41 protein-coding genes, 4 tRNA genes, 2 rRNA genes and 1 other annotated feature are annotated in these 47,243 nt (G+C 52.9%); of the genes, 7 read left to right on the top strand and 40 right to left on the bottom strand.

What is annotated here, in order from left to right; all coding sequences use genetic code 11:
- Together BUB44_RS09590 and BUB44_RS09585 are read right to left on the bottom strand one after the other, a co-directional pair.
- On the bottom strand, nucleotides 1-187 hold a 187-nt coding region (locus BUB44_RS09590; RefSeq protein ID WP_073165632.1), incomplete at its 3' end, for a helix-turn-helix domain-containing protein.
- Between the two features lie 33 nt (nucleotides 188-220).
- Nucleotides 221-415, bottom strand: coding sequence for a helix-turn-helix domain-containing protein (locus tag BUB44_RS09585; protein ID WP_073165630.1), 195 nt, complete (start codon nucleotides 413-415; stop codon nucleotides 221-223).
- 156 nt (nucleotides 416-571) lie between these two features.
- Between BUB44_RS09585 and BUB44_RS09580 the strand changes: the two genes are divergently transcribed.
- Both BUB44_RS09580 and BUB44_RS09575 read left to right on the top strand, forming a co-directional pair.
- The gene (locus tag BUB44_RS09580) at nucleotides 572-1,357 is read left to right on the top strand and encodes a hypothetical protein (protein WP_073165627.1); all 786 of its coding nucleotides are present in this window, start codon (nucleotides 572-574) and stop codon (nucleotides 1,355-1,357) included.
- Between the two features lie 46 nt (nucleotides 1,358-1,403).
- Nucleotides 1,404-2,576, top strand: a complete 1,173-nt coding sequence (locus BUB44_RS09575; protein WP_073165624.1) for a tyrosine-type recombinase/integrase — start codon at nucleotides 1,404-1,406, stop codon at nucleotides 2,574-2,576.
- A gap of 143 nt (nucleotides 2,577-2,719) precedes the next feature.
- On the opposite strand, the gene BUB44_RS09570 is transcribed toward BUB44_RS09575, so the two are convergent.
- The 19 genes from BUB44_RS09570 to BUB44_RS09480 all read right to left on the bottom strand — a co-directional run bounded on the left by BUB44_RS09570 (nucleotide 2,720) and on the right by BUB44_RS09480 (nucleotide 20,621).
- A tRNA-Arg gene (locus BUB44_RS09570) sits at nucleotides 2,720-2,796 on the bottom strand.
- A gap of 94 nt (nucleotides 2,797-2,890) precedes the next feature.
- Nucleotides 2,891-2,967 (bottom strand) — tRNA-Arg (locus tag BUB44_RS09565).
- A 144-nt stretch (nucleotides 2,968-3,111) separates the two neighbouring features.
- A tRNA-Ser gene (locus BUB44_RS09560) sits at nucleotides 3,112-3,206 on the bottom strand.
- 17 nt (nucleotides 3,207-3,223) lie between these two features.
- Nucleotides 3,224-3,314: transfer RNA gene (locus BUB44_RS09555), tRNA-Ser, on the bottom strand.
- Nucleotides 3,315-3,528: 214 nt separating this feature from the next.
- Nucleotides 3,529-4,803, bottom strand: coding sequence for a serine--tRNA ligase (gene serS / locus BUB44_RS09550; protein WP_073165621.1), 1,275 nt, complete (start codon nucleotides 4,801-4,803; stop codon nucleotides 3,529-3,531).
- Nucleotides 4,804-4,933: 130 nt separating this feature from the next.
- Entirely contained in the window at nucleotides 4,934-5,578 is a 645-nt protein-coding gene (locus BUB44_RS09545; protein WP_207545643.1) for a histidine phosphatase family protein, read from the bottom strand.
- A 42-nt stretch (nucleotides 5,579-5,620) separates the two neighbouring features.
- A complete protein-coding gene (gene serA / locus BUB44_RS09540) occupies nucleotides 5,621-7,204 on the bottom strand; it encodes a phosphoglycerate dehydrogenase (protein ID WP_073165618.1) in 1,584 nt (527 codons plus the stop codon).
- Nucleotides 7,204-8,355 (bottom strand): pyridoxal-phosphate-dependent aminotransferase family protein, encoded by a 1,152-nt coding sequence (locus tag BUB44_RS09535; protein WP_027357445.1) that lies wholly within the window; start codon nucleotides 8,353-8,355, stop codon nucleotides 7,204-7,206. The genes serA and BUB44_RS09535 overlap by 1 nt, the downstream gene beginning before the upstream one ends.
- A gap of 71 nt (nucleotides 8,356-8,426) precedes the next feature.
- Nucleotides 8,427-8,654 (bottom strand) — a binding site (T-box leader).
- A gap of 54 nt (nucleotides 8,655-8,708) precedes the next feature.
- On the bottom strand, nucleotides 8,709-9,290 hold the full coding sequence (gene pdxT / locus BUB44_RS09530; protein WP_073165615.1) for a pyridoxal 5'-phosphate synthase glutaminase subunit PdxT: 582 nt from the start codon (nucleotides 9,288-9,290) through the stop codon (nucleotides 8,709-8,711).
- Between the two features lie 30 nt (nucleotides 9,291-9,320).
- On the bottom strand, nucleotides 9,321-10,205 hold the full coding sequence (gene pdxS, locus BUB44_RS09525; protein WP_027357443.1) for a pyridoxal 5'-phosphate synthase lyase subunit PdxS: 885 nt from the start codon (nucleotides 10,203-10,205) through the stop codon (nucleotides 9,321-9,323).
- A gap of 111 nt (nucleotides 10,206-10,316) precedes the next feature.
- Nucleotides 10,317-12,248, bottom strand: coding sequence for a sigma 54-interacting transcriptional regulator (locus BUB44_RS09520; RefSeq protein WP_073165612.1), 1,932 nt, complete (start codon nucleotides 12,246-12,248; stop codon nucleotides 10,317-10,319).
- A 367-nt stretch (nucleotides 12,249-12,615) separates the two neighbouring features.
- Nucleotides 12,616-13,176: a hypothetical protein gene (locus BUB44_RS09515; protein WP_073165609.1), complete on the bottom strand. Its 561-nt coding sequence runs from the start codon at nucleotides 13,174-13,176 to the stop codon at nucleotides 12,616-12,618.
- The gene (locus BUB44_RS09510; protein WP_073165606.1) at nucleotides 13,169-13,444 is read right to left on the bottom strand and encodes an ATP-binding protein; all 276 of its coding nucleotides are present in this window, start codon (nucleotides 13,442-13,444) and stop codon (nucleotides 13,169-13,171) included. Before BUB44_RS09510 ends, BUB44_RS09515 begins: the two co-directional genes overlap by 8 nt.
- Before the next feature lie 14 nt (nucleotides 13,445-13,458).
- Nucleotides 13,459-14,292 carry an ATP-binding protein gene (locus BUB44_RS09505; protein WP_423219787.1) on the bottom strand — a complete coding sequence of 278 codons (834 nt, stop codon included), beginning with the start codon at nucleotides 14,290-14,292 and terminating at the stop codon, nucleotides 13,459-13,461.
- Between the two features lie 246 nt (nucleotides 14,293-14,538).
- Nucleotides 14,539-16,167, bottom strand: coding sequence for a long-chain fatty acid--CoA ligase (locus BUB44_RS09500; RefSeq protein ID WP_073165601.1), 1,629 nt, complete (start codon nucleotides 16,165-16,167; stop codon nucleotides 14,539-14,541).
- Nucleotides 16,168-16,314: 147 nt separating this feature from the next.
- Entirely contained in the window at nucleotides 16,315-16,863 is a 549-nt protein-coding gene (locus BUB44_RS09495) for a hypothetical protein (protein WP_073165598.1), read from the bottom strand.
- 508 nt (nucleotides 16,864-17,371) lie between these two features.
- Complete coding sequence (locus BUB44_RS09490; RefSeq protein ID WP_073165596.1) at nucleotides 17,372-17,593, bottom strand: ubiquitin family protein; 222 nt, start codon at nucleotides 17,591-17,593, stop codon at nucleotides 17,372-17,374.
- Nucleotides 17,580-19,379, bottom strand: coding sequence for an aldehyde ferredoxin oxidoreductase family protein (locus tag BUB44_RS09485; protein ID WP_073165593.1), 1,800 nt, complete (start codon nucleotides 19,377-19,379; stop codon nucleotides 17,580-17,582). The genes BUB44_RS09490 and BUB44_RS09485 overlap by 14 nt, the downstream gene beginning before the upstream one ends.
- A complete protein-coding gene (locus BUB44_RS09480; RefSeq protein WP_073165590.1) occupies nucleotides 19,380-20,621 on the bottom strand; it encodes an iron-containing alcohol dehydrogenase in 1,242 nt (413 codons plus the stop codon). It lies immediately after the preceding gene.
- A gap of 286 nt (nucleotides 20,622-20,907) precedes the next feature.
- Between BUB44_RS09480 and BUB44_RS09475 the strand changes: the two genes are divergently transcribed.
- Both BUB44_RS09475 and BUB44_RS09470 read left to right on the top strand, forming a co-directional pair.
- On the top strand, nucleotides 20,908-21,225 hold the full coding sequence (locus BUB44_RS09475) for an SCP2 sterol-binding domain-containing protein (protein ID WP_083543185.1): 318 nt from the start codon (nucleotides 20,908-20,910) through the stop codon (nucleotides 21,223-21,225).
- Between the two features lie 174 nt (nucleotides 21,226-21,399).
- Complete coding sequence (locus BUB44_RS09470; RefSeq protein WP_165611033.1) at nucleotides 21,400-22,695, top strand: sensor domain-containing diguanylate cyclase; 1,296 nt, start codon at nucleotides 21,400-21,402, stop codon at nucleotides 22,693-22,695.
- 60 nt (nucleotides 22,696-22,755) lie between these two features.
- Here the strand turns inward: BUB44_RS09470 and BUB44_RS09465 are convergent, their stop codons facing one another.
- On the bottom strand, nucleotides 22,756-23,367 hold the full coding sequence (locus tag BUB44_RS09465; RefSeq protein ID WP_073165584.1) for a nitroreductase family protein: 612 nt from the start codon (nucleotides 23,365-23,367) through the stop codon (nucleotides 22,756-22,758).
- Between the two features lie 331 nt (nucleotides 23,368-23,698).
- Between BUB44_RS09465 and BUB44_RS09460 the strand changes: the two genes are divergently transcribed.
- The gene (locus tag BUB44_RS09460) at nucleotides 23,699-24,472 is read left to right on the top strand and encodes an enoyl-CoA hydratase-related protein (RefSeq protein WP_073165581.1); all 774 of its coding nucleotides are present in this window, start codon (nucleotides 23,699-23,701) and stop codon (nucleotides 24,470-24,472) included.
- A gap of 95 nt (nucleotides 24,473-24,567) precedes the next feature.
- Nucleotides 24,568-26,391: an acyl-CoA dehydrogenase family protein gene (locus tag BUB44_RS09455; protein ID WP_073165578.1), complete on the top strand. Its 1,824-nt coding sequence runs from the start codon at nucleotides 24,568-24,570 to the stop codon at nucleotides 26,389-26,391.
- A gap of 48 nt (nucleotides 26,392-26,439) precedes the next feature.
- Here the strand turns inward: BUB44_RS09455 and BUB44_RS09450 are convergent, their stop codons facing one another.
- The 7 genes from BUB44_RS09450 to BUB44_RS09420 form a co-directional block, all read right to left on the bottom strand.
- On the bottom strand, nucleotides 26,440-28,077 hold the full coding sequence (locus BUB44_RS09450) for a long-chain-fatty-acid--CoA ligase (protein WP_073165575.1): 1,638 nt from the start codon (nucleotides 28,075-28,077) through the stop codon (nucleotides 26,440-26,442).
- Nucleotides 28,078-28,250: 173 nt separating this feature from the next.
- Nucleotides 28,251-29,213 (bottom strand): MBL fold metallo-hydrolase, encoded by a 963-nt coding sequence (locus BUB44_RS09445; RefSeq protein ID WP_073165573.1) that lies wholly within the window; start codon nucleotides 29,211-29,213, stop codon nucleotides 28,251-28,253.
- A 38-nt stretch (nucleotides 29,214-29,251) separates the two neighbouring features.
- On the bottom strand, nucleotides 29,252-30,544 hold the full coding sequence (locus BUB44_RS09440) for a DUF362 domain-containing protein (RefSeq protein WP_073165570.1): 1,293 nt from the start codon (nucleotides 30,542-30,544) through the stop codon (nucleotides 29,252-29,254).
- A 47-nt stretch (nucleotides 30,545-30,591) separates the two neighbouring features.
- Nucleotides 30,592-31,770: a thiolase family protein gene (locus BUB44_RS09435; protein ID WP_073165567.1), complete on the bottom strand. Its 1,179-nt coding sequence runs from the start codon at nucleotides 31,768-31,770 to the stop codon at nucleotides 30,592-30,594.
- 19 nt (nucleotides 31,771-31,789) lie between these two features.
- A complete protein-coding gene (locus BUB44_RS09430; RefSeq protein WP_073165564.1) occupies nucleotides 31,790-32,671 on the bottom strand; it encodes a 3-hydroxyacyl-CoA dehydrogenase family protein in 882 nt (293 codons plus the stop codon).
- Nucleotides 32,672-32,698: 27 nt separating this feature from the next.
- Nucleotides 32,699-34,126 (bottom strand): 4-hydroxyphenylacetate 3-hydroxylase family protein, encoded by a 1,428-nt coding sequence (locus tag BUB44_RS09425; protein WP_073165561.1) that lies wholly within the window; start codon nucleotides 34,124-34,126, stop codon nucleotides 32,699-32,701.
- Between the two features lie 179 nt (nucleotides 34,127-34,305).
- A complete protein-coding gene (locus tag BUB44_RS09420; RefSeq protein WP_073165558.1) occupies nucleotides 34,306-35,961 on the bottom strand; it encodes an AMP-binding protein in 1,656 nt (551 codons plus the stop codon).
- Between the two features lie 158 nt (nucleotides 35,962-36,119).
- On the opposite strand from BUB44_RS09420, the gene BUB44_RS09415 reads away from it, so the two are divergent.
- Nucleotides 36,120-36,968: a uroporphyrinogen decarboxylase family protein gene (locus BUB44_RS09415; RefSeq protein ID WP_073165651.1), complete on the top strand. Its 849-nt coding sequence runs from the start codon at nucleotides 36,120-36,122 to the stop codon at nucleotides 36,966-36,968.
- Here the strand turns inward: BUB44_RS09415 and BUB44_RS09410 are convergent.
- The 11 genes from BUB44_RS09410 to BUB44_RS09360 all read right to left on the bottom strand — a co-directional run.
- The gene (locus tag BUB44_RS09410; protein WP_073165556.1) at nucleotides 36,965-38,806 is read right to left on the bottom strand and encodes an ASKHA domain-containing protein; all 1,842 of its coding nucleotides are present in this window, start codon (nucleotides 38,804-38,806) and stop codon (nucleotides 36,965-36,967) included. The two genes, BUB44_RS09415 and BUB44_RS09410, sit on opposite strands and share 4 nt — an antisense overlap.
- 1 nt (nucleotide 38,807) lies before the next feature.
- Complete coding sequence (locus BUB44_RS09405; protein WP_242655936.1) at nucleotides 38,808-39,443, bottom strand: cobalamin B12-binding domain-containing protein; 636 nt, start codon at nucleotides 39,441-39,443, stop codon at nucleotides 38,808-38,810.
- Nucleotides 39,436-40,155: a GntR family transcriptional regulator gene (locus BUB44_RS09400; RefSeq protein ID WP_242655934.1), complete on the bottom strand. Its 720-nt coding sequence runs from the start codon at nucleotides 40,153-40,155 to the stop codon at nucleotides 39,436-39,438. The genes BUB44_RS09405 and BUB44_RS09400 overlap by 8 nt, the downstream gene beginning before the upstream one ends.
- A gap of 70 nt (nucleotides 40,156-40,225) precedes the next feature.
- A complete protein-coding gene (locus tag BUB44_RS09395) occupies nucleotides 40,226-40,942 on the bottom strand; it encodes a Vitamin B12 dependent methionine synthase activation subunit (RefSeq protein WP_242655933.1) in 717 nt (238 codons plus the stop codon).
- 39 nt (nucleotides 40,943-40,981) lie between these two features.
- A complete protein-coding gene (locus tag BUB44_RS09390; protein ID WP_073165550.1) occupies nucleotides 40,982-41,782 on the bottom strand; it encodes a methyltetrahydrofolate cobalamin methyltransferase in 801 nt (266 codons plus the stop codon).
- A 72-nt stretch (nucleotides 41,783-41,854) separates the two neighbouring features.
- Nucleotides 41,855-43,216 (bottom strand): uroporphyrinogen decarboxylase family protein, encoded by a 1,362-nt coding sequence (locus BUB44_RS09385; RefSeq protein WP_073165547.1) that lies wholly within the window; start codon nucleotides 43,214-43,216, stop codon nucleotides 41,855-41,857.
- A gap of 82 nt (nucleotides 43,217-43,298) precedes the next feature.
- Nucleotides 43,299-44,417 carry an MFS transporter gene (locus tag BUB44_RS09380; protein ID WP_242655931.1) on the bottom strand — a complete coding sequence of 373 codons (1,119 nt, stop codon included), beginning with the start codon at nucleotides 44,415-44,417 and terminating at the stop codon, nucleotides 43,299-43,301.
- 236 nt (nucleotides 44,418-44,653) lie between these two features.
- Nucleotides 44,654-45,292, bottom strand: coding sequence for a cobalamin B12-binding domain-containing protein (locus tag BUB44_RS09375; protein ID WP_242655929.1), 639 nt, complete (start codon nucleotides 45,290-45,292; stop codon nucleotides 44,654-44,656).
- Between the two features lie 59 nt (nucleotides 45,293-45,351).
- Nucleotides 45,352-46,668, bottom strand: a complete 1,317-nt coding sequence (locus tag BUB44_RS09370; RefSeq protein WP_083543182.1) for a uroporphyrinogen decarboxylase family protein — start codon at nucleotides 46,666-46,668, stop codon at nucleotides 45,352-45,354.
- Between the two features lie 252 nt (nucleotides 46,669-46,920).
- Nucleotides 46,921-47,036: ribosomal RNA gene (rrf, locus tag BUB44_RS09365) — 5S ribosomal RNA — on the bottom strand.
- 49 nt (nucleotides 47,037-47,085) lie between these two features.
- Nucleotides 47,086-47,243 (bottom strand): 23S ribosomal RNA (locus tag BUB44_RS09360); the annotation flags it as partial.

The raw sequence follows: 47,243 nt of genomic DNA, 5'->3' as shown, positions 1-47,243 counted from the left end.
CTGGCTCCCGCCGCACGCTGGCCTGCTCCTGGGCCTCCAGCCAGGCTAAAATGCTGGTCCGCCGGAATAGCACCCTTCTGCCTATCTTGACATGAGGAACCATCTGCCGCCGGGCCAGGTCATAAACCGTCCATTCCGACACCCCGAGAATTTCCGCTGCTTCTTTAGCTGTCATAGTTTCGCGCATTAAAAACACCTCGCACCCGGTCCAAGTCGGGTTTTATTTTGTAACTTTTTCCCGCGCCATTCCCGTCCCTCGTTTGGCCATCTCCACCAGGGCCGCCACCGGTATCCGCCGGGACCGGGGGCCAAAGTCAAGGACGGGTAATTTTCCCTCACGAATCAATACCCAGACTTTGCGAAGTGAAATTCCCAGGATTTCCGCCGCCTGCTTCGGGGTTACGAATTCGTTCATTCTCTGCACCTCCCGCCTGTATTCTACACGAAAGAAAAACGTTTGCATACCCTTGACAGCACATTACAGACAGCTTATAATGCAGATAACATAAGGCTTGAGCACATTATTAAAAAAAGCTATGTAATGGGCATTACGAAAGGGGGTGTATTACAAGTGTTGAACTTGTTTTTCCGCGTCCGGGACGGAAAAGAATACGTCTGGAACAATGAAAAAGAAGCCTGGGTTGCCGTTCAGCCTTTCGTTATAGAACTGGGTAACGCATACGCGGCGGAGGATTACGCTAGGTTACGGGAAGTGACCGGCCTGGCGGAAGAAGAGGAAATTGCCCGGAAGATTGAGCCTCTTTTTGAGTTAGCGCTGTATGTAAGCGGGGGGCTGAGTGCAAAAAAGGTGGAAAAACTGATTGAGGATTACCTCTCCCTGCCGGAAAAACTCCAGCAGCAGGCAGCAGAAGTTATGAATTTTCTCGATTGGTTCACGGGAAAGCCGGAGCTGCTACGTCTATGGGCCGGGCAGGGTTTTTCGGTGGGAATTCTTCCCTGCCTTGCGCTTAACGGGAAAATGGGGTGGTTCTGTGCGGTCGAAACGGTTTTGGAAGCGGCGGCAAAAGAAGTGGTCCTTGCGGTAATGCACGGGTGGAAGCCATTTAAATTCTGCCGTGACTGCTTCCGGTTTTTCCACGGCAAGGCATGTCCTTTCTGCTTGGTGGAGAAAACCCGCAAGAGAAACTTTCAAAACGTTCTTCGGGTACATGCCAGCCGGGAAGTAAAAAAACTGCCTCCTGAGGAACGGAAGGCAGCAGCAAGGGAGTTAAACAGGATAAGGGAAGAGATAAAGAAGTACGGGGTTTCGGATAAACTGGTTGAAGATTACCGCAGTATTTGCGAAAAGTGCGGCTTACCCCTGGACTGGTACGGGAGATACAAGAAACACTTATAACTGCTTTGGCTAAATTTATCATGAAACCGGAAGGAGGTTCAAGCTAATGGCCGGCTGGGTTGAAAAGCGGGGGGAAAATAAATGGAGGCTGAACGTTCCGGGAGGAACGGGACCGGATGGTAAGCGGAAGGTGTTCAGAAAAAACGTTGAAGCGCCGTCCAAGCGGGAGGCTGAAAAGCTGCTGGACTTGTTTGCCGCCGAAGTATTGCGGGGCCAGTATGTGGAACCGTCGAAGCTAACCTTCGGGCAGTTCGTTAAACGCTGGCTCCGGGATTACGCCGAACCCAACCTGGCACCAAAGACGGTCCACCGCTACAGGCAAATGCTTGAAACACGCATCCTGCCGGCAATGGGGCACCTGAAAATAGAACAGATTAAACCCCTGCACCTGATGGAGTTTTATAAAAACCTGCAGGAAGATGGCATCCGGGAGGACGGCAAACCCGGTGGATTGTCGGAAAGGACCATCCTGCACCACCACCGGCTGATTTCGGCCATCCTGCAGGACGCAGTGGAGTGGCAGGTTATCCCTTCCAACCCGGCCAGCCGGGTGAAGCCGCCCAGGGTGAAGAAAAAGCAGGCCGCCTGCTATGATGAAGAGCAAATCGCCGCAATGCTGGCCGCTCTGGAAAAGGAAGATTTGAAACACCGGGTACTGGTCTACCTGGCCGTGTTTACCGGGCTTCGCCGTGGGGAGATTATGGGCATCGAGTGGAAACATATCAACCTTGAAACTGGCACGCTGGAAGTCCGGCAGGCCGCCCAGTATATTCCCGGCCAGGGGCAGTTTACGAAGGGGCCGAAGAATGAGATGTCGGTCAGGACATTGACTCTGCCCGCCTTCCTGGTGGACATGCTCAAACGGTACAAGAAACACTGGCTGGAACACCGCATTAAGCTGGGTGACTTGTGGCAGGGGTCGGACAGGCTTTTCACCACCTGGGACGGCAGGCCGGGGCATCCAGAATGGCCCAGCCAGTGGTTTTCAAAGTTCATTAAGAAGCACAACCTGCCGCCGCTCAACTTCCACGGATTGAGACACGTCAACGCCACCCTGATGATAAACCAGGGGCTGCCCGTGAAGGTCATCAGTGCCAGGCTGGGGCACTCCAACGTCGGCACCACCATGGATATTTACGGGCACCTGCTAAAGAGTGCCGACAGGGAAGCGGCGGTCAGGCTGGAACAGGTATTCCAAAAGATAAAGGGGCAGGCATGACACCTGTCCCTTTCGCTTGTATTGGTTGGCCTGGAGAGTGAACTTGCACCCAGTTTGCTCCCAAATTGCTCCCAAAATGGTCTTTCTGCATAATTCGCTATTTATCGAAATGCCCTCAAACCCTTGAGGCTCCTGGCCTTTTCTGGTGCGCCCGGAGGGACTCGAACCCCCGACACGCGGTTTAGGAAACCGCTGCTCTATCCTCCTGAGCTACGGGCGCACAGCTAAAAGATAAGAATTAATAGTGCCGGGAAAACCCCGGCATCTGCCTGGCATACAGCAAGCAGGAACAACTTACTCAGCTTATTTTTTAATGGCGTGCCTGGAGGGACTCGAACCCCCAACCTTCTGATCCGTAGTCAGATGCTCTATCCAATTGAGCTACAGGCACACGGCAGTATACCCGGCAGATGTAATTGTACCAGAGGAGTCTTTAAAAGTCAAGACCGTGAATTGCCGGGTTTCAGATCGGGCAGAAGGTTTGGAGGCAATCCAACCAGAAGACGGTGTGCCATTAAGCACACCGTCCCTTACCTGGCGGAGAGCGAGGGATTCGAACCCTCGAGACAGTTTTATAACCGTCTACTCGCTTAGCAGGCGAGCGCCTTCGACCTACTCGGCCAGCTCTCCACGCAAATACACTCAACTGGCGGAGGGAGTGGGATTCGAACCCACGGGGCTGGTAAACAGCCCAACGGTTTTCAAGACCGCCTCCTTAAACCACTCGGACACCCCTCCAGACCATGCCCGATGCAACTAAAAGTATAACACAGGAGTTCCCAACTGTCAACCGAATCAAATAAACGACCCCCTGTCCAAGATTCAATATTCCACAGGTAATTCTCAAGGATCAGGCAACATAAAAGAGACCTCACGGCCGGAACCGGCCGCGGCATATGAGGTCTCTTTAATGAGTACAGGCCTCCGGGGCTTTACGGGCCTGCCCCGGCTATCAGGGAGGCGTAATTCTGGTCATCCCGCCCATATAGGGAACCAGGACCTCCGGAATGACCACACTGCCGTCGGCCTGTTGATAATTTTCCAGGATAGCGGCCACCGTCCGGCCTACCGCCAGGCCGGAACCATTCAGCGTATGTACGAACCGGGGTTTGCCCCGCCCGTCCCTGAACCGGATATTGGCCCGCCGGGCCTGAAAATCTTCAAAGTTGCTACAGGAAGATATTTCCTTATATTCCTGGTAGCTGGGCAGCCATACCTCCAGATCGTAGGTTTTGGCTGCGGCGAACCCCAGATCGCCGGTGCACAGGCAGACCACCCGGTACGGTAGCCCGAGAAGCTGCAATACCCGCTCGGCGTCCCGCGTAAGTTTCTCCAGCTCCTCGTAGGAATCTTCCGGCCGGGTGAACTTTACCAGTTCCACTTTATTAAACTGGTGCTGCCGGATCAATCCCCGGGTATCACGACCGGCCGCCCCGGCTTCAGCCCGGAAGCAGGCGCTGTAGGCGCAGTGGTAAATGGGCAGGCGGTCGCCGGGTAAAATTTCCTCCCGGTAAAGGTTGGTTACCGGCACTTCGGCAGTGGGGATCAGGTAAAAGTTTTTCCCCTCCAGCTTAAACATGTCCTCGGCAAACTTGGGCAGCTGGCCCGTGCCGATCATGCTGTCTCCATTTACGATAAAGGGCGGGAAAATTTCCGTATAGCCATGCTCCCGGGTATGCAGGTCCAGCATGAAGTTGATAACCGCCCGCTCCAGCCGGGCACCGGCACCTTTATAAAAGGAAAAGCGGGCTCCGGCCACTTTAGACCCCCGTTCGAAATCAATAATATCCAGCACCTCACCCAGTTCCCAGTGGGCTCTGGGGGTAAAATCAAACTGGCGTGGCTCACCCCAGCGGCGCACTTCCACGTTATCGGCAGCATCCCTGCCTACCGGCACGCTCTCGTGGGGGATGTTGGGAATGCTCAGGAGGGTAACCTGAATCTGCTCTTCCAGATCCCGGATTTCTTCGTCCAGCTCTTTGATGCGCGCGGAAACCTGGCGCATTTCCTGCACCATTTCCTCCGCGTCCTGGCCCGCTTTTTTGCGCCGTCCTATTTCCTCGGAAACTACATTGCGCCTGTTCTTTAGCTGCTCCACCACAACCAGCTTTTCCCGGCGCCTGCGCTCCAGCTCCAGGAAAGGCTCCAGGTTCAAATCGGAACCGCGCTTCTCCAGGGCTTCACTGACAATCTCTGGATTGTTCCGCACAAATTTTAAATCGAGCATCGGCTCTTACCCCCAAAATATCTCTGTAAAATAGTATTTCCCTAATTTTGCCTTAATAACTCCGGCAGGGGCAGCCCCAGGTATTTCGCCGGCCGGGCTTTAAAGTTTTGCCTTCCGGTCTGGCGGCGGTTTACAAAGCCAGTTGCTCGCCGGCCTTCAGCCATCCTCCCAGATGGCAGGTATCGTTAATGGCGATCACCCGCCAGCGACCCCGGCGGTAACCAAGGACATTAATACCCGTATTATCCAGTTTAATCTGCCAGAAGAAAGCCTGGTCCAGGTTGAGGATGCGCCGCAGGATCGTACGGATGGGTGTGTCATGGGTTACGGCCAGGGTGATTTCCCCCGGATGTTCCCCGGCCATAAACTCCAGTGCCGCCCAGGAGCGCTCTTCCACTTCGGCCAGGGATTCTCCTGCTGGCATCCGTACCGCATACGGACAGGTGCGCCACTGCCTGATTAAACCGGCGTAGCGCACCTCCACTTCGGAAAGCAGCATCCCTTCCCATTCCCCGTGGCAAATTTCTATAAGGCCGGGTAATGAAATCACCTCCAGGCCATGCCGGGCAGCTACCATTTCGGCGCAGGCCCGGGCCCGGGAAAGGGGACTGGTGTAAACAGCTTTAAGGGGTAACGACGCCATGGCCTCTGCCAGGGCCCGGGATTGTTCCAGGCCTTCCCGGCTCAAAGGGGTATCCAGCCGGCCCTGGTACCGGGAAATGCGGTTCCATTCCGTTGCCCCGTGCCTGACCAGAATAATAAAGGTTTCCTTCACGCTACCGGCACCCCCTGCCAGCCGGGCCTCATAATAGTGGAACTACAGGTGAACCATCTTGACATTCATTACCCCATCGATCCTGGCAATCTCGGCCAGGGTCTCTTCCGGCACCGGTGCGTCCACGGAAAGCATCATCACCGCCCGGCCACCAATCTGTTTGCGCCCCACCTGCATGGCCGCAATGTTAATATTATGTTCACCGATAAGCAGTCCCACGGGGCCAATGATCCGGGGCTTATCAATGTGCGGGACATAAAGAATATAACCGCTGGGAATGACGTCAATCCGGTAGCCGTCCACCATCACAATGCGCGGGTCTTCCTTGCCAAAGAGCGTACCGGCCACGCTCTTTTCACCTTTATCCGAATAAACCTTGACCGTAATCAGGCTGGCATAACCCTCCGCCTCCCCGTCGACAGCCTGAAAAACCTGAATTCCCCGGTTTTTGGCCAGCACGGGGGCATTTACATAGTTTACGGTTTGTTGCAGGATGGGATCCAGGAGACCTTTCACCACGGCAGTGGTGATGGGGCTGACTTCCTGCCTGGCCAGTTCCCCGCTGTATATGACCTCGATCTTACGGATGCGCCCGCTGACCAGCTGGGCCAGCAGCTTGCCCAGCTTTTCCGCCAGTCCCAGGTAGGGACGAACGGCCGAGAGTACCTGCGGGTTAATGGAAGGAATATTGACCGTATTCTTCACCAGTTTCCCCCGCAGCACCGCCACAATTTCCTCAGCCACATCCAGGGCCACGTTCAGCTGTGCCTCCCTGGTAGACGCGCCCAGGTGAGGAGTAGCGATGAAGTTGGGCAGGGCAAACAGCGGGCTGTCCGTGCAGGGTTCTGTCTCAAAAACGTCCAGGGCCGCCCCGGCTACTTTACCGGACTTCATGGCCTGATAGAGGGCATTTTCATCAATAATACCACCGCGGGCACAGTTAATAATGCGCACTCCGTCCTTCATCATGGCAAAAGCTCGTTCGTCAATCATGTGGTAAGATTCCTTGGTCTTCGGCAGGTGCACGGTTATGAAGTCGGAGCGGCGGAACAGCTCTTCCAGGGATACCAGCTCCACAGCCAGAGAAGATGCCTTTTCTTCGGTAATGTACGGGTCGTAAGCTATAACGGTCATTTCCATGGCCTGTGCCCTCCTGGCCACCGCCGAACCAATCCTGCCCAGGCCGATAATGCCCAGAGTTTTACCCCGCAGTTCCACACCCAGAAAGGCCTTCTTGTCCCAGACCCCTTCTTTCAACCTGGAAACAGCCTGGGGAATATTGCGGGCCAGGGCCAGCATCATGGCAATGGTATGCTCCGTGGCGGCAATGGTATTGCCGTCGGGAGCGTTGACCACCAGGATGCCTCTGGTGGTAGCAGCCTCCAGATCAATATTATCCACACCCACACCCGCACGGCCAATAACCTGGAGGTTTGTAGCGGCCTCGATAACCCGGCGGGTAACTTTAGTAGCACTGCGTACGATTAGGGCATCATACTCGGGAATTACTTCCACCAGTTCGTCCTCGCTCATTTTCCGGCCAATTACCACTTCTATATCTTCTTCCCGGCGCAGCGGGGCCAGGCCTTCCTCCGCCACGCCGTCCATTACCAGTACCTTGTACATTACAGCTCCCCCCTCAAGAAGACTTCCTGCGCCGCACGTACTCCCCTGCCCAGTTCCACCGGGTAGCCCAGGCGGGCCAGGGCCATTTCCAGCCCGCTAATGGCCACGAGCACATCCATTTTGCCGGCATAACCCATATGGGCAATGCGGAATATCTTTCCTTTCAGTATCCCCTGCCCACCGGCAAAGGTGATGCCAAACTCCTGTTTTAAGACCTTGCGCAAATCATCGGCAGCAATTCCCTCCGGGCTGTAGACAGCAGTTACCGTGGGCGAGGCGCAATGGTCGGCAGCCAGCAGGGAAAGACCCAGGGCCTTAATTGCCGCCCGGGTTGCCCTGGCCAGCAGTATATGACGGCGGTATACATTTTCCAGACCTTCGTCCAGCATCATATCCAGGGCCGCGTCCAGGCCGAAGAAGAGGGCCACATTGGGCGTGTACGCCGTATTCCACTTGGCCAGAGCCTTTTTAGCCGCCGGGAGACTGAAGTAAAAGCGTGGCGAGCGGTTCTCCTCAATTACCGCCCACGCCTTTGGGCTCACCCCGATCATGGCCAGGCCGGGCGGCAGCATCATGGCTTTCTGGGAGGCGGTAATCAGAATGTCCACGTGCCACTCGTCCATCTTAATTTCAATGCCGCCCACGCCGCTGACTCCATCCACCAGCAACAGGGCCGGGGTCCCGGCCACCAGGGCACCGATACCGGCAATATCATTGAGCACTCCGGTAGAAGTTTCGTTCTGGGTTGCCAGGACGGCCTTATAGCCGGGGTTTTGAGCCAGCTTCTCCTTGACCACCGCCAGGTCCACGGGATTTCCCCAGCCGAAGTTTACCTCATCCACTTCAGCCCCGTAAGCCCTGGCGATATTGGCAAACCTTTCGCCAAAATTACCGGTAATTAAAGCCAGCACCCGGTCCCCCGGGGAAATTACGTTGGCCACGGCTGTTTCCAGGCCGCCGGTACCGGAATTGGTCAGGATAAAAACTTCCTGGGAAGTTTGAAATACCTGGCGGATTTTTTCCTGGATGCGGCGATGCAGCGCGGCAAAGTCCTCACTGCGGTGGCCGATCATGGGACGGGACATGGCCGCCGTTACCTGCGGAGGTACTGGTGTTGGACCCGGAATCATTAAATATTGTTTTTCCTGCATGAATCCTCTCCCCCAGTTATTAATTTAGTGCCATAAAAAATTAAACCTCCCATCCCATGCTGGCCGAGACCAACAGGGACGAGAGGATACTCCCGCGGTGCCACCCTACTTGACAGGCAAGATTAACCCACTTACCTGCCCCCTCAAACGTGATAACGGAACTGACCCGTACCTGCCTACTTCTGTTTTCAGCAGGTCCCCTTCGGGGAGCTCTTTCACCAGACACCTTACCGGTTCACAGCAACCACCGGCTCTCTGAAAAGGCCCTTCTGGCTACTCTACCCCTGCATTGGGTTTGCTATATTTTGAACCTGAATTACATAATACTACAAGCCGGGACTTTTGGCAACACTTTAATCGGCCTTTTTTAAACCACATTGCTCAAGGAACAGGCGGTGCAGGCGGGTATCGTCAGTAAGTTCGGGGTGAAAGGCACAGCCTATAAAGCGGCCCTGCCGGGCCAGCACAATTTTATCCCCGTACCTGGCCAGCACTTCCACTTCCGGACCTGTACTGACAATATAGGGAGCGCGTATAAAAACCGCCCGCAGCGGTTCCTCCCCCAGAACGGGTACGCTCAGGTCCACCTCAAAACTCTCCACCTGCCGCCCAAAAGCATTTCTTGCCACCGTTATATCCATCAGGCCCAGCCGGGGCTGGCTGGAACCGGTAATTTCACGGGCCAGCAAAATAAGCCCGGCACAGGTGCCAAATACCGGCATCCCCTGCAGTGCCATCTGCCGGATTGGTTCAAACAGGTGGTAATCCTGCAGTAATTTACCCATGGTGGTGCTCTCACCACCCGGGATGATCAGGCCATCTATTCCCTCCAGCTGCTCCGGCTTGCGTACCTGGCGGGACTCCACCCCTAAAGAGGCCAGCATTTCCTGATGCTCCCGGAAAGCCCCCTGCAGGGCCAGCACTCCAATTAACATGTCTCTTATACTTCCTTCCCTGTTGCTTAATTACCAGCCGCGTTCCTGCATCCTCTGTTCGGGTGCAATGGTAGCAATTTCCAGGCCGGGCATGGCTTCGCCCAGGTTCCTGGATACCTCGGCCAGCACCTTCGGATCGTTATAATGGGTGGTGGCAGCTACAATGGCCCGCGCCCGGGCCGCCGGGTTCTTGGATTTGAATATTCCCGAACCCACAAAAATGCCATCGGCACCCAGCTGCATCATCAGCGCCGCATCGGCCGGGGTGGCAATGCCGCCGGCAGCAAAATTCACCACCGGCAGGCGGCCCTGCTCGGCCACCTGCAGCAGCAGCTCATAGGGAGCCCCCATCTCTTTGGCCAGGGCCATCAGTTCCTCCCGGGGCATGTTTTGTACCCGCCGGATTTCAGCCATCATCATGCGCATATGACGTACGGCTTCCACCACATTTCCCGTACCCGGCTCTCCCTTGGTCCGGATCATGGCAGCGCCCTCGGCTATACGCCGCAGCGCTTCCCCCAGGTTGCGGGCACCACAGACAAAGGGCACCTTAAACTTATGTTTGTCAATATGGTGGTGCTCATCCGCCGGGGTGAGCACTTCACTCTCGTCTATATAATCCACGCCCAGTTCTTCTAAAATTTGAGCCTCCACAAAGTGGCCGATACGCACCTTGGCCATGACCGGAATGGTTACGGCATCCATAATCCGCAGTATAACCTCTGGATCAGCCATGCGGGCCACTCCACCGGCCGCCCGGATATCGGCAGGTACCCTCTCCAGGGCCATCACGGCACAGGCGCCGGCTTCCTCGGCAATCCTGGCCTGTTCCGGCGTGGTCACGTCCATAATTACGCCGCCCTTGAGCATTTCCGCCAGACCTTTTTTCACGGTCCAGGTTCCCTTTTCCGCCACGTCAGCTTCCCCCAATCGACACTATCAAGTTTACTCCATTATTTTAACTGACTTTCCCTGTCAAGACAAGGGGTAGAGTGGCCGGGCAGGCACGATTTCAACATTTGTTCATTATTTGGGCAGCTCAATATTCAGCTCCTTTAGTTTTTTCCACAAAGTGGTGCGGCTGATTCCCAATATTTTCGCCATTTCACTCCTGTTCCCCCGGATCAACTTTATGGCCTGGGAAATGATCTGTTTCTCCATATAAGGTAAACTGCCCAGCTCTATGGTCAGCTGATTGCTGTTATCTTTCATAAAGGCAATGTTCCCGGCACTGGTCAACTTATATAACAACCTGTAAAATGTGGCGTGTGTATCTATATTCTCTTCACCAAGGGCCACATATCTTTCCACAAACCCTTCCAGTTCCCTGACGTTACCCGGCCACAGGTAATCTTTCAAGGCCTCCAGCATATCACCGGTAATATTAAAGGATTTCATACTATCCGGGCCGGCCAGGCGCTCAAGGAAATACCTGAACAGCTCCGGCACATCTTCCAGCCTTTCCCGGAGGGGTGGAATGTGCAGGTTCAAGACATTGAGCCTGAAGTAAAGGTCCGCTCGAAAGCGCCCCTCATTTATCGCGGCCACCAGATCCTGATTGGTAGCGCTGATTACCCTCACATCCACGGGAATAACGGTTTGCCCGCCCACCGGCATGATCACTTTTTCCTGCAGGACACGCAGGAGTTTGGCCTGTAAATTAAGGCTTAATTCTCCTATCTCATCCAGAAAAATTGTCCCGCCATGGGCCAGGTTGAATAAACCCCGTTTCCCTCCTTTACGTGCCCCCGTGAAGGCCCCGTCTTCATAACCAAATAGCTCGCTTTCCAGCAAGTTTTCCGGCAGGGCGGCGCAGTTTACCGCCACAAAGGGACCATCCCGCCGGTTACTCTCATTGTGCATGCTCTGGGCAAACAACTCTTTGCCGGTGCCGCTTTCCCCCGTAATTAAAACGGCAGCATCCGAGCGGGCATACTGCCTCGCCTCCCGGATGGTTTCCTGAATCATAATGCTGCGGCCAATTATATCATTAAATCTAAATTTGGCTATCAGCCCTTTGTTATTCAGTTCCTGTCTCAATTTGGCTTCCATGCGGCGTATTTTATCCGCCGCCTGAAAGGTAACAATAACCCCGTACTCGTTCCGGCCCAGCAACACGGTGGCCCGGTTCACCACCAGGGGCAGATCACCTATGTGCAGGACATGCTCGTTGACGTCCCTCCCATCGCCATACAACGCCCGGCAAACGGCATTGATACGGCAGACTTCCGAAATGGGCCGGCCGAGGACATCTGCAGCTTTAAGCCCGGTTATTTTTTCCGCCACCGGATTTAAAATGGCAATCCTGCCCTTTTCCACCGCGAGTATACCATCAAAGGCATTATTATAAATAGCCTGCAGGGAATCACAGGGACGCAGGGTTTTTAAGGGCACCCGGGCTATTTCATAAGCCTTTTTCATGGCATTATAGATACTTTCGCGGCTGTTATGAACTAGAAAACAATTTAACCCCTTTTCTTTCGCTTTTCTCAGAGCATAAATGCCGGTACAGATAACCGCATCCGCTGCCCGGCCGGTAATCTGCTGGAGAACACCGTCCAGCTGCTCCTTACTCCGGTATAAAAAAACCTTCAGGTCTACTTCCACCACTTCCGCAATCCTGGTGTAATCAAATTTTTGCAGCGCACACTCATAATCCAGCAGGATGATTTTCGAACCCGCAGCCTTTGCCCTGTGCACTGCCTCCGCTATGTCAAAACTGGTAATTCCCACGGCCACCACGGGAATGGTAACCTGCTTTCTTAAAGTGCTGGCAGTCTCCCTCCTGGCAACAATAACTTCCACCTTATTTTCCTTTTCCCATTCCTGAACCAGCTTATCCAGGTTCATCAAATCTTCACAGACAATAATATCCAGGTTCATTTCCCTGGCCAGCTGACAGGCGATGCTGGTAAACTCCGGGTAGGGAGAAATCACGCTAATTTTCTGCCCGCTCATAGAACTTCTTCCCTGTCAATTCAGAAATTATCCTTAACTCAAATTCACCAGGCCCAGGCTGTCGGAGCTGTTATTTAAAGTATTTAGAAAGGTTGCCTAGCAAATCTGTTACCAGATTATTATAATTTTTAAAAAATATTAAAAATACCGGTCCAACCGGTCAAATTTACAGGCCAAATATACATTCAAGATGATCGGAAAAGACCCGTTATACAGGACCCGCCATCAAAAATGTTTCAATCTGGAACCACAGCAGCTAAATTATGAAACGTTTCTTCCAATTTAAAAAAGGGGCCTTGAACAGGCCCGCATAGATTGCTGGCAAACCCTTTAAAGTGCCCTGCTTTTATAGCAGGAGCCACCTGCACTAGTTCATACCCTTATATACGGCTACAAAACTGCATCCTCCGCCACCGCATGAATCCTGCTTTAAGCTGACTTCCACATTCATGCCCAGCTCCTGGTACAGGGTGTGCAACATGCTGAGGCAGATTTCCCCGCAGGACAGTTCACCCCCTGCTTCCTCTTTTAAGGAACGGTGAAAAGCGCAATCACTGACTGTAAAAACAAACCTGGCCGGGTTGGCTTCGTTGATCTTCCACTTGTCCTCCGGCCGTATTGCCAGCATAAAGATTTCCAGGTAACGCTGGGGCAGGCAGGGGAAATAAATGCCCGTTTTAGCCGCTACCGCTTCCATGACCTCTGCCGTGCGATCTTTATATTTGTTGCCCAGTTCTATAGACTTCCGCATTAAATCCCGGGCATAATTTTTTAATGCCTGAATTGCCTGAAGCCCGGCTCTCTCCTTATCTCCCTGGTCATTCAATGGCTCAACCAGGCCTTCCCGGAGACGGGCGGCATAATTACGCAATCCCAGGATAATTTCATCTGCCAGGTCATAGTCATACTCGGGATAAACCCTAGCCATTATTACCTTCCTCCTTGCCCTCCGGTATTTCCCGGTATTCAATGGTTATGGCTCCCGTCGGACAGCGTTGTACGCATTCCCGGCAACCGGTACAGGCCGGCCAGTATGGTGCTGTAATAATATACTCGTTTTCCGGGGTCTCCCGGAATTTATATACTTTAGCAGGCTTCGCCTTAAAAACCGCCTGGGGACATTGGCGCAGGCAGACGGCACAATCCAGCGGTGAGGTACATTTCTTCCGGTCAATATTGATGACGGGAATGATCATGCTTGCTTTCCTCCCTACCAGAGGCTGGCCGTAAGCGGTGAAACGTTACGGTCAACCAGGGTGATGGCGTTATTCTTGCACGTAGTCTGGCAGAGACCACAGCCGAAGCACTTCTGGGCATCAATGATGGCTTTGGAACGGGATACCTCGAATTTCACCGCTCCAAACTGGCAGCGTTCCAGGCAGCGACCACATCCGGAACACAATTCCTGGTTAACCACGGCATAATATTCACCCTTGCGCAAAACATGGATATCAAAATCCAGCCGGTTCCTGATGCCCAGGCAAACCGGATATTCACAGTTACAAATGCCGCCGATGTATGGCGTACCAAAAGTCCAGAAAGTGTGCACCATACCCTTTTTATTGATCTCGGCGAGCCACTCCTTGGCCTCCTGCGGGGTCAAAAACTCAACCCCGCCCCGGTATGTTTCCGGCCAGCGCTCCCACTTGAACATCCCCACGCCCAGGCCCATACAATAAAAGTTATCGCGATCCTTCATGCCCCGCACCTGACGGCGGCAGGCACAGGTCATTCTGGCAATGGGATAGGCAATATCCATAATGGCCTGCACTTCCTGCAGCGTTACCACCTGCCCGAAGTGTACGGCCAGGCTCAGCTGTTCTGCCCTTCTTTTAAGCATGGGGAAATTATCCGGACGCAGGGCCCTGGCCTCAATGGCTTCTTTTATCAGGTCCTCGGCCATGGTCTGCGGGTTGGCCTCAGCTCCTTTACGCTGAACCTCCTTTTTACGCAGCTTGTACATTTTCATGGCGTAATTATTGGTATTGAGGTACCACTTACCACCATCACCATGCTGCACGCAGGACTGACACAAGGTATACACCCCCGGAGTTTAATTTTCATCCTTTTACCGGCAAGCAAAATCATTACCATCATTTATGGTTAAAAATAAAAAGTTGCGTGATAGTTGCAGGCAGATAAATTTACATAATACCACATACCCGGGTTCTGCCGGCCGGCAGATCCCGGGTTTATATCCCTTGCATTTAAACGCACCGGGTTAACGAAACAATATTTAACAAATATTATTTAAATTTTAAACCGGTTAAATATTCTAATATTATACCGGTTAATAGGCATCCGTAAGCTTGCCCTCCTGGTAGAGCTGCCGCAACACCCGCTTGGAAAATTTGCCCACGCTGGTCTTGGGAATTTCCTCAACAAAAACTATTTCATCGGGCAGCCACCAGCGAGCAACCTTATCCCGCAGGAAATCTTTTAGCTCTTCCCTGGTTACCCTGCCCCGTGCTTCCGGCTTCAAAACCACGCAGGCCAGCGGCCTTTCCTGCCACTTTTCATGGGGTATGGCTATTACGGCCGCTTCAGCCACGGCGGGGTGCCCCATTAGATGGTTTTCCAGGTCAACCGAGGATATCCACTCGCCACCGCTCTTGATCAGATCTTTGGTCCGGTCCACCACCTGAACATAACCCTCTTCGTCGATGGTAACAATATCGCCTGTTCTGAACCAGCCATCAATAAATGACTCCCTGGTCTTTTCCGGATCCTTATAGTATTCCTTGATTACCCAGGGCCCCTTTAAAAGCAGCTCTCCCATTTCTTTACCATCGTGCTTGACTTCCTCACCTTTTTCATTTACCACCCTCATTTCCAGACCGGGAAGCAGCAGGCCTGTTTTGGCCCGCAGGATATATTTATCCGGCTCGGGCAGATCTTCCAGGTAACTTTTGGGATAACAGATTAGCGTTACAGGCGTGGTTTCCGTCTGCCCGTAACCCTGGTAGAGGGCAACTCCCAGTTTCTTTTCGTAATCTTCTATGAGCTTGGCGGGCAGGGGAGCGCCACCGGAAATAAAGCACCTTACACAGCTAAAATCATATTTACCCGGGTTCTCCAGCACATGGTTTAAAATCCCCATCCAGATGGTCGGCACCCCGGAACTGTGGGTTACCCTTTCATTATGAATCAATTCGCAAAAATCCTTTGGTGTGGGCCTGCTCCCCGGGAGGACCTGCTTGGCCCCTACCAGCGCGTCCGCATACGGCCTGCACCAGGCGTTGACGTGGAACATGGGCACAATGGGCATGCACACATCCCTTTCGTTGGCCCCCAGTTCCCCCACCAGAATAGAGAGGCTGTGAATATAGATACCCCTGTGGGTGTAAAGAACACCTTTAGGGAAGCCGGTGGTAGCGGTGGTGTAGGCCATGATGGCCGGCGTCCATTCGTCCAGGTAGGGGAAATCGTATTCCTCGGGTTCATCTTTGATCAGTTCTTCGTAGGAGTACACAGGGAACAGGGTGGTCGGCGGCAGTTCCGTCTTATCGGTCATAATTACATAGGCCCTGACAGTTTTGAGCTCTCCCTGGATATCTTCAATAACCGGTACCAGATCTTCATCGATGAACATTACCTTGTTTTCCGCAAAGTTAATACAGTGAATAAGATGATCCCGGAACAGGCGAATATTGACCGTGTTCAATATGGCTCCATAGCAGGGTACGGCAAAATACAGCTCCAGGTGACGGTGATTGTTCCAGGCAAAGGAAGCAACTTTATCTCCCTGCTGGATCCCTAATTTTCTTAAAGCATGGGCCAGCTGGCAGGTTCTCCTGTACATCTGGCCGTAATTGTACCGGAAAATACCGGAAAAGTCCCGGGAAACAATCTCTTTCCTGGGGAATATGGTTTTAACCCGGTAGAGAATGCTCCTTATGGAAAGGGGATAATCCATCATCTCAATCACCCCTTGAATCGGAAGATGCAGGGAAGGTAAGGGCCCAACCCCGGAAAAGGCAGGGCAGAATTTTATTTTATTTGATGATATAGAGGGAACCGGTTCCCAATCTTTTTTATAGCACCTATCGTTTCAAATTAAAGAATATTATGTGGATTTTGATGCATCAGACCTGGCCGCGGACCTCAACATGTTTCCCAGTACTTTAAAGGAGCCGATGACGCCTAAAATCAACAGCAGCCCGCCGATAACTTCCGTAGCCAGCCAGGTAACCCACGCCATCGGGTTATTGTGGGCACTCTCCGAAGCCAAAATTGAAATGGTAAAGTACAGGAAGGCGAAGCTGTTGAACAGGTAAGGTAAATAATCAGTTAACAGGACGATTAAAAAGACAAAGACACCTACAAAGATTAGGACAGGAATCAGGATGCCGCCCATCAGGGGAGCCGTTGCTTTGAGAAATACTTCCAGGAGGAAAAAGCAGAAAATACCAAAAGCGCCGCCAACAATAATATTTGGCACCAGGGCAACGTTTTCGTGCACGATAAAGAAGAGGATCATTGCTACATAGGCAGGCCAGCTGGGAATATGATATGTTTCAAAGATGATTAACGAAACCAGTACCAGGGCCACAATAAGAATACCCAGAACTATTTTTGCACTGAAGGGAACTTGAGGTGCTTTTTGGTTTTCCAATCCATTTCACTCCTTTCAAGAGCTTTTTTGCGCCTGCTTTAAGAGGAACAAAATAGAGGAGTAAAAATTTTCCCTGCCACCCCCTTTCACCGGAAAAATGAAATATTTAATATAAAGAATATTACATATATTCAACCAATTTTACCGGCCAATTTCTTTTCCCGCACTGCTGGCGCTACCATTGAACTACATTTCCATGCCTTCCAGTTGCAACATTCAGTTGTTGCAATTTACATTCCAGGTTCCGGGCGACGAACATTAAAGTTAATTCTCTCCACAGCCCGATACGGGCCGGAATCCACGTTAACAATGTTAACAAGGGTATTTAAAAAATTAACAGGGTTATATAACCCCGTCTAAAAGTCAATATTTTTAGAGGAATGGTTCCGGTTTATGGTTTAAACCCTGACCGGCACTCTTCTCTTCAGCCATACTACGCGGGAGTCCCCGAAATAAACAGGGCGGGGCCCCCGAAACACCTGGCAGTGGGCCCCGCCGCCAGCCGGTTTTATCCTCCTGCCACCAGGGGGAAAATAAAAACCTCCTGGTTCTCCGCCAGTTTTAGCCCCGGGTCAGTGAGAAGGTTCCCCCCGGAGGCAAAACATACTGCCACGCTCCCCAGCTTTTGGGCCGCAATTTCCTTCAGTTCTCCCAGGGTTCCACTGGTCAATTCCACTTCTTCCGGCTCGCGCATGAGCACCGAGGCATAGGTTACTTTAATTTTTATCATCGGCAATCAGCCTCGAAACCAGCTCCCGGGGCACAGTACCATCCTCATTCCAGCCCTGAAGCCGGTAAAATTCAGGCAGGTATTTCTCAATGTCGGGTACGATACCGTAAGCCCCTCCTTCACCAAGTGCCTTCCTGAAATGGTCCGGCAGGCGGTCGTCAGCGGAGCTGCTGCCCAGGTTGAAAGAAATCATTCTCTTGACGGCCAGAGAATTTTTAGCCGCCTGCAGCGTATTTTCCGGAGTCCAGGGATACCCGGTAACTGCCTTCAGGGCATCCACAACCACCTTGAGCGGCGTAAAGGCAAAGTTACATTTCAACAGACAGTTATCCAGCTCCCGCAGGCACTGGAGGTTAACCACCGCTTCAACCCTGCCCTGCAGGTTAGTCCTGTCCCCCCCGCGGATGTGCAGGTCCCCGTCCTTGAGCAGGCCTAGATCCACCTGGAAGAAATCTCCCCGCTGGTGGCAGGCACCCCGTGGACCCGTGGCGTAGCTCAAGGCCTGGCCCACAGAAGCCCGCGGCTCGTGCATGGGGATCTCCAGCCCGCGTACAGCGGCGGCATAGCCCTGCGATACGCCCAGTTCCTTCGCCGTCCTGGTCACCCCCTGGCCTATCAGCCGCCCGATACCCCGGTTTTCGGCGGTTTGTTTAAGTGCCTCCAGGATACCCTCCCGGTCACCAAAAGCCGGTACCTCCTCCTTCAAGCCGGCGGGCAGCATGTTCTGCTCCTTAAGATACATCAGGAATCCAAGGGTAACCCCTGCAGAGATAGTATCAAAACCATGGCAGTTGGCCAGGTGGTTCGCCTCGACGATGGTATCCAGATCAAAGTTCTCGAGCAGCGGGCCAAAGGATACTGCGGTTTCATATTCGGGACCATCAACAACCCTGCCTTTAAATTTCAGCTCACGCCCGCAACCAATGGGACACCCCCAGCAGGCCCTGGCATGAACGGCGTACTCCTCCCTGAACCGGCGGGCGTTCATCCGGTCGATGGGGAAAATCCCCCTGGTAAAGTACTTAACGGGAACATCACCGAAGTAATATCCGATGTCCAGGTAGCCCAGGGTACCAAACTGGTTGGTTAAAAGAGTGGTCTTTTTATACAGGGCGTTGAGTCCCCGGGCAAGCTCCTGCAGGGCCTGTGTGCTGGCCACCGGGATTTCACCCCTACCGGCAGCGACAATGGCTTTCAGGTTTTTGCTCCCCAGAGCGGCGCCGAAACCCATCCGCCCGGCGGCACGACCATTATCGTTGATTACAGAGGCAATGGGCACCAGGTTTTCGCCGGCAGTACCGATACAGGCAACACTGGCTTCCGTCCCGTGAACTTTTTTGAGTTCCTCCTGCGTCCCGTAAGTGTCGCGCCCCTTGAGGTTAAAGGCCGGCTTGATTTCCACTTTCCCGTTCTCAACCAGCAGGTATACCAGTTCCCGGGCCTTTCCGGTGATGATCAACCCGTCGAAGCCGGCTCTTTTGAGTACAACACCAAATTTGCCTCCCGATGTGGACTCTCCCCAGAACCCGGTCAGGGGGGACCTCCCGCACACCACAAAACGGGATGAACTGGGAACAGCGGTGCCGGTAACCGGCCCGGCAAATATGGCTACGGGGGACCCTTCCTCCAGCGGCCCCACCTCCGGCTTCAGGTCATGGTAGAGCAGCCTGGCGGCGAGGCCGCTGCCACCGATAAACTTCCCGGCTTCCTTTACCGGTGTAGGCCTTACTTCCACCGTGCCGTCAGTCAAATTTACGCAAGCAATTTTTCCTACGAATCCCAGCATTCAGCTCATCACTCCTTTGAGCTGTCCCGTAAAGGCAGACCGGATGATCTTCCCGTAGTCATCAGGGGTAATGGGAACGGGGGCCACCGCCGTACACGGGTCCGTCAGCGACCAGGAAACCAGTTCATCAAACGCAGCCTCAAAAGCCTCCCTTTTTACCTGGGGGTAGGCGAAGAAGTAATGGGCAAAACCAATGCTTTCATAGAAGGAGATGAGGGCCCTGATAAATTCATCGCCGTTCTCATATCCGAGCTCCCGGGCCAGCTGGTCCACCCTCCCCAAACGGCGGGCATAAAATGCGCAAACATAAGGCAGGAAGACACCAACGCTCAGCCCATGGTGCAGGCCAAATTTTTTCCCGATGGTATGACCCAGGGCATGATCAATGCCCGCCGCACCGTTGCTGAAGGCCATGCCGGCCAGGTTGGCTGCCACCAGCATTTTCTGCCGCGCCTCCAGATCCCTGCCGTCCTCAATAGCCCGCGGTAAATACTTAAAGATTAACCTGATTGCCTGCAGGGCAAAACTATCCGTATATTCACTGGCCCTGTTGCAGGTCAGGTAAGCACCCACCGCGTGGGCCAGCGCGTCCACACCCGTCCACATTGTCAGCTGCGGCGGCATGGACACGGTAAAGCGGGGGTCGAGGACAGCAATATCGGGTACCAGTTCGGGATGGGTCAGGGGAATCTTGTGGCTACCATCGGTAATTACCGCTGCCGAGGTCGCCTCCGAGCCGGTACCGGCAGTGGTCGGGATGCCGATAAGGAAGGCTTTCTTCCTCAGCCCCAGCGGCGCAGTTGGGGACAGGTTCCGGAAATCTACATCCGGTTTTTCGTAAAGCAACCACACCATTTTGGCTGTATCGATTACCGAACCACCACCAACGGCCACAATTACCGAGGGCTGGTGAGCCCTCATGACCTCCGCACCGCGCAGGATGTTTTCCAGAGGAGCCTCGGGCAGGGCATCGTCCCAGATTTCCACCGCAAACCCCGCCTGAACCAGATTTTCTTTCACCCGCTCCCCCGAAACCCGGACCACTTTATCGGTAATAATCATGGCCCGGTCACTGAAAGCAAGCGCCCTGACATTTTTACCAAGGGCGTTAAACGCCTGGATGCCAATCATAACCCGCGGGCAAACCACTATTGTTTGTAGCCCGCGGATAGCGGAGGCACCCGAGATACTGTACAGCAACCGTACAGCAGGATTTTCGAAAGCATATTTGGGCCTTTCCATCACAACACCCCCTGCAAAATAAATTTAAACCTCGCTGCCAAACCTCGCATACTCCAAAGAAACCGCAAATAAGCAAGTATTGCAAAAATTATTCCTATAATAGCCCCGTCTTCTTTAACGGCAGGATAAATTAAAAATACGGTTATTAGAAATTTATTCCTTCCCAAGCCTTTGACGATCGTAAAATGTTTTAAATATTCTTGACACAGAGGGATTATATTTGCTAACCTCTGGTTGGAGCGCCATTTTAAGCCTGCATTAATTCAGCCAAAAAGAGGTGATTTTTTTGTTTACCCTGGAGGAAACGGTAGAAAAATTAAAGGAAAACATCAGCGCCCCTCCCGGTATGGAAGCGACAACAGCAACTTACCAGTTTATACTGGAAGGGGATGGGGGTGGCAATTATATCCTTAAATTTCAGGACGGGCGGGGAAGCATTGAGCAGGGGACGGCGGAAAACCCCGACGTAACCATAACCATGCAGGTCAGTGACTTTATCGACCTTGTCTCCGGCAAACTCAACGCCATCACAGCCTTTATGACCGGTAAGCTTACCATCAGCGGCGATTTTAACCTGGCCTTAAAGCTGCAAAGCTTGCTTTAATTTAGGGCCAGTACCGCCCCTTCGGGACGGTTTCCTGTCCAAGACCAGAGAAAGCCGCCCTGCAGTAAACAGTTAGACCGCACTTTAAAGCTGAACGGCCCGCACTTTGCTCTTGCCGGCCGGCCGGGGTGGTGATGTTTGTTGATTACCCATGACTTTAGTAAGGGGGAATTCTTGCCCTTATTCGATCACATCCCCCTGCCCATATACATATTCCAGGATAACTCCTTTAAATATGTAAACAGGCAACTGGTGGATTTGACCGGGTTTCCCGGGCCAGAACTCCTGCAGATGAACGTTTGGGACCTGGTTCACCCGGAAGACAGACCGCTCCTCATGGAACGTGCTACCCAAAGAATGACCGGAAATAATATTCCTCCATCCTACGAGTTCCGGGCGTTAAACCGTTACGGGGAAGTGCTGCACCTGCGGGGGTATTTTTCTTTAATTACCTTTGCCCAACGCCCGGCTATCCTGGGACAGCTTCTGGATATCACCAGGGAAAGGAATCTGCTGGAAGAACTGCGGCGGGCCGAAGCACGCCTGCGGGATATTTTTGAAAATGTCAACGATATCATTTACCTCCACGACCTGGAAGGGCGATTCCTGGCCCTTAACCCCGCCCTGACCCGCTATACCGGTTTCTTACCGGATGAGCTGGCAGGCAGGGAAATCAGCTCTTTCCTCCACCCGCAGGTGAAACACCTGCTGGGTCAGTACCTGAAGGAAATAACGGAAAAAGGCGAGGCGCGTGGTCTGATGCGGGGCCTGACCAAAGAGGGCAGGGAGATCTTCTGGGAATACCATTCCGTCCTGTTTAAGGGTAAGAATCCCTTCGTGCGGGGAATTGCCCGGGACGTAACCGAGCAGGTACATATGGGGCGCAAGCTGAAAGATTATATGAGGCTGCTGGAGGAAAAAAACCGGGAACTTGTGCGGATTAACGAACAGCTGCTGGCAGCCAAGGAAAAGCTGGAGAAGATGGCCCGCACCGATTTCCTCACCGGCCTGGGCAACCGCCTGGCTTTCCAGGAAGCCCTGGAAAAGGAGTCCAGCCGTTCCATGCGCTGCCATCAGCCCTGTTCCCTGCTAATGATCGACGTTACCAATTTTAAGATCATCAACGATAACCTGGGACATCCAGCGGGTGACAGGGCCTTGAAACGTATTGCTAAACTAATACAGCAATCCTGCCGCAGATATGACCTCTGTTTTCGCATTGGAGGCGACGAATTTGCCGTAATCCTCCCCTGCACAGGGGAAGAAGGAGCCCGGGAGGTGGCGGACCGGCTGCGAAAAAGGATTGCCGGAGAAGCCATCACCCCGGGGTTCCCGCTGCCCGTCTGCCTGAGCATAGGGGTTGCTACCCTGGGTCAGGGGCGGGAAATATCCGACCACGAAGAACTGATCCGGCTGGCCGATACCCGCATGTACCAGGAAAAATGCCGTCAAAAAGCCGCGGCATCTTAATGTTATGTGGCACCAATGGCCGGTGGAACTACACCGGCCATTGGTGCCAGCAGGGAATATCTAGACCCGCTTTAAAACAATCTCCTCCAGCTCCAGCCGCGGCCGGGGTGGTGGATCCTGATCCGGGAAACCCACGGGCAACAGGGCCACAATGATAATGTTATCGCCCAGCCCGAGCAACTGTTTCACCTGTTTATGACTGAACATCATCACCCAGCAGGAGCCCAGCCCCAGGTCGGTGGCCCGCAGCACCATGTGTTCAATGGCTATGGCCGTGTTCAGGCTTACGTAGGCCCTGGCCGCAGCAAGGTCCATTTCCCGTTGCTGGAGGTAGTTTTCGGAATTAATTTTCTCCAGATCGGTTCCTGCAAAGGCACCCGCTTCCCGCAGCTCCGCTATTCTCCTGGGCCTCGTCTTTACCGCCTCCAGATCGGCACAGCAAACGATGGTCACTGGAGCCCGGGCAATAAAGTTCAAGCCGAAGGTGCACTCCGCCAGGCGCTGCCTCATTTCCGGGCTTTCCACCACCACAAAGCGCCAGGGCTGGATATTGGTTCCGGAAGGGGCCAGGCGGGCGGCCTCCAGCAGTTCCGTAATATAGCTTTCAGGAACGGGATCGGGCTTAAATTTGCGGATGCTCCTCCGCCGGTAAATGGCATCCATCAGCTCCATGTTTTTCACCTCCTGGATGAAGTTTCATTTCTCTACCGGAAGGCTTTTCTCCTCCCGCACCTGTAAATCCTACCGGTCTCAAGTCCTCCCCCCTTACATCCACTCTACCGGAAGCAGGATTAGATACGTTTCATAATAAAACCGGGGTGTTTCATTAGTAAATAGCTTCCCGGAAAACCAACGTAATAAATCAGATTACAGGCCATTCCCGGGTCCCTCTCCCCTGGCATAACTATTGCTTGGCCATGTTAAATAATAATAAATATTTAAGCACTATTTACAATAATTGTACTACTTAAAATAAAAATACGGTATTGCGGGAGGGTGTGGCATGGAATACACCAAGCTAACGGTGGAAAAGCAGGACGGCTACGTCGTAGCAGCCATTAACAATCCGCCGGCCAATGCCCTGAGCCAGGCCGTCCTGGCTGAACTGAACAGCCTGCTGGACGAGTGCCTTAACGATGACGAAGTAAGGGTTATCGTCCTGACCGGTACTGGCGAAAAGCTATTTTCCGCTGGCGCCGACATTAAAGAGTTTGCCTCCATCCGGGCGGGTAACAAGCCCAGGATCAGCGGGCACGATGTTTTCCTTAAAATTGAAAATTACCCCAAACCGGTAATTGCCGCCATGCAGGGCAGCGCCTTCGGAGGCGGCAACGAGCTGGCCATGAGCTGCCACCTCAGAATCCTATCCGCTTCCGCCAAAGTCGGGCTGCCGGAAGTCAAACTGGGTATTATCCCGGGCTGGGGAGGCACCCAGCGCCTGCCCAGACTCATCGGCAAGACCAAAGCTCTGGAAGTCATGCTCACCGGGGACCCTTTAACCGCTGAAGAAGCCCTGCAGTACGGCCTGGTCAACAAGGTAGTACCCGCAGAGCAGGTATTGCCTGAAGCCAGGGCGCTGGCCGCCAGGCTGGCCAAAGGCGCCCCCATTGCCATGAGGGAAATATTAATGGCGGTCACCCGGGGTCTCAACACCTCCCTTGAAGAAGGCATAAAAATCGAACAGGCCGGTTCTGCCGTGGTATTCGCCAGCGAGGACGCCCGGGAGGGAGCGACAGCTTTCCTCGAGAAAAGGCCGCCCAATTTCAAGGGGAGGTAATTTTCTCGCTGCCTCCATCTTGGGGTCCATCTTCATTGTTTATATTGTTATGATTAATAGACCGGATAATAACCAGAGTAAAGGAGAGCGAGCTTATGCCCGGCAATTTTATTTATTCCAACCGTGACCATAAATTTATTCTCAAGGAATGGCTTGATACCGAAAAAATCCTCAACTTCGATAAATTCAAGGATACCTATGCCATGGATGATGTGGACATGATCCTGGATGAAGGCCTCAAGGTGGCCAGAGAAGTCGTCGCCCCCACCAATATCGACGGTGATAGAATAGGCGCCAGGCTGGAGGACGGAAAGGTAATCACACCCCCCTCTTTCCACAAACTGTACCAGTTCATGCAGGAAAACGGTTACGGCAATTCCCAGTTTGACCCCGAGGAAGAAGGCAAGCTCCCAACAGTACTGCTCACCGCCCTGGAGGAATTCTTTAACGCTGCCAACCCTGCTTTCTACCCCTACATAGGCCTGGCCAAGGGCGCGACCAACCTGATCGAACTCTTTGGTACGGAGGAGGACAGGAAGCGCTTCCTGCCCAGGATGTACAGCGGTCAGTGGTCCGGCACCATGTGCCTGACCGAACCCTGCTGTGGCTCGGACGTGGGCGAAATTACCACCAGGGCTTACCCCACTGAAGACCCCCGGGTTTATAAAATCAAGGGCACCAAGTGCTTCATTACTGCCGGCGACCACGACCTGACGGAAAATATCATTCACCTGCTGCTGGCCAGGTGTGAAGGCGCTGCACCGGGTACCAAGGGTATTTCCCTGTTCATCGTGCCCAAAATATGGGTTAATGAGGACGGCAGCCTGGGCGAGCCCAACGACATAACCACCCTGGCCATCGAGCATAAAATGGGGATTAAGGGCTCAGCCACCGCCATGTTAAGCTTTGGCGACGAAGGTAAGTGCCGCGGCATTTTGCTCGGCAACCCGCCCGATGAAAATGGAAAGGGCGAGGGTATGGCCCAGATGTTCGTTATGATGAACGGCGCCCGGCAGAGCACCGGCCTTACCGCCATGGCCATCGCCCAGGCCGCTTACAACCACGCCCTTCAATATGCCAGGGAGCGCATCCAGGGCAGGACGATCAGCAATCCCAGGGGACCCAGGGTCCGCATCATCGAACATGAGGACATCAGAAGGATGCTCCTGTTCCAGAAGTCCATTATTGAGGCTTCCCGGGCCATGATCATGAAAAACTCCTACTACCGCGACCTGGCCACCTACAGCAACGACCCCGAAGAAAGGAAAACTGCTCTGAGGAGAATCGAAGTCAACACTCCCCTGATCAAGGCCTACCCATCCGACATGGCCTGGCAGACCATTGCGGAAGCCATCCAGATTCATGGCGGATACGGCTTCACCGAAGAATACCCCGTGGCCCAGTGCGCCCGGGATTCCAAGATCCTCTCCATCTGGGAAGGAACCAACTTCATCCAGTCCCTCGACCTGGTGGGCAGAAAGTGGCGGCTGGATGAGGGCAAGATTTTCGCCGAGTGGTTCAAGGACGTGGCGGATTCCGTAGAAAGCAACAAAAACATTCCCGGCTTCGAGCGGGAATATGAAATCATGAATAAGGCCGTCAGCACCTACAGGGAGATGAGGGAAACTTTCACCAGCAGGTTTGCCAGGAACATCAGGTTAATGCCCCTTTATTCAACGCGGGTCCTGCATGCCACCGCCATTCTCTGGGGCGGCTCACTGCTCATGGACCAGGCTGCCGTGGCTACGAAAAAAATGCAGGAGCTGGGCGAAAACCACTACGATTATCCTTTCTACCAGGGTAAAGTGCAAACAGCAAGGTTTTATATCCGGAATATTGTCCCCGAGATCTTTAAAATCGCGGAAATTATCAGGGATGGCGATACTTCGGCCATCGACATCCTGGAAGAAGGCCTGTAATATTACGAAAGGGACGCCCCACATCACGTGGGGCGTCCATAATTCTTGTTATTGCTTGCCTTCGGCAGCTTCCATCTTGCGTTTTTCTTCTTCCACCAGCTTGCGCCGCAGCAGTTTACCCACTGCCGACTTGGGCAGCTCTTTTCTGAATTCAACCAGCTTGGGTACCTTGTAGGGAGCCAGCTTTTCCTTGCAGTAGGCAATGATTTCTTCCTCCGTCGCGCTTTCCCCTTCCTTGAGCACAATGTACGCCTTGACCGTTTCCCCCCGGTAGGAATGGGGTATACCCGCCACCACCGCTTCCTGCACCTTGGGATGCTCGAAGAGCACCTCCTCTATCTCCCGGGGGTAAATGTTGTACCCGCTGGCGATGATCATGTCCTTCTTGCGGTCAACGATGTAGAAGTAACCGTCCTCATCCATTCTGGCCATATCCCCGGTGTAAAGCCAGCCGCCCTTCAACACCTGGGCTGTTTCCTCCGGCATGTTCCAGTAGCCTTTCATTACCTGGGGCCCCCGGACGACAAGTTCGCCCACCTCGCCCGGAGGTAAAAATTCTCCCGTCGCGGGATCAACCACGGCCGCATCGGTGCCCGGGAAAGGAACCCCGATGCTGCCCGGTTTTCTCACTCCGAAGCCGGGGTTGCAGTGGGTGACGGGTGAAGCCTCCGAAAGGCCGTAGCCCTCCGTGAACACAGAACCCGTTCCCTCCAGCAGCTTGTTGTACTTCAGGAGCACATCTACCGGCATGGGAGCGCCGCCGGAGTTATATTCCATTACATTGCCGTACTCTTTAAATTCGGGGTAATTCAGCATGGCCACGAACATGGTGGGTACGCCGGGAAAGAAAGTGGGCTTGTATTCATTGATCAGTTTGGCAATCTCCTGGGGAACAAAGCGCGGTACCGGGATCAGAGTGGTCCCGGCCGCCATGGCCAGGTTCATGCAGGTGGTCATGCCGTAAACGTGGAAGAAAGGCAGGGCCCCCAGGATAAGCTGCTTTTTCTCTTCGCTGGCAAAGAAGTAGTCCACCTGCTGGGAATTTACGTACAGGTTGTAGTGAGTCAGCATCACTCCCTTGGAAACGCCGGTCGTACCACCCGTATATTGCAGCACCGCCAGATCTTCCACCGGGTCGACTTCCGCTTCCGGCACCGGTGGGCGGTCCTGCGCGTATAAATCGGGGAACCAGATGGTATCGTCGGGCATGGATTCAGGTTTACCGGAAAAACCGGTGAGCATGACCTTCTCCAGGGGAGTGTTGTTGCGCACGTTTTTCACCCGGAAATACAGGTCGTAGAGGGTGATGATCATCCTGGAACCGGAATCGTTGACCTGGTGCTCGATTTCCCTTTCCACGTACATGGGGTTGGTGTTGACCACTATGCCCCCCAGGCTCAGGATAGCATAATAACCGATAATAAAATCCGGGCAGTTGGGGAGCATCAGGGCAACCCTGTCTCCCTTGCGCAGGCCCATTTCGTAAAGCGCCGAAGCCGCCCTCTTTACCGCACCCGCCAGCTGGGCATAACTGATCTTCTTGCCGTAAAAGATGAGCGCCGTCTTCTGCGGGTATTTCTGAGCCGAATTAAACAGGAGGCTGTGCAGGGAGCGCGGTTCAAATTTGACATCCCAATCAATCCCCGCTTCCTGATACACCTTTAAGTAGGGGCGCGGAAAATCCATGCCAGCACCTCCGTAAAATTTTAAATTAATACAAACTAAACAATACTTAGGTAATTTAAATTACTTTACTTTTTTAAATAATCAGTTAATCCTGTCTCACCGTTAAGGTCTCCGGCCTTGCCCGCAGGTCACCCCCTTGATTCCCGTTTAAATATTCGCTTTTTCATGAATAATCAGGCTGCGTAAATATACACATCCCCAGACTTACGAACCTGCAGTTCACCTCTTTTTTTCAGATAAACCAGATGAGCCAGTGTTTCCGTCATGGCAAAGCGGATCTCGTGGAGGGATAACCGGTCGCCAAATACCTTCCGGCAAACCTGATAGGCCGTGGCGCCGCCGGCAGCAACCCGCTTTACCAGTTGCAGCCGCTCCCGGTGATGCAACTGCAGTTCCCCCACCCTTTCCCGCACATTGCTGAAACATTCGCCATGGGCGGGAAGGGCCATTTGGATGTTCAACCCGGCGCTTTTCTCCAGGGAGGTTAAAAAGTTATCCAGGGGATCGGGGTGGGCATAGGGCCACAGACTGATATTGGACGATATCCCGGGCAACAGGTGATCCCCCGACAGCAGCAGGCCGTGCCCTTCGAGGTAAAAACAGATATGACCGTCAGAATGGCCCGGAGTCAGCACGACCTGCCAGCGGTAATCGCCCAGGCCCACTTCCTGCCCATCGTCCACGACCGTAAGCCGGGGATGTGGTCTGACCAGGGCCAGCATTTCATCCAGCCCCGCCATTATCAATTCCGTCAGTTCTGCCGGCACACCGTTTTCCCGGAACATGCTGCCGATAACTTCCCTGTCCTGCCTGCTGCGCATCCATACTTTGGTGACCATAGCCGCGTCAAGGGAACTCATGTAGACCGGGGCGCCGGTCAGCTCCTGGAGCCACCCCGCCGCCCCGTAATGATCGGGATGATAATGGGTAAGATAGATGCCGGTTACATCACCTGGTTTAATGCCCTGGCTTTTCATAAAATCCAGCCAGGCCTCCCTGGCAGGCCCGTAATTTAAACCCGCATCTACAATGCACCACCCCTGCCCTCCCCTGATGGCATAGCAGTTAACATGATCAAGCTTAAAGGGGAGGGGGAGCCTGACCTTGTAAATTCCCAGCTCAGCCAGGTTTATCATTTTATAACTCTCCTCGCCGAATTTATTCCACCTGATCCCTACATCAAGTAGAGCCCCAGATCAAAGCCGTTTTCCTTCTTATAACGGCTGAAAATGTAGTGCCGGTACTTGACGTACTCATTGTAGTCACAGTGGATGCCTGCTTCTTTCAAAGCTTCTTCCAGCTCCTTTATGGTTGGGGGACAGCCTTTCAGGGGAATGGCATTTTTAATGTGGGGATTGTTCTTATTGAGCTCGCAGGCACACCTGCCGAAAAGAACCGTATAATCAAAGCCCGGCGAAGCTTCCTGCCTTTTTCCGGAGATAACTTCAACGTTGGGGAAGGGCTTGCCCTTATAGGCCGACATGAACATGATCAGCATGGGGTTGTACATCGTAGAACAGCCGGTACAAAGGGAGTCGTCATACTTTCTCACTGCCAGGCCAGTAATACCCCGCTTCTGGAAGCCCACGGGCTGGGTATTATCTTCCGTCCACTGCCAGTCGTAATCAACAAATGTGCGGTGCTTCTCCACATCTTCCCCCCGCACTTCAATACCTTCCAGGCTGAGATCCCGGTTCTTAAGACCGGCAAAATAGCTCAGGTGTTCTACATCGGCGGCCCGGTAACCCATCAGCTCCGCCCCTACCACATCACAGGCCAGGGGATCGCGGGAGGCAATGAGGAGATTTTTACGGTAAGCATAACCGGTATGCCCGGGGCCCTTGGCCAGAGTAAAAATGCCATCTATTATGGTTAGCGCCACCGGTAACTTCATGATGATATGCGGGAAGGTGTGATGCAGCTGCCAGTCCTTGCCGTGACAGAACATCTTGGAGGCCCTGTTCAGGCACCCCTTCAGGTTCTTTATACCCAGGGATACCTTGCACTGATTGTGTGTTTTGAGGACCGGTACGTTGATGATTTTATCTGCTTCCAGCACTTTTCTGGCCACGGAGAGTTTGAAATGACCATAATCCACCTTTTCAAATTTATCTTCGTTAAAGTCCACCAGCTCTACGCCGTAGTTATCCCGCAGCTTCTCATATCCCAGCACTTTAAACATGGCCCTCCCCTTGGGCCTGGGAAGGGCCAGGGGAGCTTCACCGATGGTAAGATTGCGGAATCCTTCCTCATAGAGAATCTGCACCAGGGCAAAGATTACCGCCGACGTGGTTACCACGCCATAGGGCGGAAAGGGCAAATCAAAATCCCAGGATACCAGATTGGGCTTGATCAATATCCTGTCATTTTTTTGCAAATCCCTCAGGCCATCGCAGAGCTCCAGGGCTTCTTTCAATGACCGGTACGGATCTTTATAAGCAACCACGGAAACCACGGGTCTGGACATATCTTTCAACTCTCCTATTATTTAAAAAACTAATGGTTTTTATAATTTTAACACCTTTCAATAATGGTGGCCACACCCTGGCCGCCGCCGCAACAGGCGGTAATCAGGGCATACCGCCCGCTCCTCCGGTGAAGCTCGTAAACCGCCTTGATAACCAGGATGGCCAGGGTAGCCGCAATGGGGTGCCCGAGCGCAATGGCCCCACCATTGGGATTCAGCTTCTCCTGATCCCGCCAGTCGATGCCCAGTTCACGGCAGCAGGCAATGGCCTGGGAGGCAAAGGCTTCGTTTAATTCAATTACATCCATCTGCTCGATGGTCAGGCCGGCCCGCGCCAGGGCTTTACGGGTAGCCGGAACCGGACCCATGCCCATGATATTGGGGTCCACGCCGGCCGAACCAAAAGCCCTCACCACAGCCAGAGGTTTCAATCCCAGTTCTTCGGCTTTTTCCCGGGAGGTAATCAGCAGGGCGCCGGCACCATCGTTAATGCCTGAAGAATTTCCCGCCGTTACCGTCCCGCCCTTTTTAAATACCGGGGGGAGCTTGGCCAGGACTTCCACGGTTGTATTGGGCCGGGGGTGTTCGTCCACCTCAAAAACCACTGGCTCCCCTTTCTTCTGGGGGATGGTCAGAGGAACAATTTGTTCCTTAAACCTGCCTTCCCTGATCGCCCGCGCGGCTTTCATCTGGCTCAAATAGGCAAACTCATCCTGCTCCTCCCTGGAAACATTAAACCGCTCGGCGACATTTTCTGCAGTTATACCCATGGGCGGATCGCCTATCTCCTGGGGGCTAAGGGGCCGGGGAGAAATCCACCGGGGAGGGGTGCGCTGAAAAGACAGGGGCTTTTCCAGCAGATAGGGCTGGCGGGTCATGCTCTCCGCCCCGCCCACCAGGTAAATATCACCCACGCCGGCCCAGATGTGGGCCGCCGCCAGGTTTAGCGCCGTGGACCCGGACCCGCACTGGCGGTCAATGGTGATGGCCGGAATTTCCATGGGCAGTCCCGCTTTTAAAAGGGCCATCCGGCCGAGACAGCCAACCGCGCCCAGGCAATGCCCGAAAATAACCTCGTCAATTAGTTCCGGTTTTTCCAGCCCGCTTCTGGCCACCGCTTCTTTCATAACCACAGCCGCCAGCTCTTCCGGCGGCACATCCTTTAAAGCTCCATTTTCCCGGGCGATGGGTGTTCTCGCTGCTCCTACGATAACGGCCTCTCTCATCGATCACTACCCCCCGGTTTTACTTGTTTCCCTGCTGGCTGTAGTCATAGAAGCCCCTGCCGGTCTTCTGTCCCCATTCTTTCTTGATAAACTTTTCCACAATAATGGGTGAAGGCTTGTGGGCAGGATCGCCCGTCTCCTGGTAGCGCTCCATACCGATGTAGTAAGCAAGATCTATACCCGTCAGATCCATCAGGCGGAAAGGACCCATGGGGTGACCCAGGGCATAAACCACAGCTTTATCAATATCTTCATAGGATGCCACGCCCATATCGTAAATATAAAGTGCCTCACGGTTTATGGCCGATACAATGCGGTTGACCAGGAAACCGTAAATTTCCTTTTTCAGCAGAACCGGTACTTTTCCTATATCCCTGGCCAGATCAAATATCTTTTGCGCCGTTTCTTCCGCCGTATGGGGCCCCTTGACCACTTCCACCAGCTTCATGATCAGGGCGGGATTGAAAAAGTGCATGTTGCACACCTTGTCCGGGCGTTTGGTGGCCGGGGCCAGTTTGGAGCTGACGATAAAAGAACTGTTGGTGGCCAGGATGGTGTGGGGAGGACAGATTTCATCCAGCTGGGCAAACAACTTCCATTTCAGGTCCAGCTTTTCCAGGATGGCCTCAACCACCACATCGGCGTCGGCAGCAGCTTCCTTTAAGTCCGTCGTGAAGGAAATATTACTCCTGGCCTGCCTGGCCACTTCCTCGCTCATTTTTCCCTTGGCCACCCGCTCAGGCAGGTAGGTGTCGGCAAAATTTTCGGCTTTCTTTAAAACTTCTTCGTTAATATCAGTACATTTCACCCTGTAACCGGCAATGGCAAAACACAGGGCAATCTGGTGCCCCATATTGCCGGCGCCTACCACACAGATATTTTTCACACCCGGTACGGCCATAAGTATTCATCTCCTTTTCAGACATTGTTAATCTTTAATACCCGCCAGGCGCTTGGCAATTTTCTTTTTGGCTTCCATATCATACATGCCCATAATGGCAATCTTCTCCATAATAGGCGAGCCGCCGCCGTGGATTCCGCCCACCTGTCTTACCCCCGTATGGGCCGAGCAGAGCAGATCGCTGCACAGCCTGAAACAGCGATGCTGGTTTTCTGCACTGATGGCAGGGTTGCGCATGATATACTTGTGCAGGAAGTCCCTGGTAACAGGGTTCAGAAAATCACCCTCCGGAGGCAGGGTGGCTGGCAGGCCACCGGCAAGATCGGCCAGAATTTCATGTTCATGATATATGTTGATGCCGGCATGGTAGCGGGCCACATTGGTATAGACGAAATTGGGCACGTAAGTTCCCGATGCAGCCTGATGCGCCTTGACCGCCGCCGCTATACCGGTGCCGTAAACCAGCTCGGCCACGGCCACCAGCTGGGCCAGCTTATCCCGTACATGGGACGCTTTTTCAATGCCGTTGTATTCCGCGACCAGGGCAGCGGCACCCATAATTATATCGGTGACCGCAGGCTTGCAGCCGGTGTAGCTGTGGCGGTGGAAATTGGCAAACTGCAGGGCCAGCTGGCCGGCAAATTTCGTTTCCCCGCACAGGAAAACCCTCTCCCAGGGTACAAATACATTATCAAATACGGTGAGGGAGTCGGCAGAGCCGTATTCCGCAAAGGGCGCTTTTAATTCTTTCCGCGGCCGGGGTGCTGTCGCCCTGCAGATCAGGTATACACCCTCCGCATCTGCCGGTACGGCAAAGGCCACTGCCCAGTCGGCGTCCTTTTCCGTCATAAAGCGGGTGGGGATGACGATGATTTCATCGGCGTAGGGGGCAATAGTGTTATGGGCCTTGGCCCCGCGGACGATGATTCCGTCGGCGCGCTTTTCCACCACTCTAACGTAGAGGTCAGGATCCACCTGCTCATGGGGCCGTTTCATCCGGTCACCCTTCACATCGGTCTGGGCACAATTGCCCACCAGGTCGTTTTCCTGGTAGTATTCCAGGTATTTTAGAAAACGCTCGTGGTAATTGGTGCCCATGGCCAGGTCGCAATCCCTGGTCACCACGGAAAGGGCGTTGAGCGCATCCACACCCATGCAGCGCTGGATACAACCGCCCACATACTGGCAGAGCAACCTGGTCATTTCCTGTTTTTTCAGTAAATCATCAACATTTTGATGAATATGGGTAAAACGGTTGATCACTTTACCGGTTATATGGGATCTGGCCGTCATTAAATCGGCATACTTTGGGTCGGCAGCAAAATTAAATGTTTCGGCCACCACATTTTGACCCGGAATAAGCTGGGGGTCATCCCTTTCCACCAGCTTCCCGTCGATATAAACATTTTTGCGCATGGAACGCAGCTTGGCCCTGTACTGTTCCGCTGTTCTCACGTCGTCTCCCTCCTCTTTAAAGGCCGGTAAAAAAGTTTCTTGCAATTTTAATACCATGTACAAACCTGGATGGCCGGGATATGGCCGGAATGGTTATGTTAAATTTTTAAACATTGTGGTTTAATTGTTTAACTTGCGGGAATATTTTTTCCAGAAACCGGTTAAACGGTTGTGGATCATTATATACCCGCCAGGTTACAGTATGATTCCGCAGCCAGAATGCGGCGCAGGATCTTTCCGTCACCATTTTTAGGAAGTTCGCGGCGAAACTCAACCACCCTGGGGTATTTATATAATGGCATTTTCTGGCGTGCCCAGCTGATGATATCAATTTCGCTGATCCTGTTTTCGAATTCCCTTTTCAGCACCACATAGGCCTTAACTATTTCACCCCAGAACGGATCCGGAGTGCCCACCACCGCAACCTCGGCAATGGCGGGATGGTTGCCCAGGTATCTCTCCACCTCCTGTGGAAAGACGCTGTGCCCCGCCACCTTAATAAGTTCATTTTTTCGGCCCAGGATATAGATGTAACCGTCTACATCCATTCTGGCGATATCACCGGTTGCCAGCCAGCCGTCCTTTATCAAAAGGGCGGTTTCTTCAGGTCGGTTCCAGTAGCCCCGGGTAACCTGAGGTCCCCTGACCATGAGTTCCCCCATTTCACCCGGCGGCACTTCCCGGGACGGGTCAGACAGATCGACAATTTTTACTTCGGTGCTTATGACCGGAATTCCAACAGAACCGGGGCGGGGTTTATCCAGCGGGTTAACGGCAACCTGCGAAATGGTTTCGCTCAGGCCATAACCTTCCACCAGTTGTATCCCGGTAATTTCTTTAAATTTCCTGATCACCTCCGGAGGAATGGGTACCCCTCCGGAAACGCAAACTTTAAGAGAACTCAGGTCATATTTTTTTACTTTCGGGTAATTTACCACCGCAAAATTCATACCGGCAACGCTTACCCAGTGCGTACAGCGATACCTTTCTATGGCCTGCAGTACGGTTTCTGTGTCATAACGGGCCAGTAAAATGATGGTCCCCCCGGTGAACAGCGGCATGTTCATGCAGTGAACCAGGCCGGTGACATGAAATAAAGGTAAAACCGCCAGGTGGATGCCATCCTTTGCTTTCAGCCAGAGAGCAGAGCAGGCAGTATTGAAAAGCATATTGGCGTGGGTAATCATTGCTCCCTTTGGCTTACCGGTAATTCCCGAAGAATACTGGAGCAAAGCCAGATCCTTTTGGGGGTCGAGATTCACCGCCGGAGGCTCAGAATGGCAATCCAGCAGTTCCATCATTTCCATTGTGCCGGGGAAAAACTGCCTGGGCACCTTCAGGGAAGGGTGCAGGGGGAGTTCGGGTTTTTCAGGAAGAAAGTCCTTATAACCTGTGATAATCACATTTCTTACCCGGGTTTTCCTCAGGATACGGCGCAGTACGGGGTACAGGACATCCAGGAGAATAACCGTTTCAGCGCCGGAGTCGTTTAATTGATAGGCCAGCTCCCCTTCCCTGAACATTGGATTGGCAGTCACGGCCACGGCTCCAATCCACCAGACAGCCAGGAGGGCAATGATATACTGGGGGCAGTTTTGCATAAAGAGACAAACCCGGTCTCCCCTCCCGATACCCAGCTGTAATAAAGAGGCAGCAAAGGAAGCCACCATTCTTTCCAGTTGGGCGTAACTGATACTTTTCCCGTAAAAGTTAACGGCTTCCCGCCGGGGAATCTGCCGGGCGAGTTTTTTAACCATTTCCGGCAGGGTTACTTCAGGACATGCCATCTTCCGGGGAATTCCCTTTGGCCAGGACTTATACCAGACAGGAACCATTTTTTCTCATCCTTCGCGGGAATATTTCCATGCCCTTTTTCCCTGCAATCCTCATTCCACTGGGGGAGGAAAAATTAAAAACCTGCTGCAGGAATCCAGAGGTGAGGGGTCAAACTCAATACCACTGCCCATGCCTTTTCTGCGGGAGGAATAGAAAAATGGAGGTTTTTCAAAGGGTTAAAAACAGAATTCCCCGGGGGGAACTCTGGATCTCCGGGGAAATATTTAAAGGGCTGGCACTGGAGATAAAACAGGAATCCCTGATCACTTTGAACAAGATCCTGGATGCGGATATGTGCTTTTTCAGCTATAGTAGCCCATTACAAAATATCCCTGTCGGTTCCGGGGAAATGAGCCTGCTCATTGAAAAGGCCCGTGCCAGCGGGTTAATCTGCGGCGTTACCGTGGACGGGCCCTTTGAGCGGTTAGTCAGGGATTATGGTTTTATGGAGGTCATCAAATGGTTTCATCGCCCCGGCCGCCTGGTCGAACTGTTGAAAAAAAATGCCGCCCTGGCCGCAGCGGAGCTCAGGGCAGCAGATAATGCCGGAGCCGACCTTTTAATTTTATGCGATGATATAGCCTATAACAGGGGCCTGTATTTTTCTCCTGAAAATTTCAGGAGCCTGCTTCTTCCCCTGTACCGGGAGCTGAGAAATTATATCCGTGACCACAAACCGGTGGGATTCCATTCCGATGGCAACATTGAATCAGTCATCGATGACCTCATTGATGGGGGATTTTCAATCTTTTCCCTGGAACCCGAGGCCATGGACCTGGGCAAAATATGCCGCCGCCTGCCGGGAGATGCTTTCATTCTTTCCGGAATAAAGGCAGCCTGGCTAATGGAACCCGACCCCAACAACAGCAAAGACAGTGAAATAGTTGCATATATCAGTGACCTGAAGCAAGGCTGCCGGCTCATTCTGGCTTCAGCATGTGGCCTGTATGATCTGCAAAGCCTGGAGAGGTTGAAAAGGATATACCGGCTGGTGGAAAGTTGTTAAGTGATCTCCGGAAACCTGAGCTCTTGCAAAAAGGTGTTGCTGAATTCCGGCATGGCCGCCAGTTCCAGGTACCCGATCCTGCGGGCAATTTCTTCTGCCCTTTTTCGTGCCGTTTTAGATAAAAGGATCATCCTGGCGCCGTCGCCCGCAGCGTTGCCCACCTGCTGAAAGCGCTCCAGCGGCAGAGGGGGCAGCATACCGATGGCAATGGCACTTTCGAGCCGCAGGTGGGTACCAAATGCGCCGGCCACAATTACTTTATCAATATCCCTTTCCGTCAGCCCGGTTTTCGCCAGCAAAACTTTTGTCCCCGCCGCAATGGCCGCTTTGGCCAGCTGGATTTCGCTAATGTCTTTCTGGTTTATAACCACGTCCCGGTCCGACCCGCTCTTTTCTGCCGGGACCAGCACATATTCCGCCACTTTTCGCCCTTCATTGAACCTGACCCGGGGATGACTGGCGTCCAGACGGCCGTTATAATTTATTACCCCCGCCCGGTACAACCCTGCCACGGCATCCAGGACACCTGAACCGCAGATGCCCGCCGCGGGCCTGCCGCCAATGGTTTCATAAAACAACTCCCTTCCACCGTCTGCCACCTCCACCCTGCTTATGGCGCCATCAACCGCTCTCATTCCCTGATAAATATGCGCCCCTTCAAAAGCCGGGCCGGAAGCGCAGGAACAGGAAAGCATCTCTTTGTCCCGGGCCAGTACGATCTCGGTGTTGGTACCGATGTCCAGGCCCAGGGTTACCCCCTGTGACTCATGAATACCGCTGCTCAGGATCATGGCCACATGATCCCCTCCAACAAACCCGGCAACGGCCGGCACCAGGTAGGCGACGGCCCCAAAAGCCATCTGCAGTCCCAGATCCCGGGCTTTAACTTCCACCGGCAGGGTTAGTGCGGGCACGTAGGGGGACCTGGCCAGCTGGCCGACCGGCAATTTTAATAACAAATGGTGCATGGCCGTATTGCCAGCAATTACTGCCTCTTCTACGTCCTGGGGAACCACGCCCGCCGCATCACAGAGGTCGTGCAGCAGCCGGCCAAGCCCATCCCTCAACACCCCCGCAATGCGGTCGTACTGTTCCTCCCCTTCCAGGGCATAAGCCAGCCGGCTGATTACATCTTCCCCGTAGGCAATTTGGGGATTCAGGATTCCTCCCGTTGCCAGGGTTGCCCCTGTTTCCAGGTCGACCAGATAACCGGCAACCTTGGTACTTCCCAGATCCACCGCCAGTCCCAGCGGCTTCCTGGCCCTCCCGTTAAAAATGGCATTGATTATCTCAGAGCCCCTGACGGTAACCGTTACTGTACCTTCCCCTGCCAGCGGCTCCACCCGGCCGATCAGCCCGGGATCCACGCGCAGGTCCGTTAATCCATGATTCCGGGCCAGAAACAGCTCAACCTGCTGCCAGGTCGAATGCGGGTAATCAAGGGAAGTGGGCTCGAGGGGAACGTTATACCGGCTGACCGGCGGTTCGGGAAGAACGGAAACCCCCGTACCTTCCAGCTGCAGCTTCTGGCGACCGGCCAGGATTTCCGGCGGAATTTCAATCTTTGCCGGACCGGTTATTATCGCCTGGCAGGCCAGGCGATAACCTTCGCTGAGCTCCTTTTCGCCAAGCAATTTTAACTCAGTGTCATTGGAAGGGGAAAGTTCCCCCTCCACCAGGCGCACCCTGCAGCGCCCGCAAAGACCCTTGCCGCCACAGGGCGCGCTGATTCCGCCCGACTCAAAGGAAAACATCCCCCGTGCAGCCTGTATAACAGTTTGACCGGTTTCTGCCTCTACCCGGAGGCCGGCAGGTTCAAATTCGATAGTAACACCCAATTTATAGCACTCCCATCCATTTCTGGCATATGGTTACACCCCTGCGGGCGTCAGTTACCCAACCATCCGCTCCAGAATATTCCCGCACTTTTTCATTTACCAGGCCACCAATAAGGATCTTGATTTTCTTCTCACGATCAAAAAGACGAACCAGGCTTACGGTGCGCCGGAGAGCTTCAAAACAGGAAGAAAGCAGGATGGACAGGCAGAGGATACTGGCCCCCGTCTCGTTCAGGCTGTGAACGAACTTATCCGGCGGCACGTTAACACCCAGGTCCTGGACCTCAAACCCGTGACAGCGCAGCAGGGAAATGGTGATGTTTTTGCCAATATCATGGATATCACCTTCGACAGTTCCAAATACAATCCTGCCGAGGGGTTTTGGGGCTGTCTTTTTATCGAGGGCAGGAGCAAGTACCTGCATTACTCCCTGAAAAATTTCTGCGGAAAGCACAAGGTCGCCCAGGAAATACTCCCCCCTGGAATAACGCTCTCCCACCTCAATCATCCCGGTCCGGCATTCTTCCACTATATCCAGGGGTGTAGCGCCCATCTCCAGGCGATGTTTTACCAGGTCCATTACCAGACCCTCATTAAGGTCACTTATTGCCCGGGCCAGGGACATCAACTTACTCAACCTCCTTCAACGGGCGAATTTCCGAAACCAGGCTAAAGCGATCACCCCGGAAAACAAAAAATCCCCAACCGGCAACCGTCTCGTCAGCGGCGTAAAGGTACTGCTCCAGGCACAGTGCCGGTGAACCTGCCGGTACCTGGAGCAGAGGGCCGTCCTCTTCCCCAACCAGAACCGGCCGCAGGATCATGCGGCTGCGCACCGGCAGGACATCGCTGTGCATGGAAATTACTTCTGAAAAAGCTTTATACTGCAGCTCGTTTTCCAGGATGGGACTCCCCTTTTTAAAACGCATGTACTTGCGTTCCAGGGCCATTGGTGTATCACCGGCCAGGAGAAGCCGGCAAAAGTACATAACCCTCCCGCCTTCTTCCAGGCCCAGTTTTTCACCGATTTCCGCTGGAGCCTTGAGTACCTTAACGGCCAGTAACCTGGCTTCAGGATTCAAACCCCGTCGGGACATTTCTTTATGAAATTCTTCAATGGTAAAAACAGCCCGGTCCAGGGCCGGGCGGGAAACAAAGGTTCCCCTTCCCGGGTGAGCAGAAATAAGGCCCCTTTCGGCCAGTATGCTGAGGCACTTGCGAACGGTCATGCGGCTTAAATTATACTCCCTGCCCAGCTGGTTTTCAGACGGCAGGGAATCTCCCGGCCTTAATTCTCCTGAAAGTATTTTTTGTTCCAGAATTTGAGCCAGTTGAAAATAAGGAGGCACAAAGGAATTCCTGTTAATTTTATCCCCCGCCAGACCCCACCCCCCCTTTTTACCTGCCTGATATGGACTTTTACGGCAAATCCCTGGCCCGACTCAGGGGGCACTTCTGCCGGATGCTGCAGTAATAACAGTGGTTTTCCGCACTGGGTGGCAACCCGCGGCCAATTCCCAGCGCCATGCTCAGGGACTTCCTGGGTAACATAATCCCGCTTTCCAGAATGCTCACGCCGATGGTTGAAGGGTTCACCAGCTCGTAAATAACCCGCTGGTCCTTCAGGTTTTCCCAGTAGGAATGGCCGGGACCCAGGGGAATGGTGGCTTCCAGGCCACGGGCCCTGAGCTGACCTTTGATCTCTTCCACCAGCCTCCGGGCGGCCGCTTCAATAATACATGTACCGGCCACATCCAGAAAGTAGGCTCGAGCCGCCAATCCCCTGCGGTTATACTCCTCCACCCTTTTATCAATTGTATGACCCAGTGTACAGATAATCAAGAGCATGCTCCGGGCGTTACCGGCCAGGCGGACAAGCAGGCTGCTTGTCAGCGCCCGGCCTTCTTCCAGGACAATTTTATTCCCGGAAACCCCCAACACAGGTAAAACCCTGCAGACAGCTTCCGCCCGCGCCAGCAACTGCGCTTCACGCAGCATCTCTTTCATCAACGCGCGGGAGGAAGAGGTGGAAGTTTTAAAAAGAGTGTCCCATCTTGCAGTGGAAATGTCTCTTTCGGCTAATTCCACATTCAGCTTATAATAATGGTTTAAACCATACATATCCAGGCCGCTCAATTTTCTTCACCTGAAAAACAGTTAGATAGAGGTGGCGGGTTATCCTTTCAATTTGCCCTCCTGATAACAGCGAATGTACTGCATGCAAAACCGGTCTTTATTCAGCAGCGCTTCCGTGGCGTAGATCAGGGCCATCAAGGTCCTGTCCAGGGGATCGGCTATAACGGCATCCAGTCCGCTGGCCATGCTCATGACCGCATAGGCCCGGTTCAGGTGCCGCCGCTCCGGCAGCCCGAAGGAAACATTGCTCAAGCCGGAAACAAAGTGCAGCCCGGGGAACCTGGCGGACATCTCTTCCATGAGGCGCAGGGTTACCAGCACTGTTTCCGGGTTGGTGGCCACGGAACGTACCAGCGGGTCAAAAAAAATGTCATCGACCGGTACGCCGGCTTCCAGAAGATTGCCAACCAGTTTCAACCCAACCTCCAGGGCCTGATCCAGACTTGCCGGAATTCCCCTGTCGTCCGTGCACAGGGCCACCACCGCCGCACCGTATTCCTTCACCAGCGGTAAAACATTTTTGTACCTTTCTGTTTCACCACTGATAGAATTGATCATGGCTTTACCCCGGTGAACGGCCAGTCCCGCAGCCAGGGCTTTATAATTGGGGCTATCAATGCATAAGGGAACATCAACAGCGGCCTGAACGGTCTGCACAAGCCATTCCATGGCGGCCGGTTCTTCCTGCGCCTCCAGGGTACCGCAGTTAACATCGAGCATATGCGCCCCGGCATTTACCTGGTTTGTTGCCTCCTGGCGGATAAATTCCACATCCCTGGTCCGAACCGCCCTGTCGATGCTTTTACGCGTCGAATTGATCCTCTCACCAATAATTAACATGGTTGCCTCCCCGTATTCTACCCCTGACCAGAGTTGACCCTGGCCAGCGGGTAGTATTGTTTAAAAGGATAATTATAAAACCCACTGCCAGATCCAGGTATACCCCATAATCTCCAGTAACTCCCATGGCTTACGGATCAGGTTCTCATCGCCCTGTACATCACCAAGTTCAGCAAGTTTTACTTCCCACGGAGTTACCATTTTGAGGGGCGGAGTTTCCGATTCTTCCGCCTGCCCGGTTAGAGGTTTTGGATCAATACTGCTGTCATAAGTGCCGTATTCAATTATGGCGTCGATCATTGCCCTGTAATTTTCCGGTTTTGTATCATAGGGTATATTGCACCCTCCATTGATGATGAACCCGCCGTCTTTACCAACTGTTTCGCAGAGTAGTTTTACCCTTTCACGCATTTCCTGGGGTGTACCGAGAATAAACATTGAATCCGGTATTCCCCCGGCAATGCACAGGTGGTTACCGAGTATTTCCTTGGCCTTAAATATATCCCCCTGGTTATCTATATCGCATAAAACCTTACCTCTTGGTAATTCCAGCAGGTGATGCAAATGGTGTCCCCAGTCCCCTTCCAGGTACGCCCGGATGGTATATCCCGCTTCTATCAAGCGCTCCATTGTTTTCTTAAATGAAGGCCAGTAAAAGGTTTCAAATTGTTTGGGTGACAGGAAGCAGGCCTTATGGGTGGGAACGAAAATGGGGTACCTCTTTAAAGGATCCGCTGTAGCCAGAGCCAGGTTTACCATTTCGTCGACAAGAACATCGCAGGCCTCCAGCACCTTATCCGGCTGACGGTAGATATCAAGGAGAACTCCCCGTAGACCTCTCATGACATCGGCCAGAGCATCAAAAGGTGCCAGGAAAAAGCCGGTCATGGGCTGGGGCATGCCCAGCTTTTGTTCCAGATAGAGCGATCTGTTCCTCATTATCTGGGACATCATTACTTGAGCCATGCCGCCTTTTAAGAGGGCCATCCGGGCCCGGATGGACCCCGGCTCGGCCAGTTCGCCAAGTACACGGGGTAGCAGGCGATCCATCATGAATTCCAGCGGATTATTGATTAGCACATCATATTCGTCTGCCTTCATGTACTCATCTTCGACGAATTGAAACTGGGTCCGGGGAGATAGATCGCGACCTGGAAGCTTATAAGTTTTGCAGCCCACCGCATCGTAAAGGGGGCCCCAAATTCTGTTATTGCGGAGGACATCAACTTCCGGGAAGTCCCGGATAAAAGCCTCTTCCGCGCGAAGCCATTTTTCACTGTCGTAGATGGTTTCCTGTTTTGTATTTCCCGAATATACCTCCGCAAAGTAATTGCTGCCCGTTGCTATTGGCATGCGGTCCGTCTTTTCTAAAGCGATGGTGGCCTGGTAGCGCCCAAGTCTTTTTTCAAACAGTTGTTTTATTTCATCCGCCATAGGAAATACCTCCCGTAATTTTAATTTTGAGCGGTGTTTTGTTACTGGATCATTTTCCGATAGAGTTAGGAGCTCCATAATTTTATGCGCGTTTATTTTCCGTTCTCACAGGAAGCAGCAACAGTATCCCGAGCAGGGGACCGGCAGCCATAATCAACCAGACAGAAGTAAATGTTCCCGTAATATCTATTGACCAGCCCAGAACCACAGGACCAATCAGAGAAGCAAGCTGGAATATAAAGTTTGCAGTTCCGTTGGCAGTGGCAGCCCATTCCCTGCCGGCGAATTCCGAAATCATTACGGTAAGGTGCGGGTTGGCCATATAGGAAATAAACCCAAAAACAAACCCCAGCAGGAAAAGCATGGCCAGCGATGTTTGATAGCCAAATGCCACCGTCAGGGGAATGATCAGGATATAAGAAAGGATGAGGATATTCTTTCTCTGGCCTATTTTATCGGAAATATACCCGGATACCAGAGGTGCCAGGGTGCCACCTATCCCGTAAAAAATCATCACCAGACCAGCTGCCTGCACGGAATACCCAAGTTTCTTTATGTAGGTATTAGCCCAGGTAGCTGTGCCCAGTTCTACCCACATCAGGCAAAAACCAGCCAGTGCGGTAAGAATCAGATCTCTGCTCCCGAACACGACTTTGAAGCCATCAACAATGCTATCACTGCTTTTAACAGCATCGGTGGTCCGGACCAAAACAAATATTAAAACGCCGACAATTGTGGTCGCCAGACCTATGATCTGGAATGTTTCCCGCCAGTTAAGTAAATTGTTTAGCAAAGGTACAACATAATTGGATAAAACAATACCTCCTGATGGAGCAGCCAGCATAATCCCAAAGGCCGTACCGCGTTCCCTTGCCGGAAACCATTCCATCAATGCCCGCGAACAGGCAGCATATACTGCTCCCGCACCCAGGCCGGTAATAAACCTGAGCCAGAAACCCATGTCAAAGGTGGAAACATATCCCATTGCAAATGTGCTTATACCCTCGATGATCAGGCTCATAGCCAGAATCAAACGTACCCCGAAACGGTCCGCCAGCACACCTGCCGGAACCTGGGTGATGATGTACCCGAAATAAAAGGCGCTCATAAATGCACCGGCCTGGGTCATCTTCATCCCTAATACCGGCACTACAACCGGAATAAGAGGGGGCCAGGCAAACCTGGTTATAAATGTAAACAAGAAGCAGCCAACCGTGAGAATAAGAATTACCCACCGGTAATTGCTTGTTTCCCTGCTGTTAAGTAGGGCCGATTCAGCCATATTTTTCATATTTTTCAATACCTCACTTTATTTGGACACAAGCTCTTTTTGATGTTGCCCCAGTTGGACATGGTTCTCCTGTCCATATGCCAGTTTGTCAGCACTGGCCCCTGGCCCGGGTTCTCATTCCGGCCAGGGGCCAGCCATATTTAGTTTTAAGAATAAACTTTTTTACAGATATTAACGCCTGCTACGGCATCCTCCGCATAATAATCAGCCCCCGTAAACTGCCGGACCTGCTCGTTGCACGGGGCTCCCCCGATGATGATGGTGACCTGGTCCCTCAGTCCCGCTTTGGTAACCTCTTCAACCACCGTTTTCATTTCAGGATAGGTGAAGTTTAGCAGGGCGCTCATTCCAAGCACCTTTGCCCCGGTTTCTTTGAGGGCAGCAACAAATTTTTCAGCCGGCACATCAACCCCCAGGTCAACAACTTCAAAACCGGAGCCACGCAGCAGGTTAACCACAATGTTCTTGCCTATATCGTGAATATCACCTTTAACCGTGCCTATAACCACCTTGCCCCTGGACGCCGTTGATTCTTCCCTGGGCATAATGTCCTCCAGCCGGTTCATGACATTCTTAAATATTTCTGCAGCAAAGAGCATCTGGCTTAAAAAGTACTGGCCCGATGAAAACAAATCACCTACACCGGACATTCCCTCATTGCACTCAGCGAGTATCTCCAGCGGGGAAACACCATTTTTGGCCTTTTCTTCTACCAGTTGATAAACTTTCTGCTCGTTTAAATCCATCAATGCTCTGGCCAGTTCGGTCATTTTTTCTTTTTCCATAACTCTTCCTCCCATTTCAATATTGTTTATCAGAAATGAAACAACTCATACCCTGTTATTTACGCATAGATGCCATATTCTTTTGCCGATTGGATTAAGGCATGGAGGTTTTCAGGGGGTATGTCATCAATTACAGCCCCATTGCAGAGGATAAACCCGCCGCCTTTCCCTGCAACCTGGATGAGTTGCTTGCAATAATCCTTCACTTCCTGTGCCGTTCCAAGGGTTAACAAGCTAATGGGCACGTTGCCGGCAATGCAGGCTGTATCCCCAAGAATCTCTTTGGCCCTGGCCATATCAGTATTATCAAAAAGCCAGACTGTTTTCCCTCTGGGCAGGTCACGGATGACCTCCAGGCGCGTATTATAGCCGCCCTCGGCAAACAGGAAGGGCACCATTCCCTCTTCAATCAAGCCCAAAATAACCTTTTTCAGGGTCGCCCAGTAGAAAGTCTTGAACTGTTCATCGGAAAGGAAGCCATCTGCACCTTTGTGCAAGGGCATAAACACCAGGGGATTGCCTGCCGCCCTGGCCCCGGAAACTCCCATTCTAATAGCAAGCGGCGTTAATACTTCCATAGCCTGGAGCAGCTTATCGGGCTGCCTGTACATATCCAGCATGATCCCATGGGTGCCTCTGAGGGTATCGCCAATAATATCAAAGGGAGCCTTGCTCACACCACCGAAAAAGGCGGGAAAACCTCTTCCCTGAACCTCCCGGTCCACATCCTGCAGCACTCCAGCCCAGCGAACTGCCTCATTGGCTGCTTCCATTACCGATTTAAGCGCAGCCTGCACATCAGGAAACCCAAAAGGAATAAAGCTGCCACAGGTTATCACTATCTCCATCACATCAGTTAAAGGAGCCAGTTTTTCAAAGGGCTTGAGGGCTCCAAAAACCCGCGGCAAATATACTCGCATCCAGAAATCGGTGGGGTCCTGGATCAGGTGATCATACTCATCCGCTTTCATATACTCGGCTTCCAGGCATTGATAGGACCTGTCCGGCTGGACTCCATGACCCGGCCACTGGTACAGCCTGTAATCGAGGAGATCAAAAAACTTCCCTGGAGGAGCCAGAAATAGTCCCAGGTAGGCATCAGGCTCAAAATCAAAAACATATTTTTTCCAGGCTGAAGCTGCCTTATCGTAATCGTACATAGCATCTTGAACGGTTATCCCGGCATAATAAGCGGGAAAGAATCCCGTCATAGGGCACACCGGTACCCGGTCAGGAACTTTTTCCAGCTGAACGGCATCCATAATGCGGGTTACTTTTTGCCGGTATGACTCTTCCGCATCCTGGCTGACAAATTCCACACCGTTACCCGAAAGCCATAATTCAAACATCTGCTTGCCCTTATCATCCCGGGTCATCAAATTCCCCCCCCTGGCAATTTTTTATAATTTTTTCAAAAGACCTGATGAAATTCTTTATTACGGTATCATTTCCAATACCCCCAGTGAAATGAGATTCTTAATTTCTCTATATGTATATACATTTAGTCAATTATACAATTCTCTATGTTCAGGCTTTTTCCTTCCGGTTTTTTATTAAAAATTTTTTGGTAAAGATAACGAAAAAAATTAAAAAGCCCCTGGAACCAGTCCAGAGGCTTTTAATAATTTTTCCGGCAGCGACCTACTCTCCCGGGGGTAGGCCCCCAAGTACCATCGGCCCTGGAGGGCTTAACTTCCGTGTTCGGGATGGGAACGGGTGTTTCCCCTCCGGTATAGCCACCGGAAAACCTGTATATTCCCTCAAAACTTCACAGTGAGAACCCGCAGGTATATGAGGTCAAGGCCTCGACCTATTAGTACCGGTCCGCTCAACCGGTTACCCGGCTTACACGCCCGGCCTATCTACCTGGTAGTCTTCCAGGGGTCTTACCCCGGCACCCGGTGAGCGCCGGGTGGGAAACCTTATCTTGAGGAGGGCTTCGCGCTTAGAT

This window comes from Desulfofundulus australicus DSM 11792 (assembly GCF_900129285.1).
In the GTDB taxonomy this organism is placed as follows: domain Bacteria; phylum Bacillota; class Desulfotomaculia; order Desulfotomaculales; family Desulfovirgulaceae; genus Desulfofundulus; species Desulfofundulus australicus.
Note: the sequence above shows the minus strand (reverse complement) of the source record. Positions and strands in the feature narration are given on the sequence as shown.

Bases quoted from the DNA above. Each gene is read 5' to 3' on its own strand.
- serA (WP_073165618.1), bottom strand. From the start codon at position 7,204: ATGTACAAGGTACTGGTAATGGACGGCGTGGCGGAGGAAGGCCTGGCC.
- BUB44_RS09490 (WP_073165596.1), bottom strand. From the start codon at position 17,593: ATGATAAAAATTAAAGTAACCTATGCCTCGGTGCTCATGCGCGAGCCG.
- pdxT (WP_073165615.1), bottom strand. From the start codon at position 9,290: ATGTTAATTGGAGTGCTGGCCCTGCAGGGGGCTTTCCGGGAGCATCAG.
- BUB44_RS09485 (WP_073165593.1), bottom strand. From the start codon at position 19,379: ATGCTGGGATTCGTAGGAAAAATTGCTTGCGTAAATTTGACTGACGGC.
- BUB44_RS09450 (WP_073165575.1), bottom strand. From the start codon at position 28,077: ATGGATTTTCCGCGCCCCTACTTAAAGGTGTATCAGGAAGCGGGGATT.
- BUB44_RS09500 (WP_073165601.1), bottom strand. From the start codon at position 16,167: ATGATGGATTATCCCCTTTCCATAAGGAGCATTCTCTACCGGGTTAAA.
- BUB44_RS09515 (WP_073165609.1), bottom strand. From the start codon at position 13,176: ATGGCTAGGGTTTATCCCGAGTATGACTATGACCTGGCAGATGAAATT.
- BUB44_RS09430 (WP_073165564.1), bottom strand. From the start codon at position 32,671: ATGGCCGTACCGGGTGTGAAAAATATCTGTGTGGTAGGCGCCGGCAAT.
- BUB44_RS09375 (WP_242655929.1), bottom strand. From the start codon at position 45,292: ATGGAAAAAGAAAAAATGACCGAACTGGCCAGAGCATTGATGGATTTA.
- BUB44_RS09435 (WP_073165567.1), bottom strand. From the start codon at position 31,770: ATGAGAGAGGCCGTTATCGTAGGAGCAGCGAGAACACCCATCGCCCGG.
- BUB44_RS09385 (WP_073165547.1), bottom strand. From the start codon at position 43,216: ATGGCGGATGAAATAAAACAACTGTTTGAAAAAAGACTTGGGCGCTAC.
- BUB44_RS09420 (WP_073165558.1), bottom strand. From the start codon at position 35,961: ATGGTTCCTGTCTGGTATAAGTCCTGGCCAAAGGGAATTCCCCGGAAG.
- BUB44_RS09575 (WP_073165624.1), top strand. From the start codon at position 1,404: ATGGCCGGCTGGGTTGAAAAGCGGGGGGAAAATAAATGGAGGCTGAAC.
- BUB44_RS09370 (WP_083543182.1), bottom strand. From the start codon at position 46,668: ATGACCCGGGATGATAAGGGCAAGCAGATGTTTGAATTATGGCTTTCG.
- BUB44_RS09440 (WP_073165570.1), bottom strand. From the start codon at position 30,544: ATGTCCAGACCCGTGGTTTCCGTGGTTGCTTATAAAGATCCGTACCGG.
- BUB44_RS09480 (WP_073165590.1), bottom strand. From the start codon at position 20,621: ATGGAAAGGCCCAAATATGCTTTCGAAAATCCTGCTGTACGGTTGCTG.
- BUB44_RS09585 (WP_073165630.1), bottom strand. From the start codon at position 415: ATGAACGAATTCGTAACCCCGAAGCAGGCGGCGGAAATCCTGGGAATT.
- BUB44_RS09445 (WP_073165573.1), bottom strand. From the start codon at position 29,213: ATGATAAACCTGGCTGAGCTGGGAATTTACAAGGTCAGGCTCCCCCTC.
- BUB44_RS09510 (WP_073165606.1), bottom strand. From the start codon at position 13,444: ATGATCATTCCCGTCATCAATATTGACCGGAAGAAATGTACCTCACCG.
- BUB44_RS09520 (WP_073165612.1), bottom strand. From the start codon at position 12,248: ATGAGCGGGCAGAAAATTAGCGTGATTTCTCCCTACCCGGAGTTTACC.
- BUB44_RS09390 (WP_073165550.1), bottom strand. From the start codon at position 41,782: ATGTTAATTATTGGTGAGAGGATCAATTCGACGCGTAAAAGCATCGAC.
- BUB44_RS09415 (WP_073165651.1), top strand. From the start codon at position 36,120: ATGGAGGTTTTTCAAAGGGTTAAAAACAGAATTCCCCGGGGGGAACTC.
- BUB44_RS09455 (WP_073165578.1), top strand. From the start codon at position 24,568: ATGCCCGGCAATTTTATTTATTCCAACCGTGACCATAAATTTATTCTC.
- BUB44_RS09460 (WP_073165581.1), top strand. From the start codon at position 23,699: ATGGAATACACCAAGCTAACGGTGGAAAAGCAGGACGGCTACGTCGTA.
- BUB44_RS09465 (WP_073165584.1), bottom strand. From the start codon at position 23,367: ATGGAGCTGATGGATGCCATTTACCGGCGGAGGAGCATCCGCAAATTT.
- serS (WP_073165621.1), bottom strand. From the start codon at position 4,803: ATGCTCGATTTAAAATTTGTGCGGAACAATCCAGAGATTGTCAGTGAA.
- BUB44_RS09535 (WP_027357445.1), bottom strand. From the start codon at position 8,355: ATGCAGGAAAAACAATATTTAATGATTCCGGGTCCAACACCAGTACCT.